At 71.3% G+C, this 56,050-nt stretch carries 51 protein-coding genes and 1 riboswitch (2 of these 52 cut by a window edge); of the genes, 36 read left to right on the top strand and 15 right to left on the bottom strand.

Going from position 1 to position 56,050, the window contains the following annotated elements; translation table 11 throughout:
• A protein-coding gene (locus tag ACTWJ8_RS28520; protein WP_356378218.1) for a citrate synthase/methylcitrate synthase crosses the window boundary here: on the top strand, positions 1–1,150 show its 3' portion. Its footprint begins 20 nt before the window's first position; the window shows 1,150 of its 1,170 coding nt (coding positions 21–1,170); the start codon falls outside the window, past its left edge; it ends in the stop codon at positions 1,148–1,150.
• A 304-nt stretch (positions 1,151–1,454) separates the two neighbouring features.
• On the opposite strand, the gene ACTWJ8_RS28525 is transcribed toward ACTWJ8_RS28520, so the two are convergent.
• Positions 1,455–1,691, bottom strand: coding sequence for a hypothetical protein (locus tag ACTWJ8_RS28525; protein ID WP_356378221.1), 237 nt, complete (start codon positions 1,689–1,691; stop codon positions 1,455–1,457).
• Positions 1,692–1,850: 159 nt separating this feature from the next.
• On the bottom strand, positions 1,851–2,384 hold the full coding sequence (locus ACTWJ8_RS28530; RefSeq protein WP_356378224.1) for a DUF6082 family protein: 534 nt from the start codon (positions 2,382–2,384) through the stop codon (positions 1,851–1,853).
• A 320-nt stretch (positions 2,385–2,704) separates the two neighbouring features.
• On the opposite strand from ACTWJ8_RS28530, the gene ACTWJ8_RS28535 reads away from it, so the two are divergent.
• Positions 2,705–3,826 carry a CobW family GTP-binding protein gene (locus ACTWJ8_RS28535; protein ID WP_443260618.1) on the top strand — a complete coding sequence of 374 codons (1,122 nt, stop codon included), beginning with the start codon at positions 2,705–2,707 and terminating at the stop codon, positions 3,824–3,826.
• Between the two features lie 6 nt (positions 3,827–3,832).
• Here ACTWJ8_RS28535 and ACTWJ8_RS28540 read toward each other — a convergent pair whose 3' ends face one another.
• Positions 3,833–6,289, bottom strand: a complete 2,457-nt coding sequence (locus ACTWJ8_RS28540; RefSeq protein ID WP_356378230.1) for a DNA gyrase/topoisomerase IV subunit A — start codon at positions 6,287–6,289, stop codon at positions 3,833–3,835.
• Positions 6,290–6,583: 294 nt separating this feature from the next.
• Here ACTWJ8_RS28540 and ACTWJ8_RS28545 point away from each other — a divergent pair, with 294 nt between their 5' ends.
• From ACTWJ8_RS28545 to ACTWJ8_RS28560, 4 genes are all read left to right on the top strand, one after another.
• Positions 6,584–7,921, top strand: a complete 1,338-nt coding sequence (locus tag ACTWJ8_RS28545) for a M16 family metallopeptidase (RefSeq protein WP_356379658.1) — start codon at positions 6,584–6,586, stop codon at positions 7,919–7,921.
• A gap of 17 nt (positions 7,922–7,938) precedes the next feature.
• A complete protein-coding gene (locus tag ACTWJ8_RS28550) occupies positions 7,939–9,306 on the top strand; it encodes a M16 family metallopeptidase (RefSeq protein ID WP_443265014.1) in 1,368 nt (455 codons plus the stop codon).
• 240 nt (positions 9,307–9,546) lie between these two features.
• Positions 9,547–9,710: riboswitch (cyclic di-AMP (ydaO/yuaA leader) on the top strand.
• Positions 9,711–9,723: 13 nt separating this feature from the next.
• On the top strand, positions 9,724–10,530 hold the full coding sequence (locus ACTWJ8_RS28555) for a M23 family metallopeptidase (protein WP_356378232.1): 807 nt from the start codon (positions 9,724–9,726) through the stop codon (positions 10,528–10,530).
• A 231-nt stretch (positions 10,531–10,761) separates the two neighbouring features.
• Positions 10,762–11,448 carry a GntR family transcriptional regulator gene (locus ACTWJ8_RS28560; protein WP_356378235.1) on the top strand — a complete coding sequence of 229 codons (687 nt, stop codon included), beginning with the start codon at positions 10,762–10,764 and terminating at the stop codon, positions 11,446–11,448.
• 217 nt (positions 11,449–11,665) lie between these two features.
• Here ACTWJ8_RS28560 and ACTWJ8_RS28565 read toward each other — a convergent pair whose 3' ends face one another.
• Positions 11,666–11,947: an HPr family phosphocarrier protein gene (locus tag ACTWJ8_RS28565; protein WP_030021209.1), complete on the bottom strand. Its 282-nt coding sequence runs from the start codon at positions 11,945–11,947 to the stop codon at positions 11,666–11,668.
• Positions 11,948–12,135: 188 nt separating this feature from the next.
• On the opposite strand from ACTWJ8_RS28565, the gene ACTWJ8_RS28570 reads away from it, so the two are divergent.
• From ACTWJ8_RS28570 to ACTWJ8_RS28585, 4 genes are all read left to right on the top strand, one after another.
• Positions 12,136–14,967, top strand: coding sequence for a bifunctional acetate--CoA ligase family protein/GNAT family N-acetyltransferase (locus ACTWJ8_RS28570; protein WP_443260619.1), 2,832 nt, complete (start codon positions 12,136–12,138; stop codon positions 14,965–14,967).
• Between the two features lie 71 nt (positions 14,968–15,038).
• Complete coding sequence (locus ACTWJ8_RS28575; protein ID WP_356378240.1) at positions 15,039–15,638, top strand: DUF5998 family protein; 600 nt, start codon at positions 15,039–15,041, stop codon at positions 15,636–15,638.
• Positions 15,635–16,825 (top strand): alkaline phosphatase family protein, encoded by a 1,191-nt coding sequence (locus ACTWJ8_RS28580; RefSeq protein ID WP_443260620.1) that lies wholly within the window; start codon positions 15,635–15,637, stop codon positions 16,823–16,825. The genes ACTWJ8_RS28575 and ACTWJ8_RS28580 overlap by 4 nt, the downstream gene beginning before the upstream one ends.
• A 61-nt stretch (positions 16,826–16,886) precedes the next feature.
• Complete coding sequence (locus ACTWJ8_RS28585; protein ID WP_443260621.1) at positions 16,887–17,537, top strand: thymidine kinase; 651 nt, start codon at positions 16,887–16,889, stop codon at positions 17,535–17,537.
• Positions 17,538–17,571: 34 nt separating this feature from the next.
• Here ACTWJ8_RS28585 and ACTWJ8_RS28590 read toward each other — a convergent pair whose 3' ends face one another.
• Complete coding sequence (locus ACTWJ8_RS28590; protein WP_356378249.1) at positions 17,572–18,357, bottom strand: VOC family protein; 786 nt, start codon at positions 18,355–18,357, stop codon at positions 17,572–17,574.
• A 272-nt stretch (positions 18,358–18,629) separates the two neighbouring features.
• Here ACTWJ8_RS28590 and ACTWJ8_RS28595 point away from each other — a divergent pair, with 272 nt between their 5' ends.
• Positions 18,630–19,487 (top strand): sulfurtransferase, encoded by an 858-nt coding sequence (locus ACTWJ8_RS28595; protein ID WP_356378251.1) that lies wholly within the window; start codon positions 18,630–18,632, stop codon positions 19,485–19,487.
• Positions 19,488–19,589: 102 nt separating this feature from the next.
• On the opposite strand, the gene sepH is transcribed toward ACTWJ8_RS28595, so the two are convergent.
• Positions 19,590–20,693, bottom strand: a complete 1,104-nt coding sequence (gene sepH, locus ACTWJ8_RS28600) for a septation protein SepH (protein ID WP_443260622.1) — start codon at positions 20,691–20,693, stop codon at positions 19,590–19,592.
• A 519-nt stretch (positions 20,694–21,212) separates the two neighbouring features.
• Between sepH and ACTWJ8_RS28605 the strand changes: the two genes are divergently transcribed.
• Positions 21,213–22,490 (top strand): hypothetical protein, encoded by a 1,278-nt coding sequence (locus ACTWJ8_RS28605; RefSeq protein WP_443260623.1) that lies wholly within the window; start codon positions 21,213–21,215, stop codon positions 22,488–22,490.
• A gap of 12 nt (positions 22,491–22,502) precedes the next feature.
• On the opposite strand, the gene ACTWJ8_RS28610 is transcribed toward ACTWJ8_RS28605, so the two are convergent.
• Positions 22,503–23,852 (bottom strand): D-arabinono-1,4-lactone oxidase, encoded by a 1,350-nt coding sequence (locus tag ACTWJ8_RS28610; protein ID WP_356378258.1) that lies wholly within the window; start codon positions 23,850–23,852, stop codon positions 22,503–22,505.
• A complete protein-coding gene (locus ACTWJ8_RS28615; RefSeq protein ID WP_356378261.1) occupies positions 23,782–25,056 on the bottom strand; it encodes an MFS transporter in 1,275 nt (424 codons plus the stop codon). Before ACTWJ8_RS28615 ends, ACTWJ8_RS28610 begins: the two co-directional genes overlap by 71 nt.
• Before the next feature lie 105 nt (positions 25,057–25,161).
• Here ACTWJ8_RS28615 and ACTWJ8_RS28620 point away from each other — a divergent pair, with 105 nt between their 5' ends.
• Together ACTWJ8_RS28620 and ACTWJ8_RS28625 are read left to right on the top strand one after the other, a co-directional pair.
• The gene (locus tag ACTWJ8_RS28620; protein WP_356378264.1) at positions 25,162–26,301 is read left to right on the top strand and encodes a ferrochelatase; all 1,140 of its coding nucleotides are present in this window, start codon (positions 25,162–25,164) and stop codon (positions 26,299–26,301) included.
• A gap of 40 nt (positions 26,302–26,341) precedes the next feature.
• Positions 26,342–27,163: an inositol monophosphatase family protein gene (locus tag ACTWJ8_RS28625; RefSeq protein ID WP_356379663.1), complete on the top strand. Its 822-nt coding sequence runs from the start codon at positions 26,342–26,344 to the stop codon at positions 27,161–27,163.
• Between the two features lie 132 nt (positions 27,164–27,295).
• On the opposite strand, the gene ACTWJ8_RS28630 is transcribed toward ACTWJ8_RS28625, so the two are convergent.
• Positions 27,296–27,469: a hypothetical protein gene (locus ACTWJ8_RS28630; protein WP_356378267.1), complete on the bottom strand. Its 174-nt coding sequence runs from the start codon at positions 27,467–27,469 to the stop codon at positions 27,296–27,298.
• A 341-nt stretch (positions 27,470–27,810) separates the two neighbouring features.
• Between ACTWJ8_RS28630 and ACTWJ8_RS28635 the strand changes: the two genes are divergently transcribed.
• From ACTWJ8_RS28635 to ACTWJ8_RS28650, 4 genes are all read left to right on the top strand, one after another.
• Complete coding sequence (locus tag ACTWJ8_RS28635; RefSeq protein WP_266714992.1) at positions 27,811–28,464, top strand: response regulator transcription factor; 654 nt, start codon at positions 27,811–27,813, stop codon at positions 28,462–28,464.
• 7 nt (positions 28,465–28,471) lie between these two features.
• Entirely contained in the window at positions 28,472–29,713 is a 1,242-nt protein-coding gene (locus ACTWJ8_RS28640; RefSeq protein ID WP_443260624.1) for a sensor histidine kinase, read from the top strand.
• Between the two features lie 427 nt (positions 29,714–30,140).
• A complete protein-coding gene (locus ACTWJ8_RS28645) occupies positions 30,141–30,437 on the top strand; it encodes a DUF4193 domain-containing protein (RefSeq protein ID WP_018535993.1) in 297 nt (98 codons plus the stop codon).
• Positions 30,438–30,450: 13 nt separating this feature from the next.
• Positions 30,451–31,371, top strand: a complete 921-nt coding sequence (locus ACTWJ8_RS28650; protein WP_356378273.1) for a hypothetical protein — start codon at positions 30,451–30,453, stop codon at positions 31,369–31,371.
• 10 nt (positions 31,372–31,381) lie between these two features.
• Here the strand turns inward: ACTWJ8_RS28650 and ACTWJ8_RS28655 are convergent, their stop codons facing one another.
• The gene (locus ACTWJ8_RS28655; RefSeq protein ID WP_356378276.1) at positions 31,382–31,831 is read right to left on the bottom strand and encodes a DUF3093 domain-containing protein; all 450 of its coding nucleotides are present in this window, start codon (positions 31,829–31,831) and stop codon (positions 31,382–31,384) included.
• A gap of 58 nt (positions 31,832–31,889) precedes the next feature.
• Between ACTWJ8_RS28655 and ACTWJ8_RS28660 the strand changes: the two genes are divergently transcribed.
• The 7 genes from ACTWJ8_RS28660 (at position 31,890) to ACTWJ8_RS28690 (ending at position 38,434) form a co-directional block, all read left to right on the top strand.
• The gene (locus ACTWJ8_RS28660; RefSeq protein WP_356378279.1) at positions 31,890–32,474 is read left to right on the top strand and encodes a PaaI family thioesterase; all 585 of its coding nucleotides are present in this window, start codon (positions 31,890–31,892) and stop codon (positions 32,472–32,474) included.
• Entirely contained in the window at positions 32,471–33,013 is a 543-nt protein-coding gene (gene dut, locus ACTWJ8_RS28665) for a dUTP diphosphatase (RefSeq protein WP_356378282.1), read from the top strand. Before ACTWJ8_RS28660 ends, dut begins: the two co-directional genes overlap by 4 nt.
• Before the next feature lies 1 nt (position 33,014).
• A complete protein-coding gene (locus ACTWJ8_RS28670; RefSeq protein ID WP_356378285.1) occupies positions 33,015–33,764 on the top strand; it encodes a DUF3710 domain-containing protein in 750 nt (249 codons plus the stop codon).
• 168 nt (positions 33,765–33,932) lie between these two features.
• Positions 33,933–36,503 carry a sensor histidine kinase KdpD gene (locus ACTWJ8_RS28675; protein ID WP_356378288.1) on the top strand — a complete coding sequence of 857 codons (2,571 nt, stop codon included), beginning with the start codon at positions 33,933–33,935 and terminating at the stop codon, positions 36,501–36,503.
• A complete protein-coding gene (locus ACTWJ8_RS28680; protein ID WP_356378291.1) occupies positions 36,500–37,183 on the top strand; it encodes a response regulator in 684 nt (227 codons plus the stop codon). The genes ACTWJ8_RS28675 and ACTWJ8_RS28680 overlap by 4 nt, the downstream gene beginning before the upstream one ends.
• A 66-nt stretch (positions 37,184–37,249) precedes the next feature.
• Complete coding sequence (locus ACTWJ8_RS28685) at positions 37,250–37,660, top strand: OB-fold nucleic acid binding domain-containing protein (RefSeq protein ID WP_356378294.1); 411 nt, start codon at positions 37,250–37,252, stop codon at positions 37,658–37,660.
• Between the two features lie 3 nt (positions 37,661–37,663).
• Positions 37,664–38,434, top strand: coding sequence for a DUF3159 domain-containing protein (locus ACTWJ8_RS28690; RefSeq protein WP_356378297.1), 771 nt, complete (start codon positions 37,664–37,666; stop codon positions 38,432–38,434).
• A gap of 95 nt (positions 38,435–38,529) precedes the next feature.
• Here the strand turns inward: ACTWJ8_RS28690 and ACTWJ8_RS28695 are convergent, their stop codons facing one another.
• Together ACTWJ8_RS28695 and ACTWJ8_RS28700 are read right to left on the bottom strand one after the other, a co-directional pair.
• A complete protein-coding gene (locus tag ACTWJ8_RS28695; protein WP_356378300.1) occupies positions 38,530–39,201 on the bottom strand; it encodes a potassium channel family protein in 672 nt (223 codons plus the stop codon).
• A complete protein-coding gene (locus ACTWJ8_RS28700) occupies positions 39,201–39,869 on the bottom strand; it encodes a potassium channel family protein (RefSeq protein WP_356378303.1) in 669 nt (222 codons plus the stop codon). Before ACTWJ8_RS28700 ends, ACTWJ8_RS28695 begins: the two co-directional genes overlap by 1 nt.
• A 270-nt stretch (positions 39,870–40,139) precedes the next feature.
• Here ACTWJ8_RS28700 and ACTWJ8_RS28705 point away from each other — a divergent pair, with 270 nt between their 5' ends.
• From ACTWJ8_RS28705 to ACTWJ8_RS28735, 7 genes are all read left to right on the top strand, one after another.
• Positions 40,140–42,185: an APC family permease gene (locus ACTWJ8_RS28705; RefSeq protein WP_443260625.1), complete on the top strand. Its 2,046-nt coding sequence runs from the start codon at positions 40,140–40,142 to the stop codon at positions 42,183–42,185.
• 135 nt (positions 42,186–42,320) lie between these two features.
• Complete coding sequence (locus ACTWJ8_RS28710; protein ID WP_443260626.1) at positions 42,321–43,649, top strand: class I SAM-dependent RNA methyltransferase; 1,329 nt, start codon at positions 42,321–42,323, stop codon at positions 43,647–43,649.
• Between the two features lie 153 nt (positions 43,650–43,802).
• Positions 43,803–44,561, top strand: coding sequence for an ABC transporter ATP-binding protein (locus ACTWJ8_RS28715; RefSeq protein WP_356379666.1), 759 nt, complete (start codon positions 43,803–43,805; stop codon positions 44,559–44,561).
• A gap of 106 nt (positions 44,562–44,667) precedes the next feature.
• A complete protein-coding gene (locus ACTWJ8_RS28720) occupies positions 44,668–45,048 on the top strand; it encodes a cell division protein SepF (protein WP_356379669.1) in 381 nt (126 codons plus the stop codon).
• A 129-nt stretch (positions 45,049–45,177) separates the two neighbouring features.
• Entirely contained in the window at positions 45,178–46,344 is a 1,167-nt protein-coding gene (locus ACTWJ8_RS28725; protein ID WP_443260627.1) for an ATP-binding protein, read from the top strand.
• A 29-nt stretch (positions 46,345–46,373) separates the two neighbouring features.
• The gene (locus tag ACTWJ8_RS28730; RefSeq protein WP_356379672.1) at positions 46,374–46,799 is read left to right on the top strand and encodes a nucleotide pyrophosphohydrolase; all 426 of its coding nucleotides are present in this window, start codon (positions 46,374–46,376) and stop codon (positions 46,797–46,799) included.
• A gap of 178 nt (positions 46,800–46,977) precedes the next feature.
• On the top strand, positions 46,978–47,484 hold the full coding sequence (locus tag ACTWJ8_RS28735) for a DUF6099 family protein (RefSeq protein ID WP_356379675.1): 507 nt from the start codon (positions 46,978–46,980) through the stop codon (positions 47,482–47,484).
• A gap of 15 nt (positions 47,485–47,499) precedes the next feature.
• On the opposite strand, the gene ACTWJ8_RS28740 is transcribed toward ACTWJ8_RS28735, so the two are convergent.
• Positions 47,500–47,709 carry a hypothetical protein gene (locus ACTWJ8_RS28740; protein WP_443260628.1) on the bottom strand — a complete coding sequence of 70 codons (210 nt, stop codon included), beginning with the start codon at positions 47,707–47,709 and terminating at the stop codon, positions 47,500–47,502.
• 215 nt (positions 47,710–47,924) lie between these two features.
• On the bottom strand, positions 47,925–48,848 hold the full coding sequence (locus ACTWJ8_RS28745; RefSeq protein WP_356378406.1) for an LLM class F420-dependent oxidoreductase: 924 nt from the start codon (positions 48,846–48,848) through the stop codon (positions 47,925–47,927).
• A gap of 105 nt (positions 48,849–48,953) precedes the next feature.
• On the opposite strand from ACTWJ8_RS28745, the gene ACTWJ8_RS28750 reads away from it, so the two are divergent.
• The 3 genes from ACTWJ8_RS28750 (at position 48,954) to ACTWJ8_RS28760 (ending at position 54,417) form a co-directional block, all read left to right on the top strand.
• Complete coding sequence (locus ACTWJ8_RS28750; protein ID WP_443260629.1) at positions 48,954–50,489, top strand: 3' terminal RNA ribose 2'-O-methyltransferase Hen1; 1,536 nt, start codon at positions 48,954–48,956, stop codon at positions 50,487–50,489.
• On the top strand, positions 50,486–53,035 hold the full coding sequence (locus ACTWJ8_RS28755) for a polynucleotide kinase-phosphatase (RefSeq protein ID WP_443260630.1): 2,550 nt from the start codon (positions 50,486–50,488) through the stop codon (positions 53,033–53,035). Before ACTWJ8_RS28750 ends, ACTWJ8_RS28755 begins: the two co-directional genes overlap by 4 nt.
• A 146-nt stretch (positions 53,036–53,181) precedes the next feature.
• The gene (locus tag ACTWJ8_RS28760; protein ID WP_356378415.1) at positions 53,182–54,417 is read left to right on the top strand and encodes an arginine deiminase; all 1,236 of its coding nucleotides are present in this window, start codon (positions 53,182–53,184) and stop codon (positions 54,415–54,417) included.
• Positions 54,418–54,435: 18 nt separating this feature from the next.
• Here ACTWJ8_RS28760 and ACTWJ8_RS28765 read toward each other — a convergent pair whose 3' ends face one another.
• Entirely contained in the window at positions 54,436–55,068 is a 633-nt protein-coding gene (locus ACTWJ8_RS28765; protein WP_443260631.1) for a TetR/AcrR family transcriptional regulator, read from the bottom strand.
• A gap of 98 nt (positions 55,069–55,166) precedes the next feature.
• Here ACTWJ8_RS28765 and ACTWJ8_RS28770 point away from each other — a divergent pair, with 98 nt between their 5' ends.
• On the top strand, positions 55,167–56,050 hold the 5' portion of the coding sequence (locus ACTWJ8_RS28770; protein WP_443260632.1) for an APC family permease. It continues 583 nt past the right edge of the window; the window shows 884 of its 1,467 coding nt (coding positions 1–884); it begins with the start codon at positions 55,167–55,169; its stop codon lies off the right edge, out of view.

A 56,050-nucleotide genomic window follows, 5' to 3' on the forward strand; every position in this document is an offset into this window, starting at 1 on the left:
GGCCGCATCCGTCATCGACGTACCGCGCGGGCTCGCCGGTGTCGTCGTCACCGACACGGAACTCGGGGACGTCAGGGGGCGTGAGGGCTTCTACCACTACCGCCAGTACTCGGCCGTCGAGCTGGCGCAGACCCGCAGCTTCGAGGACGTCTGGCACTTGATGCTCCACGGGGAGCTGCCGGACGCCGAGCGGTCGGCGGCCTTCGCCAGGGAGACGGCGGCGTTGCGCGGGCTGCCCGATGACGTGCGGGCGGCGCTGCCGGCGATCGCCAGGGCCGGGGCGGTCTCGGGGCCGCTCGCCGGGCTGCGGACGGCGCTCTCGCTCTTCGGGGCGTCCCGGGGCTTTCGCCCCGTGTACGACATCGATGCGGACCGGCGGCGGGCGGACGCCGTCGCGGCGACGGCGGTCGTTCCCACGATGCTCACGGCGCTGCACCGGCTCGGTGAAGGGCTCGAGCCGGTGGAGCCGCGCGAGGACCTCTCGTATGCGGCCAACTACCTGTACATGTTGACCGGTTCGGAGCCCGACCCCGCACATGCGCGGGCCATCGAGCAATACTTGATCTCGACCATTGATCACGGCTTCAATGCGTCAACGTTTACGGGGCGCGTCATTGCGTCCACCGGAGCCGACGTCGTGGCCTCGCTGGTGGGGGCGGTCGGGGCGCTGTCCGGGCCGCTGCACGGTGGGGCGCCGAGCCGGGCGCTCGACACGCTGGACGCGATTGGCACGCCGGACCGCATTGACTCGTGGATCCGGGAGCGGGTGCTCGCGGGGGAGCGGATCATGGGCTTCGGGCACCCCGTCTACCGGACGGAGGACCCGCGCTCCCACATGCTGCGCGGAATCGCGCAGGGCTTCGGCGGCCCGCTCGTGGACTTCGCGGTTCAGGTCGAGGGCCAGGTGGAGGCGATCCTCGCGGAGCTGAAGCCGGGGCGTGAGCTGCACACGAACGTGGAGTTCTACGCGGGCGTGGTCATGGAGTTGTGCGGGTTGCCGCGGACCATGTTCACGCCGACGTTCGCCGCGGCGCGTGTCGTCGGCTGGAGCGCGAACATCCTGGAACAGGCGGAGGACTCCAAAATCATCCGCCCCTCCGCCCGCTACGTCGGCACCGAACCTCCGGTGGCGGTCCCGACGGCCGCCTGATGCAGTGACCGGGGCCTGGCAGGCGGCTGCTGCCAGGCCCCGGATTCCGCGATGGTGTGGGCCCCTCTCTCACTCGTTCGACGGGCGCTCATCCGGCTGGTCTCCGTCGGACGGTGAGGCCCCCTGGTCGTCTGGGGGCCTGCGGCGGCATGCGACCCACGCGACGATGAGGGCTCCGACGCCGGCTGCGAAACCGCCGACGGCCGTCAGGGTCTCGTTGACATCGGACAGGGCCATGGCTATTGCGTGCACTGTGAACCTCGACATCCTGAACGGGCATGACGTCGCGACAGAGCGGCAGTCATCAGTTGTCCGGGATGTCTCCCTTGGCGCGGACCAGCGTCTCCCGGTTCACGATGACAATGCGTTCGTAGTCGGCGACCCCCGCGTCGGAGGGGAGCTCGCTCCGGAGCTCCGCGGTGGCTTCCGTGCCGATGACGGCGAAGTTCCCATCGCTGAGTTCGAAGACATCGGGGCAGGTGGCGCCGGAGCTGCTTCCGCGGGCGCTCGGGGGCACCCCGATGCGGCGTACGATCTTCAAGGGAACCGGTTCCTTCTCGGCGGGGTACATGACGCCGTCACAGTAGTGTGCCGAATGAGGCGTGAGGATATCGACTGCCCTGCTATCAAGGGGAGTTGTTGCCCAACTTCACCGGGACGGGCGAACCGCGTGGCGGAAGTTGATGCCGCCGAGTCCGAGCTACTCCGGCGGCGGCTCGCCGACCACCCACCACTCCTCCGTGTCGGCCGCCGCCTCGATCTCGTGGAACAGGGCTTCGGCCATGCGTCCGATCTCGGCCTCGCTCGACGAGGGGTCGAGTGACGCCCGGTGCGGCCGGGTGGCCTCCCAGTACTCGCGCATGTACGGGCTTTGGAACAGCTCGCGCAGGATGCCGAAGAGCTCGCGCTGGTCGTGCAGGCCGGACTCGTAGTTGTGGAAGGCGTTCACGTACCAGAGGTTGGCGTACATGTACTGACGCCGTTTCTGGGGCGTCAAGTCGTCCAGGCCGTAGTTGTCGATCACGACGGCGAGGTCCGGGTCGTCGATGGCCTTGCTCAGGAGTTCCCAGTGCATGCGCTGCTGGTGCGCGCGGGCCAGCCGACGGCGTTCCTCCGAGGCCCACTTCGTGCCGGGGCCGAAGCGATGCCACAGATGCGTCGCGGTGCCACCCGCGATCCCGCCCACCACGGCGGCGGCTACGGTCCGGCAGAACCGTTTACTCTGTGTGGCCATGTCAACCCCCGATTCAGGCGACCGTGCGCCGGTCGTCTGGTGCGGGACGAGGATGACGGGGACCGGCGGCGGTGGGCGGCGCGCTTGCCGACTCCCAGGGTGCCGAGCGGCTCTGATCGGCGGGAGGCGGAGAGGAGGCGCACGGAAGGATGCTCAGTTCGCGAAAACCGGCGCCATGTCCAACGTGTGCCCAGCGGGCGCCGTTAGCAATCGTTCACTCCGCGGCGTTTCCACCCGCTCGTATCCTGGGGCGGCATTCATTCTTCGTACGAGGGCCGGACCCCGGAGTGGTTCGGCGGCCCGGTGTGAGAGAGGTCGCGTTGAGCAAGGCCAGCCCGCAGCAGATCCCCGTCGTCGTCCTCGCCGGCTTCCTGGGGTCGGGGAAGACCACATTGCTCAACCATCTGCTGCACCGCAGTGGTGGCACCCGGATCGGGGCGATCGTCAACGACTTCGGGTCGATCGAGATCGACGCCATGGCGGTCGCCGGACAGCTCGGCGACTCGACCGTCTCCCTTGGCAACGGTTGCCTGTGCTGTGCGGTGGACGCCAGTGAACTCGACGTCTACCTGGACAAGTTGACTCGTCCCGTCGATGACGTGCATGCCATTGACGTCATCGTGATCGAGGCGAGCGGCATCGCGGAACCGCAGGAACTCGTCCGTATGGTGCTCGCCAGCGAGAACCCGCGGATCGTGTACGGAGGGTTGATCGAGGTCGTCGACACCGCCGAGTACGACGCCACCCGCGAGAAGCACCCCGAGGTGGACCGGCACCTGGCCATCGCCGACCTGGTCGTCGTGAACAAGGGCGACCGCGTGCCCTCGCAGGAGCGCGAGCGCGTCCTCGCCGCCGTACGGGCCTCGGCCGGCCGCGCCGCCGTGGTGTCCGCGACGTACGGCCGCATCGACCCCGAGCTGCTCTTCGACTGCCGCCCCTCCGAGGAACGCGTCGGCCAGCTGTCCTTCGACGACCTCCATCGACACGACGACGAGCACGAGAAGCAGGACGGCGACCACGCCGCGCATCTGCACGCCGCCTACGACACTGTCGCGTTCACCTCCGACGTGCCCATGGACCCGCGCCGACTGATCGCGTTCCTCGACAGCGGGCCCGACGGCCTCTACCGCATCAAGGGATATGTCGACTTCGGCGCCTACGACACGGGCAACCGGTACGCCGTGCACGCCGTGGGCCGCTTCCTGCGGTTCTACCCGGAGCCGTGGCCGACCGGCGACGACCAGGAGCAGCAGGAGCGTCAGGAGCGCCTCACCCAGCTCGTGCTGATCGGCTCCGGCATCGACACGCCCGACCTCACCGAGCGGCTGAACGCCGCCAAGAGCGACGCCCCACACACCGTCGACGAACGAGGCATGTGGGGCGTTCTCCGCTACGTCCAGGAGAAGGGCGAGGCGGAGGAGGTCGCGGACTACGTGCTCTAGAGGCGCCTACACGGGACCCGCCGTCGCCGCCACCGTCTTCGGCAGTGACACGCCCGAGCCGTCGCGGCGCGGGTCCATCTCCGGCAGCTCGGCGGGCGCGCCGTTCTTCTGCGCCGCACGCGCGGGCGCAGGCCCCGCCCAGGCCAGGCTCAGGCAGTCCTCGCCCTTCAGGAAGCGCTGGCAGCGGACACCGCCCGTGGCACGCCCCTTCCTCGGGTACTGGTCGAACGGCGTCAGCTTCGCTGTCGTCTGCACCGAGTCGTCCAGCGTGCCGCGCGAGCCGGCCACCGTGAAGACCACCGCGTCGACCGCCGGGTCGACCGCGGTGAACGAGATGACCTTCGCGCCCGTCGCCAGCTTCACGCCGGCCATGCCGCCCGCCGCGCGGCCCTGCGGGCGCACGATGGACGCCTGGAAGCGCAGCAACTGGGCGTCGTCCGTGATGAAGACCAGATCCTCCTCGCCGGTCCGCAGCTCCGCCGCGCCGACGATGCGGTCACCGTCCTTGAGGGTGATGACCTCCAACTCGTCCTTGTTCGACGGATAGTCGGGCACCACGCGCTTCACGACGCCCTGCTCGGTACCGATCGCCAGACCGGGCGATGACTCGTCCAGGGTCATCAGGCAGACCACCGACTCGTCCGGCCCCAGGGACGACAGGAACTCCGCGATCGGGGCGCCCCCGGACAGGTTCGGCGCGGACGCCGAGTCCGGGAGCTGCGGCAGGTCGATCACGTTCAGCCGCAGCAGGCGGCCCTCGGACGTGACGACGCCGACCTCGCCGCGCGCCGTCGCCGGCACCGCGGAGACGATCACGTCGTGCTTCGTGCGCTTGGTGCCTTCACCTTCGGTGAAGGGATCGCCGTTCGCCGTACGGGCCAGCAGGCCGGTCGAGGAGAGCAGCACGCGGCACGGGTCGTCGGCGACCTGGAGCGGCACCGCGGAGACCGGAGCACCCGCCGACTCGAGGAGCACCGTGCGCCGCTCGTTGCCGAACTTCTTCGCCACGGCCGCCAGTTCGGAGGAGACCAGCTTGCGCAGCTCCGTGTCCGACTCCAGGATGCCGGTCAGCTCGTCGATCTCGCCGTTGAGCCGGTCGCGCTCGGCGTCCAGTTCGATGCGGTCGAACTTGGTGAGGCGGCGCAGCGGCGTGTCCAGGATGTACTGCGTCTGGACCTCGCTGAGCGAGAAGCGCTCGATCAGGCGCTCCTTGGCCTGCGCACTGTTCTCACTCGACCGGATGATCCTGATGACCTCGTCGATGTCCACCAGGGCGACGAGGAGGCCCTCCACCAGATGCAGGCGGTCCTGCTTCTTGCCGCGGCGGAACTCGCTGCGGCGGCGCACCACGTCGAAGCGGTGGTCCAGGTAGACCTCGAGGAGCTCCTTGAGGCCCAGCGTGAGCGGCTGGCCGTCCACCAGCGCCACGTTGTTGATGCCGAAGGACTCCTCCATGGCCGTCAGCTTGTAGAGCTGCTCCAGGACGGCCTCCGGCACGAAGCCGTTCTTGATCTCGATGACCAGGCGCAGGCCGTGCTCGCGGTCCGTGAGGTCCTTGACGTCGGCGATGCCCTGGAGCTTCTTGGAGCCGACCAGCTCCTTGATCTTCGAGATGACCTTCTCGGGGCCGACCGCGAAGGGCAGCTCGGTGACGACGAGGCCCTTGCGGCGCGCCGTCACGTTCTCCACCGAGACCGTCGCGCGGATCTTGAAGGAGCCGCGCCCCGACTCGTACGCGTCCCGGATGCCGGTGAGGCCGACGATCTTGCCGCCCGTGGGCAGATCGGGGCCCGGGACGTACTTCATGAGGGTGTCGAGGTCGGCGCCCGGGTGCCGGATCAAGTGGCGGGCGGCGGCGATCACTTCGCCCAGGTTGTGCGGCGGCATGTTCGTCGCCATGCCGACCGCGATGCCGGACGCGCCGTTCACCAGCAGGTTCGGGTACGCCGCCGGGAGGACCAGAGGCTCCTGCTCCTGGCCGTCGTAGTTGGGCACGAAGTCGACCGTGTTCTCATCGATCGATTCCGTCATCAGGCCGGCGGCCGGGTCCATGCGGCATTCGGTGTAACGCATGGCGGCAGGGCGGTCGTCGTTGCCGAGGGAGCCGAAGTTCCCGTGCCCGTCCACCAGCGGCACACGCATGGAGAAGGGCTGGGCGAGGCGCACCAGCGCGTCGTAGATCGACGCGTCGCCATGGGGGTGCAACTTACCCATGACCTCGCCGACGACGCGGGCGCACTTGACGTAGCCCCGCTCGGGGCGCAGGCCCATCTCGTTCATCTGGTAGACGATCCGGCGGTGGACGGGCTTCATCCCGTCGCGGGCGTCGGGCAGGGCGCGTGAGTAGATGACCGAGTACGCGTACTCCAGGTAGGAGCCCTGCATTTCGTCGACCACGTCGATGTCGAGGATCTTCTCCTCGAAGTCGTCGGGCGGCGGGGTCTTCGTGCTGCGGCGGGCCATCGCTGCTGCGGCTCCTTCACCTACAAGAACGGGTACATGAACGGGAACTGTCGCGGACCATTGTGGACCGCCGCACTGACAACGCCGCTCGCGGCCCGTCAGTACAGGGTGTCGCACGGCCCCCGCAAGGGTGTCCGCTCGCTCAGGGCGTAGCCCCCGCGGGAACTTCGCCAGGCGTCGGCACGCTTGCATACAGTGTCAGGACTCGCAGCAGTTCAGTGTTACAGGACCTGCCGCAGTCCAGAGCTCACCGCGTATTCGCGTTGTACCGCGATCGAAGGGACGTACATGCCCATGGGTCACACGGCCACCGCCGAGGCCGGCTCCGGCGGCCTGACAGCGACCGAGCACCGGCTGGCCAACGGCCTGCGTGTGGTGCTCTCCGAGGATCACCTGACCCCGGTCGCGGCGGTCTGCCTCTGGTACGACGTCGGCTCGCGCCACGAGGTCAAGGGCCGTACGGGCCTGGCTCACCTCTTCGAGCACCTGATGTTCCAGGGTTCGAAGCAGGTGCACGGCAACGGACACTTCGAGTTCGTCCAGGGCGCGGGCGGCTCGCTCAACGGTACGACGAGCTTCGAGCGCACCAACTACTTCGAGACCATGCCCGCCCACCAGCTGGAGCTCGCGCTCTGGCTGGAGGCCGACCGCATGGGCTCGCTCCTGACGGCCCTCGACGACGAGTCGATGGAGAACCAGCGGGACGTCGTCAAGAACGAGCGCCGCCAGCGCTACGACAACGTGCCCTACGGCACGGCGTTCGAGAAGCTGACCGCCCTCATGTACCCCGAGGGCCACCCGTACCACCACACACCCATCGGCTCCATGGCCGACCTGGACGCGGCCACCCTCGAGGACGCGCGGAACTTCTTCCGCACGTACTACGCGCCGAACAACGCGGTCCTGTCGATCGTCGGCGACATCGACCCCGAGCAGACGCTGGCCTGGGTCGAGAAGTACTTCGGCACCATCCCCGGCCACGACGGCAAGCCCGCCCCGCGCGACGGCGCCCTGCCCGACGTCATCGGCGAGCAGCAGCGCCTTGTCGTCGAGGAGGAGGTGCCCGCACGCGCCCTGATGTCGGCCTACCGGCTCCCGCACGACGGCACGCGCGCGTGCGACGCCGCCGACCTCGCCCTCACGGTGCTGGGCGGCGGCGAGTCGTCCCGCCTCTACAACCGCCTCGTACGCCGTGACCGCACCGCCGTCGCGGCCGGTTTCGGCCTGCTGCGCCTCGCCGGGGCGCCGTCCCTCGGCTGGCTGGACGTGAAGACCTCCGGAGACGTCGAGGTCCCCGTCATCGAGGCCGCCGTGGACGAGGAGCTCGCCCGGTTCGCCGAGGAGGGCCCGAGCCCGGAGGAAATGGAGCGCGCGCAGGCCCAGTTGGAGCGCGAGTGGCTCGACCGCCTGGGCACGGTCGCGGGCCGCGCCGACGAGCTGTGCCGCTACGCCGTCCTGTTCGGCGACCCGCAGCTCGCCCTGACCGCCGTGGGGCGCGTCCTGGACGTGACCGCCGAGGAGGTCCAGGAGATCGCCAAGGAGCGCCTGCGCCCCGACAACCGCGCGGTGCTCGTGTACGAGCCCACCGCCCCCGCCGAGACCGACGAGAACACCGAGGAGGCGGGCCAGTGACCGAGCAGCTCGCGAGCATGGACTTCCACCCCCGCCCGCAGGCGGGTGAGCCCAAGCCCTGGGCGTTCCCCGCCCCGGAGCGCGGCTCGCTCCCCAACGGCCTGACGGTGCTCCGCTGCCACCGCCCCGGCCAGCAGGTCGTCGCCGTCGAGGTGCACCTGGACGCGCCGCTGGACGCCGAGCCGAAGGGCCTCGACGGCGTCGCCACGATCATGGCGAGGGCCTTCAACGAGGGCACCGACAAGTACTCCGCCGAGGAGTTCGCCGCCGAACTGGAGCGCTGCGGCGCCACCATGGACGCGCACGCCGACCACCCCGGCGTAAGGGCCTCCCTCGAAGTGCCCGCCTCGCGCCTCTCCAAGGGCCTCGCCCTGCTGGCCGACGCCCTGCGCGCCCCGGCCTTCGACGACAGCGAGATCGAGCGCCTGGTGCGCAACCGCCTGGACGAGATCCCGCACGAGAGCGCCAACCCGGCCCGGCGCGCCGCCAAGGAGCTCTCCCGGCAGCTCTTCCCCGCCGACGCGCGCGTGTCGCGCCCGCGGCAGGGCACCGAGGAGACCGTCTCCGCCATCGACGCGGCGGCCGTGCGCGCCTTCTACGACCGGCACGTGCGCCCCGCCACCGCCACGGCCGTCGTCGTGGGCGACCTGACGGGCATCGACCTGGACGCACTCCTGGCCGACACGCTCGGCGCCTGGACCGGCGACACCACCGAGCCGCGCCCCGTCCCGCCGGTCGTCGCCGACGACACCGGCCGCGTCGTCATTGTGGACCGCCCCGGAGCCGTGCAGACGCAGCTCCTCATCGGCCGGGTCGGCCCGGACAAGCACGACCGCGTGTGGCCGGCGCAGGTCCTCGGCACGTACTGCCTGGGCGGCACCCTCACGTCGCGCCTGGACCGCGTCCTGCGCGAGGAGAAGGGCTACACCTACGGGGTGCGGTCCTTCGCCCAGGTGCTGCGCTCCGCGCCCGACGGCAGCGGCGCGGCGATGCTTGCCATCAGCGGTTCGGTGGACACGCCGAACACCGGGCCCGCGCTCGACGACCTGTGGAAGGTGCTGCGCACGCTGGCGGCCGAGGGCCTCACGGACGCCGAACGGGACACCGCCGTGCAGAACCTGGTGGGCGTCGCCCCGCTGAAGTTCGAGACGGCGGCGGCCGTCGCGAGCACGCTCGCGGACCAGGTCGAGCAGCACCTGCCGGACGACTTCCAGGCGCAGCTGTACCGGCAGCTGGCGGCCACCGGCACCGTGGAGGCCACGGCGGCCGTCGTGAGCGCGTTCCCCTCGGACCGGCTCGTGACGGTCCTGGTGGGCGACGCCGCGCAGATCGAGGAGCCGGTCAAGGCGCTCGGCATCGGTGAAGTGACCGTGGTCACGAGCTGAGTTCGCCTCCTGAGGCACACCACGAAGCCCCGGCGCCGACAGCGGCCGCCGGGGCTTCGTGGTGTTGATCACGATCAGCTGGAATCACTACACGCTCACAAATGTCCGAATTGTTGTAGAGGTTGCCTGCGTGCCCTGTGGCGTGCACTACAAAAGCCGGGTTCTGTTTGTTGATTCAAAGAGGCCCCGCTTAGCGTTCCCTCCGGCTGTCCGCCAGACGTACGTCGCACCCGCGACACCGGACAGTCATCGCCGAGTCCCCCACGGTGCGAGCCAGGGGAGCCGGGGACCCACCGAAGTCCCTGGGGTGAATCGGGCGCTCTTCCCGCGAGGGGAGGGGGCCCGTAGGAGACCTTCCTGCTCCGAACCCGTCAGCTAACCCGGTAGGCGAGAAGGAAGGAAAGGATCAGCACCTTCATGGGGTTCACCCGTGCCACCGGGAAGCACCGCCGTCCCGGCCGTCTGACGCGCACCACCGCTCAGGTCGCCGGCGTCGCCGCACTCACCACGACGGGCGTGGTGGCGGGCCTCGCCGCCCCCGCCCTCGCCGCCGAACCCGCCGCGGAGCACGACGGCCTGACGCAGGCCATCGCCATCGGCGACTCCCTCGCCGACAAGATCGACGCGCAGGCCACCGCGCAGCAGAAGGCCGCCGAGAAGGCGAAGGCCGAGGCCGAGGCCAAGAAGAAGGCCGAGGAGGCCAAGCGCAAGGCCGAGGCGGAGGCCAAGAAGCGCGCCGCCGAAAAGGCCAAGAAGGAGCGCGAGGCCCGCGAGGCCAAGGAGCGCGCCGCCCGTGAGGCCGAGCGCAAGCGCCTGAACAGCTTCGTGGCGCCGATATCCGGCTCGTACGTCTCCACCGCCTACAAGGCCAGCAGCGGCCTGTGGTCCTCCGGCAGCCACACCGGCATCGACTTCCACGCCGCCAGCGGCACCTCGGTGCACGCCGTCGGCATGGGCACCGTCGTCGAGGCCGGCTGGGGCGGCGCCTACGGCAACAACGTCGTGATCAAGATGAATGACGGTACATACACCCAGTACGGTCACATGTCCTCGATCGGCGTCTCCGTCGGCCAGCACGTCACCCCCGGCCAGCAGATCGGCCTCTCCGGCGCCACCGGCAACGTGACGGGCCCGCACCTCCACTTCGAGGCCCGCACCAGCCCCGACTACGGCTCGGACATCGACCCGGTCGCGTACCTGCGTCAGCACGGCGTGAACGTCTGACCCGGCCCGACCCACGGCGCGTCCGACGAAAGCCCCGGCTCACCGAGCCGGGGCTTTCGCGTGTCCGCAGATATCGGCTGTCCAAAAAATATCCCCGGATTCCGTCCCCTCGTCGGAAATTCAAGCACGGTGGAATAGAGTCGAAGGACAAGTGCTCCGGCCGCGTGTCATGCGCGCTTGCACGGGCGTCATTCGACCGCGTTTCGCGGGGATCAAGGCGGAGGTCGAACCATGCGCATTCCCGCGCACTCGGTATGCACGGCGATCCGCGACGACATCGTCGCCGGGGTCTACGAGCGCGGCGCGCGGCTCACCGAAGAGCTGCTCGCGCGTCGCTACGGGGTCTCGCGCGTGCCCGTCCGCGAGGCGCTGCGCACCCTGGAGGCGGAGGGGTTCGTCGTCACGCGCAGGCACGCGGGCGCGTGCGTGGCCGAGCCCACCGAGCGGGAGGCGGCCGACCTCCTGGAGATCCGGATGCTGCTCGAACCGATGGCCGCGGCCCGCGCCGCACAGCGCCGCTCGGAGGCCCACCTCAAGGTGCTGCGCGGGCTCGTGAGGCTGGGTCAGGAGCGCGCGAGGCGAGGTCAGGGCGAGGATCTGCGCTCCCTGGGCGGCTGGTTCCACGAGACGCTCACCCAGGCGTCCGGCAGCCCCGGCCTGATCACCCTGCTCACCCAGCTCCGCCACAAGATCGCCTGGATGTACGCCGTGGAGAGCCCCGCCCGCCCGGTCGAGTCCTGGGCCGAGCACGGCGCCATCGTGGACGCGGTGGCGCGCGGCGACGTCGAGCGCGCCCGCGCCCTGGCGACCCTGCACACCGAGCGCGCCGCGGCCGCCCACCGCCTGCGCGTCCCGCGCGCGGGAGAGCGTGTGAGGAGTTCGCAACACGCAGTCAACACGGTGGGGCACCAGCTTTAACAACGGCGCCGTATACAAAGAAGTGCGCAATTCTCGGCGCGCGCCGAAACGGCTGAAATGGCCGGACGGGCTTGCGTGAATTCCTGTCGCGTAATCCGCGCTGCGCGCCGCGCAATTCGTGCTGCGTGCCGCGGAATTCGTGCCGTATTTCCGGGAACGAAAAAGCCGCGCGCCCCAAAGGGGACGCGCGGCTCTGCCGTACTGCTTCGTCTGTGCGTCAGACGGTCTCGGGAAGCTCCTCGAGGCCCTCGGCGACCAGCTTCGCCAGCCGGTCGAGCGCGGCGTCCGCGCCCTCGGCGTCGGAGGCCAGCACGATCTCCTCGCCGCCCTGCGCGCCCAGGCCGAGCACGGCCAGCATGGAGGCGGCGTTGACGGGGTTGCCGTCGGCCTTGGCGATCGTCACGGGAACGCCGGCCGCCGTGGCAGCGCGGACGAAGATGGAAGCGGGGCGGGCGTGGAGGCCCTCGGCCCAGCCGACGTTGACGCGGCGCTCAGCCATGTGATGCTGCCCTTCAGGTGACTCACGGTTGTCTAGACCAGTGTTCCATATCGGGGGCGGTGCGTGACGCGGACCCAGGTCCTCGCCCGCACAGCCCTTCGGTCCTCCATAGAGTGCCTTCCGGGCGTACCGGCCGCGACCCGTACGACGGGACGCCTTCTGTCGGTGGCCGGCCCTACTCTTGCGACATGGAGACTCCGTCGGACCGCCATGCGTACCCCGCCCACTGGGAGGCCGACGTAGTGCTGCGCGACGGCGGCACCGCGCGGATCAGGCCCATCACCACCGCGGACGCCGAGCACCTGACCAGTTTCTACGAACAGGTCTCGGACGAGTCGAAGTACTACCGGTTCTTCGCGCCCTACCCGCGGCTGTCCGCCAAGGACGTGCACCGCTTCACCCATCACGACTACGTGGACCGGGTCGGCCTCGCCGCGACCGTGGGCGGCGAGTTCATCGCCACGGTGCGCTACGACCGGATCAACGAGCACGGCATGCCCGCGACCGCGCCCGCCGACGAGGCGGAGGTCGCCTTCCTCGTGCAGGACGCCCACCAGGGCCGCGGCGTCGCCTCCGCCCTCCTGGAGCACATCGCGGCCGTCGCGCGGGAGCGCGGCATCCGCCGCTTCGCCGCCGAGGTGCTCCCCGCCAACACCAAGATGATCAAGGTGTTCCGGGACGCCGGATACACGCAGAAGCGCAGTTTCGAGGACGGCGTCGTCCGCCTGGAGTTCGACATCGAACCCACCGAGGCCTCCCTCGCGGTGCAGCACGCGCGCGAGCAGCGCGCGGAGGCCCGCTCGGTGCAGCGCCTGCTCGCCCCGGGCTCCGTCGCCGTGATCGGCGTCGGGCGGGCGCCCGGGGGAGTGGGCCGCAGCGTTCTCGACAACCTCAGGGACGCGGGCTTCACCGGCCGCCTCTACGCGGTCAACCAGGCGTTCGAGGACGACCTCACCGAGATCGACGGCGTGCCCGCCCACCGCTCCGTACGCGACATCGACGCGGCCGAGCCCGTCGACCTGGCCGTCGTCGCCGTCCCCGCCCCCGACGTCCCCGAGGTCGTCGCCGAGTGCGGCGAGCGCGGCGTCCAGGGCCTCGTCGTGGTCTCCGCCGGATACGCGGAGACGGGCGCCGAGGGCCGCGAGCGCCAGCGCGCCCTGGTCCGCCAGGCCCGCAGTTACGGCATGCGCATCGTGGGACCGAACGCGTTCGGGATCGTCAACACCTCCCCGGACGTCCGGCTCAACGCGTCGCTCGCCCCCGAGATGCCGCGCCCCGGCCGCATCGGCCTGTTCGCCCAGTCCGGCGCCATCGGCATCGCCCTCCTGTCCCGCCTGCACCGCAGGGGCGGCGGCGTCACCGGCGCCAGCGGCGTCTCCACGTTCGTCTCCGCGGGCAACCGCGCGGACGTCTCCGGGAACGACGTGCTCCAGTACTGGTACGACGACGCGGACACCGACGTCGCGCTCATGTACCTCGAATCGATCGGCAACCCGCGCAAGTTCACCCGCCTCGCCCGCCGCACCGCCGCCGCCAAGCCCCTGGTCGTCGTCCAGGGAGCCCGGCACAGCGGCATCGCACCCACCGGGCACGCCGTGCGGGCCACCCGCCTCCCGTACGCCACCGTCTCCGCGCTGCTCCGGCAGGCGGGCGTCATCCGGGTCGACACGATCACCGAACTCGTCGACACCGGACTCCTGTTGGCCCGTCAGCCGCTCCCCGAGGGGCCGCGTGTCGCCATCCTCGGCAACTCGGAGTCGCTCGGTCTCCTCACCTACGACGTGTGCCTCTCCGAAGGGCTGCGCCCCAAGCCGCCCCAGGACCTCACGACGGCCGCCTCCGCCGCCGACTTCCGGGCCGCCCTGGAGCAGGCACTGGCCGACGAGAAGACGGACGCCGTCGTCGTCACCGCCATACCGGCCGTCGGCGAGAGCCCCTCCGAGGACGCGGAGCTCGCGGCCGCCCTGAGCGCCGCCGCGGCCACCGGCCCCACGAAGCCGGTACTCGTCGTCCACGTCGAACTCGGCGGCCTCGCCGAAGCCCTCTCCGCCGCCGCCAGCACGGGGCCCAACGCACCGCGGCAGCGCACCACGCCCGAGACGGCCACCGAGGACGCGCCGCTGCTCGCCCAGCCGGAGCTCGCCCCGCGCCTCATCCCCGCCTACCCGGCAGCCGAGCGCGCCGTCCGCGCGCTCTCCCAGGCGGCCAGGTACGCGCAATGGCGACGCGACGCCGCCGAGCCCGGCAAGGTGCCCGAGCACGACTCCGTCGACGAGCAGGGCGCCGCCGACCTCATCGCGGAACTGCTCGCCAAGGACAGCGACCCCAAGGGCACCGACCTCGCCCCGGAGGACGCCCAGGCGCTGCTGTCCCGCTACGGCATCGACGTACGGCGCACGCTGCCCGCGCGCGACCCGGACGAGGCCGCGCAGGCCGCGCGCACCCTCGGCTACCCGGTTGCCCTGAAGACGACGGCCCCGCACCTGCGGCACCGCCCCGACCTCGGCGGCGTACGCCTGGACATCTCCAGCGAGCCGGAGCTGCGGCGCGCCTACGAGGACCTGACCGAGCGGCTCGGCAAGCCCGCCGAGCTGCGTCCCGTGGTGCAGGCGATGGCACCGCGCGGCGTCGACACCGTCGTCCGGGCCGTCATAGACCCGGCCGCGGGCGCCGTGCTCTCCTTCGGCCTCGCCGGCGCCGCCTCCGAACTGCTCGGGGACACCGCGCACCGGCTGATCCCGGTGACCGACAAGGACGCGCAGGCGGTCGTCCGGTCGATCAAGACGTCTCCGATCCTGTTCGGCTGGCGCGGCGCCGCCCCCGTGGACACTCCGGCGCTCGAGGAACTGCTCCAGCGGGTGTCACGCCTGGTCGACGACCACCCCGAGGTCGTCGGCGTCTCCCTGGAACCCGTCGTGGTGGCCGAGCGCGGGCTCACCGTTCTGGGCGCCTCCGTCCGGCTCGCGCCGCCGCCCGCGCGCGACGACCTCGGCCCCCGCACCCTGCCCGTCGCGTACTGAGATCGGCACGTGACGAGCCCTCACGGAGAGTTATCCACAGGGGCACCGGCAGTCTCTTTTCGGGCCTTAGGATGGACCCCATGGCCAAGACCAGTACGACGACCCAAGGGCTGCGAGCGGCGATCGAGCGCAGCGGCTACTACCCGGCTCTCGTGGCCGAGGCGGTGGAGGCCGCGGTCGGCGGCGAGCCGATCTCGTCGTATCTGGTGCACCAGGAGACCACGTTCGACGCGAACGAGGTGCGCAGGCACGTCACCGTCCTGGTCCTGACCGACAGCCGCTTCATCGTCAGCCACACCGACGAGCAGGCCGCCGACAGCACGTCCCCGACGCCGTACGCGACGACGTCCACGGAGTCCGTGCAGATCGGCCGGATCTCGTCGGTCGTGCTCAGCCGCGTCGTGGCGAACCCGGAGAAGTACGTGCCGGGCTCGCTGCCCCGCGAGGTCGTCCTCACCATCGGCTGGGGCGCCGTCTCCCGCATCGACCTGGAGCCCGCCTCCTGCGGCGACCCCAACTGCGAGGCGGACCACGGATACACGGGCAACACGACGGCGGACGACCTGAGCCTGCGCGTCAGCGAGGCCGGGGACGGCCCGGAGACCGTGCGCCAGGCCCTCACCTTCTCGCAGTCCCTCTCCGAGGCCATCGCGGACGCGGGCCGCCGATGACGCAGGCCGCCTGGGACGACGTAGAGCCGCTGCCCGTCCACTCCGCTCCCGTCCCGGCGTACGGCACCGGATCCCTCGCCGACCTGCTGCCCACCCTCGGCGCGCACCTGGGCCTGCCCGGCTGCGACGCCACGATCCCGGAGCTCCAGCCGGTCGACCGCGCCTGCATGTTCCTGATCGACGGCCTCGGCTGGGAGCAGCTGAAGGCACACCCGGACGAGGCCCCGTTCCTCAGCTCGCTCATATCGTCCTCGCGCGGCGGCACCGGCCGCCCGATCACCGCGGGCTACCCGGCGACGACCGCGACGTCCCTCGCCTCCGTGGGCACGGGACTGCCGCCCGGCGCGCACGGCCTGCCCGGGTACACGGTGCGCAACCCCGAGACCGGCGAGCTGATGAACCAGCTCCGCTGGAACCCCTGGACCCCGCCGCAGGTCTGGCAGCCGTATCCGACGATCTTCCAGCGCGCGCACGAGGCGGGCGTCCACACGGCGCAGGTGTCCGCGCCGCACTTCGAGACGACGCCGCTCACCAAGATCGCCCTCAGTGGTGGCACGTTCTACGGCCGCCTCTCCGGCGAGGACCGCATGGACCTGGCCGCCGAGCAACTGGCGGCGGGCGACCGCTCGTTGGTCTACACGTACTACAGCGAGGTCGACGGCAAGGGGCACCGCTTCGGTGTCGACTCCGACCCCTGGCGCGGCCAGCTCATGTACGTCGACCGCCTCGCGCAGCGCCTCGCCGAGCAACTGCCGCCGCGCAGCGCCCTGTACGTCACCGCCGACCACGGCATGGTCGACATCGCCTTCGACGAGCAGACCCGCATCGATTTCGACGAGGACTGGGAACTGGGCGCGGGCGTCGCCCTGTTGGGCGGCGAGGGCCGCGCCCGCCATGTGTACGCCGTGCCGGGCGCCGCGGCCGACGTGCTCGCCGTCTGGCGCGACGTGCTCGGCGAGCAGTTCTGGGTCGCGTCGCGCGACGAGGCGATCGCCGCCGGCTGGTTCGGCCCCCAGGTGGACCAGCGGGTGTACGACCGCCTCGGCGACGTCATCGCCGCGGCCCGTGACGACGTGCTGCTCATCGCCTCGCGCAGCGAGCCGAAGGAATCCCTGATGGTCGGCAACCACGGCTCGATGACCCCGGCCGAGCAGCTCGTGCCGCTGCTGGAAGTCCGGACCCCCTGACCCGCGCCGTCCTTCCTCGTCGGCAACCCCCTCACGCAACGCGAAAGGTGCTCAACCTCCCATGCCCGAGCTGGTGTTCTTCTCCGGAACGATGGACTGTGGGAAGTCGACCCTCGCGCTCCAGATCGAGCACAACCGCTCGGCACGCGGCCTCCAGGGCCTGATCTTCACCCGCGACGACCGGGCGGGCGAGGGCAAGCTCTCCTCCCGCCTCGGCCTCGTCACGGACGCCGTGGAGGTCGCCGACGACCTGGACATCTACGCGTACGTGGTGGAGCACCTCTCGCAGGGCGGCAAGGTGGACTACGTGATCGCCGACGAGGCGCAGTTCCTGGCGCCCGAACAGATCGACCAGCTCGCCCGCGTCGTCGACGAACTGGAGCTCGACGTCTTCGCGTTCGGCATCACGACGGACTTCCGCTCCAAGCTGTTCCCCGGCTCGCAGCGCCTGGTCGAACTCGCGGACCGCGTCGAGGTGTTGCAGGTCGAGGCGCTGTGCTGGTGTGGCGCCCGCGCCACGCACAACGCCCGCACGGTCAACGGCGCGATGGTCGTCGAGGGCGCCCAGGTCGTCGTCGGCGACGTGAACCGCTCGGCGGACGAGATCGGCTACGAGGTGCTGTGCCGCCGCCACCACAGCCGCCGGATGACGAGCGCCACGGCGCACGCCGCGCAGCTCTCCCCGGACGTCCTGCCGGTCGGGCCGGCCTGAGTCGGCGCCGGGCCCGCACCCCCGGCGAAATCCTTCAAAGGCCCTGGGAGACCTCAGGACCGACCAGGGCGAACTCCGCCCCCTCCAGGTCCGCCACCGTGGCCACGCGGCCGTGTGTGCCCTCGCGCGCGGGCGACACCACGTGCCCGCCCAGGTCGGCGACGCGCTCCACCGCCTCGTCGAGGTCGGCGACCCGGAAGTACGTCATCCAGTGCGGGCCCCGGTCGCGCGGGAGCGCGTGTCCGACGCCGTGCACGGACGCCACCGGGGTGCCCTCCAAGTGCAGCGTCAGGAAGTCGAAGTCGGCGGAGACGACGGCCTCTTCGGTGTAGCCGAAGACCGCCTGGTAGAACTTCGCGACGCTCGCGGTCTCCCGCGTCACCAGCTCGTTCCACGCCATCGCGCCCGGCACGCCCGTCACCGCCGTGCCCACGTGCCCGGCCGCCTGCCAGAGGCCGAACACCGCGCCCCCCGGATCGGATCCGATCGCCATCCGGCCGGCCTCCCCGGCGTCCAGCGGGCCCACGCCCACCGTGCCGCCGCAGTGCCGCACCGTCTCGGCCGTCGCGTCCACGTCGTCCGAGGCCATGTACGGGGTCCAGGCGATCGGCAGCTGACGGTCGGGCGGCAGCTGGCCGATCCCGGCGACCTCCTTGCCGTCCAGCAGCGCCCGCACATAGGGGCCGAGCTGCTGCGGCCCGGGCCTGAACTCCCAGCCGAACAACGCCCCGTAGAACTCCTGGGTCGCGTCCATGCCGTGCACCATCAGGCTCACCCAGCAAGGGGTGCCGGGTGCGCGCCGGGCTGCTGCCTCGGTCATCGTCACTCTCTCCTCGAAACGGAACCCTCGGGCCCTCGGCTCGGGATCCCACAGTCGCGTGTCGCCCGTGCTGATGGTGGCACTCGGTGCCGCGCGGCGCTCCTCGGCCGCGCCGAACCGACGGGCTCCTTGCCGAGGATGCCCGAAAAGGTGTTTCGCATACGTTTCGGCGCCAAGCCCCGCCCTTGTCCGGACGTTCGACGCTCGGTAGTCGATCGAGCACGCTATACGACCAGGGGCGCGCGGGCCAGAGCATGAGCAAGGATGGGCCCATGAATGCCATCATCTCCGCAACCGAACTCGCGAGCGAGTTGACGGGGGAGCGGCCTCCCGTCCTGCTCGACGTCCGCTGGCAGCTCAGCCTCGCCAAGTCCGCCGGAGCGCCCGCGTTCGACGGCCCCGCCGAGTACGCGGCGGGACACATTCCGGGCGCGGTCTACGTCGACCTCGACACCGAACTCGCAGGTCACGCGGGCCCGGGCGAGGGGCGGCACCCGCTGCCCGACCTGGCGGACTTCGGCGCCGCGATGCGCGCTGCCGGCGTCTCGGCGGACCGCGACGTCGTGGTGTACGACGGCGGGCAGGGCTGGGCCGCGGCGCGCGCCTGGTGGCTGTTGCGCTGGACGGGTCACCCGTCCGTGCGAGTTCTCGACGGCGGGCTTGCCGCGTGGGACGGACCGCTGGAGACCGAGACCCCGGAAGGCCGGCTCGGCACCTTCGAACCTGCACCCGGTGCCACCGGTCTGCTGGACGCGGACGCCGCCGCGGAGCTGGCCCGTACCGGACTGCTCCTCGACGCCCGCGCCGCCGAGCGCTACCGCGGTGACGTGGAGCCCATCGACCGGGTCGGCGGCCACATCCCGGGCGCGGTGTCCGCGCCGACCACGGAGAACGTCGGCGAGGACGGCCGGTTCCGCCCGGCCGCCGAGCTCGCGGACCGCTTCAAGTCCCTTGGCGCGACCGGTGATCGCGGACAGGTCGGCGTCTACTGCGGCTCGGGCGTGTCGGCCGCGCACGAGATCCTGGCGCTCGCCGTGGCGGGCATCGACGCACAGCTGTACGTCGGTTCGTGGTCCCAGTGGTCCGCCGACGAGTCGCGCCCGGTCGCCACGGGCCCCGACCCGCAGTAACAGGCCGCCACAAGCCGCCCGTACGGGAAAGGGGCCCGCGCCGACTGAACGGCGTGGGCCCCTTCCTCGTACAAGAGGTGGGTTACTCGTACAACAGGTGGGCTACTCCTGCTTCTTGCGGCGCGTGCCGAACACGATCTCGTCCCAGCTCGGCACGGCCGCACGGCGGCCGGGGCGCACCCCGTCGGCCTCCGCCTGGCGGTCGGTGGTGCCGGTGAGGCGGTCGCGGTGGCCGGCGACGGAGCGCGGCATCAGGATGTCCGCGTACGCCGATCCGGCACCGGCCGACGCGGCGGGCGCCGGCGGCTCCTCCACCTCGGCGGCCGCGGGCGGCTCGGGCTCCTCCTGCGGCGGCTCGGGCGCCACGGCGGGGCGCTCGGGCACGGCGGAGGGGCGCTCGGGCACCGCGAGGTCCCCGCGGTAGCTGGGCACGGCCTCCAGGAGGCTGGTCAGCGAGTCGCGCTCCGGCGACGCCGAGGAGGCGATCGCGGGCAGCTCCGTCTCCTCGGGCTCCGGCTCCGCGGGCGGCGTCGGACGCTCGAGCTGGCGGTCCAGGGCACGGTCGAGCGGGCGGTCCCGGGGGAGCCGCGCGATCCGCGGCACGAACGGGAACGTGGGTTCGGGCGTGCCGATGTCGTCGGACTCGCCGATCAGCGAGCGCGCCTCGTCGTCCACGGCCTGGACGAGCCTGCGGGGCGGGTCGTACGTCCAGCTCGCCGAGTGCGGTTCGCCCGCGACCCGGTAGACGAGGAGGACTTCCCAGGTGCCGTCGTCCCGGCGCCAGGAGTCCCACTGGACGGTGTCCTTGTCGGTGCCGCGCATCAGGAGGCGCTCCTGTACCGCCTCGCCGAGCTGGGGTCCGGCGTTCTCGCCGGGGCGGCGCACGGGAGTCTTCCTGGCGCGCTCGGCCATGAACGCGCGCTCCGCGAGCACGGGGCCCTCGAAACGGCGCACCCGGTCGACCGGGATGCCGGCGAACTGGGCGACCTCTTCCGCGGTCGCGCCGGCCCGTATACGCGCTTGGATGTCGCGCGGGCGGAGGTGGCTCTCCACCTCGATCTCGATCTGGCCGAGGCGCGGACGGTCGCCGCGTACGGCGGCCCGGAGGCGCTCGTCGATCGGCAGCGTGTACTCCGTGCTGTCCGCAGCCTTCAGCACCAGCCGTGTGCCGTCGTTAGAGACGGCCACGACACGCAGTTCGGGCATGGGGACCTCCCGGGTGGTGCCTGCCGACGTCACGTGCGTCGCTGCTTCCGCTAGTCGAGTGTGGCCTGCCCGGGTGCAGCCTGCCACAACCTTGCCGAGTTGCCCGGCGTGTCGGGCATGGGCCCTGGATCGCCGTTATGGCACGGTTACCTATTCGCAACGCTAAGTGACGGACTCCGTCACCCTGTGCAGCGAACCCCCTCCCCGCGGTCCTGGCAGGACCCGAGCACCCTGGCGGGAGACCGGACCCAGGGCTCGCAACAGTACTCCATTCGGGCCACTTGCGTGGATCGGCACGCCGCCGAAGTTCTGCCGGGGGGCGGTAGTTGAGGCCGGGAGCTCCCGAACGTGGCGCGGAATGTGCGGGCCTCGCGTGTTCTGCTTCACGAAATCTGCAGAACCGGAACTGGTTCCTCCCTCGAAACGTCCTTTCTCGTGCGACCCAAGGAGTTCGCTTACTCTTGGGGGCTTCGCTATGGCATGGGTGGTTTTGTCGAGAAAGGCAGGCTAGGTCTGAGCATGGGCAAGAGGCCGGAGATCCCCGAGGACATATCCGATGACGCGGGGGAGAAGTCCAAGGAGAAACGGCTGGATCTGAGCGTGCCTCAGGTGGCGGGCAGTGCGGTCGCCGCCGTGGTGGCCGCCAAGCTCGCCTCCGGCCTCGGCGTCTACGGGACGATCCTCGGCGCCGGCGTGGTCAGCGCCCTCGCCACCTGCGGAGGCACGCTCTTCCAGCACTTCTTCCGGCGCACCGGCGAGCAGATACGCGACGTCCGGGTGCCCAAGCCCAAGACCCGGCGCGTCCCGGTGACGGCGCAGGGCACCCCGGTGCCCCGTACGTTCCGCTCGGACTCCTCGATGGACGCCACGCGCGCGATGGCCACGGGGGACGAGCCGCCCGCCGCGCGGCCCGCCATGACGGCGCTGCCGACCACGACCACGTGGGGGATGCCGTCCGCGTCCGCCGCCGACGCCGCGGAGACCACCGCGCTGCCGCAGGTCTCCGCCACCGACGGGACGCAGCTCCTCGACACCGGCGCGGTGGCGGACCTGCTGCCCGACGAGGACGCGGAGGGCGCCGCGGACGCCGACAAGACGCAGCTGCTCAGGGCGGACGCGGTCGACCAGGCCACGCAACTGCTCAGGCCCGAGGCGGCCGACCAGGCCACGCGCGTGCTGCGGGTCACGGACGGCGGACCGGGCACCGACGGCCCCGACGACGTGGACCTCGGTGACGAGTTCACCGAGGGCACCGTGCACCGCTCCCGCGTCAAGAGCTGGAAGCGGCCGCTGATCGCCGCGGCGCTCGTCTTCGGCGTCACCATGTGCGGCATCACCACGTACGAACTGGTGTCGGGCCACACCTTCGGTGGCAGCGGCGGTGGCACCACCATCGGCGACGCCTTCAAGGGCCGGAGCTCGACGTCCGACAGCGGGCCCACCCCGGACACCTCGCAGACCCCGTCCGACACCAGCAGCACCGGCTCGGACTCCGGCACCCAGCAGAACGACGGCTCGGCCACCACCGACCCGGGCTCCAGTGCCACGCCCTCGACCGGTGCCACGGACGGCTCCGGGACGGGCTCGGGATCGGACTCCGGTTCGGAGAGCGGATCCTCGGACTCGGGCTCCGACTCGGGTTCCGGCTCCGGCTCGGACTCCGGTTCGGACAGCGGGTCGTCCGACTCCGGCTCCGACTCGGGCTCGGACAGCGGATCCGACTCCGGTTCGGACAGCGGCGCCACCCCCAGCCCCGCGCCCACCCAGGGCTCGACCACCCAGCCGCAGGCCGGGTGACCGGTTCGAGGATCAGTCGCCGAGGACCCGCCGCAGATAGGCATTGCCGAACACGCGGTCCGGGTCCAGGCGGTCGCGCAGCGCCGTGAACTCGCCGAAGCGCGGGTACGCGCGCGCGAAGTACTCGGCGTCGCGCGTGTGCATCTTGCCCCAGTGGGGGCGGCCCTCATGGGCGGTGAAGATCTGCTCGGCCGCTGTGAAGTACCGGTGGTAGGGCGTGCCCTTGTACATGTGCACGGCGACATAGGCGGTGTCGCGGTCGGACGCCGTGGACAGCGCGATGTCGTCGGCCGGGGCGGTGCGGACCTCGACGGGGAAGCTGATCCGCAGACGTGACCGGTCAACCATGGACTTCAACTCGCGCAACGTGTCCACCAGGGCCGCGCGCGGAACCGCGTACTCCATCTCCACGAAACGCACCCGGCGCGGCGATGTGAAGACCTTGTAGGGGATGTCCGTGTACGTACGGGAGGACAGCGCCCTGCTGGAGACCTTGGCGATCGACGGGATCGTGGCGGGCACGGCGCGGCCGATGGTGTTGACCACCTGGAACAGGCCGTTGGAGAGCAGCTCGTCCTCGACGAAGCCGCTGAGCTTCGAGACCGGGGCCTCCGGGCCCGCGCTGCGGTTGTTGCGCTTGGTGTTGCAGTTGCCCGTGTGCGGGAACCAGTAGAACTCGAAGTGCTCGTTCTCGGCGTGCAGCTCGTCGAAGTCCGTGAGCACCCGGTCGAGGCTCATCGGCTCCTCGCGCGCGGAGAGCAGGAAGATCGGCTCCACGGCGAAGGTGATCGCCGTGACGATGCCGAGGGCGCCGATGCCGATCCGGGCGGCGGCGAAGACCTCGGGGTTCTCCTTCTCGGAACAGGTGAGGAGCTCACCGCTCGCGGTGACCAGCTCGAGGCCCTTGATCTGCGCGGCGATCGACGCGGAGTCGCGGCCCGTGCCGTGCGTGCCGGTGCTGGTGGCGCCGGAGACGGTCTGCTCCATGATGTCGCCCATGTTCGTGAGCGACAGGCCCTCGCGGGCCAGGGCCATGTTGAGTCGCTTGAGCGGTGTACCGGCCTCGACCGTGACGGTCCCGTTCTCCCGGTCAATGCTGCGTATGCCGGTCAACAGTTGAGGGCGTATCAAGACGCCGTCCGTCGCGGCCGCCGCGGTGAAGGAGTGGCCCGAGCCGACGGCCTTCACCTTCAGGCCGTCCTCCGCCGCGGCGCGCACCGCCGCGGTCAGCTCCTCGACGGAGGCCGGGGCCACTTCGCGTACGGGGCGTGAGGTGACGTTCCCCGCCCAGTTACGCCAGGCTTGGCTGTTCGTCCGGCTGCCCGTCTGCGTGCCCGGCGTGCCCCTCAGTGCCCTGCTCATCGGTGCTTCCTCCCCGCTGCGGAACCGGCCGCTTCAGCCGGCGGTAGCCCAGGAGCCCCACGAGGACCGCGACGCCGCCGGAGACTCCCGGCACCGCGTACCCGGCGTCCGCACCGGCCGCGTCGATCACCCAGCCGGCCACGGAGGAACCGAGCGCGACGCCGACCGAGAGTCCGGTGCTCACCCAGGTCATGCCCTCGGTCAGCTTCGCGCGAGGTACGTGCTGCTCGACGAGGGCCATCGTCGTGATCATCGTCGGTGCGACGGACAGGCCCGCGACGAAGAGCGCCACGGCCAGGAGTGGCAGGTTCCCGACCAGTTGGAGGGGGATCATACTCACGGCCATCGTGACGACACCCACCAGCCACCTGGGGGCGGGCGCCCCCTTGAAGTGCAGCAGGCCGAACAGGGCACCGGCGAGGCAGGAGCCCGCCGCGTACACGGCGAGCACCACGCTGGCCGACGACTTGTGCCCGAGGTCCTCGGCGAAGGCCACGGTGACCACGTCGATCGACCCGAAGATCGCGCCCGTCGCGACGAAGGTCGCCACCAGGACCTGCAAGCCGCCCGCGCGGAGCGCCGATCCGGGGCTGTGCTGCTCACGCGGGTGCGGCACCGGCTCGGTGGCCCGCTGCGAGGTCAGCCAGAAGACGCCGACCGCGAGGAAACAGCCCGCCAGAAGGGGACCCGCCTCCGGGAACCACACCGTGGACAGGCCGATCGAGATGATCGGCCCGAACACGAAGCACACCTCGTCCAGGACCGACTCGAAGGAGTACGCGGTGTGCAGCTGCCGCGGCACGCTCCCGTAGAGGGCCGCCCAGCGCGCCCGGATCATCGATCCCACGCTCGGCACACAGCCCACGAGGGCGGCGCAGGCGAAGAGGGTCCAGTCCGGCGCCTCGTACTTGGCGCACAGCAGGAGCCCGGCGACCGCGACGAGCGAGACCAGCGTGGCCGGGCGGAGCACACGCCGCTGGCCGTGCCGGTCGACGAGCCGGGAGATCTGGGGGCCGATCAGCGCGGCGGAGAGCGCCACCGTCGCGGACAGGGCGCCGGCAAGCCCGTAGCGCCCGGTCAGCTGGGAGACCATCGTGACGATGCCGATGCCCATCATCGACAGCGGCATACGGCCGAGCAGCCCCGCCGCGGAGAAACTCTTGGTTCCGGGCAGGGCGAAGATGGCGCGATAGGGACTGGGCAACTCGACTCCGGTAAGGCGTAAAAGCGGTCGATACAGCTTACGCGCGCCGCGACGCGGGGACACGCGGTTTTCCGCCTGTCAGTGCCGGGTGGCAGGATCGAAGTCATGCCAGACGCGCACGCTGCCAGCCCCGACGCCCGCCCCTACGACGCCCTGCTGCTGCTCTCGTTCGGCGGCCCCGAAGGCCCCGACGACGTCGTCCCGTTCCTGGAGAACGTGACGCGCGGCCGGGGCATCCCCAAGGAGCGGCTCAAGGAGGTCGGGCAGCACTACTTCCTGTTCGGCGGGGTCAGCCCCATCAACGACCAGAACAGGGCGCTGCTCGACGCCCTGCGCAAGGACTTCGCCGACCACGGCCTGGAGCTGCCGGTCTACTGGGGCAACCGGAACTGGGCGCCGTACCTGACGGACACCCTGCGCGAGATGGTCACCGACGGCCACCGCCGCGTCCTCGTCCTCGCCACCAGCGCCTACGCCTCGTACTCGGGCTGCCGCCAGTACCGCGAGAACCTCGCGGACGCGCTCGCGACCCTGGAGGCAGAGGGCCTGGAGCTGCCGAAGATCGACAAGCTGCGGCACTACTTCAACCACCCCGGCTTCGTTCGCCCCATGATCGACGGCGTCCTGAAGTCCCTCGCCGACCTTCCCGAGGACGTCAGGGACGGCGCGCACATCGCGTTCACCACGCACTCCATCCCGACCGCGGCGGCCGACACCTCCGGGCGCACCGAGGAGCACGGCGACGGCGGCGCGTACGTGAAGCAGCACCTGGACGTCGCGCGGCTCATCGCGGACGCGGTGCGCGAGGAGACCGGCGTCGACCACCCCTGGCAGCTCGTCTACCAGTCGCGCTCCGGCGCCCCGCACATCCCGTGGCTCGAGCCCGACATCTGCGACCACCTGGAGGAGCGCCACGCGGCGGGCGTCCCGGCCGTCGTCATGGCGCCCATCGGCTTTGTCTCGGACCACATGGAGGTCCTCTACGACCTCGACACCGAGGCCGAGGCTAAGGCCGCGGAGCTGGGCCTGCCGGTGCGCCGCTCCGCCACCGTCGGAGCCGACCCCCGCTTCGCCGCCGCCGTACGGGAGTTGACCCTGGAGCGGGCCGCCACCGAGCGGGACGAGGCCGTCACGCCCTGCGCCCTGGGCGCGCTCGGCGCGAGCCACGACCTGTGCCCCGTGGGCTGCTGCCCCGCCCGCACCCCCAAGCCCGCTGCGGCCGGCGCCGACAGCCCGTACGCGTAAGGACAGTCACGTGACCGACCCCAAGGCCCCTGAGGCCTCCATGGCCGCCCCCGCCGCCGACGAGCTCGCGTCCCTCAAGGCGGAGCTGCTCGAGGTCGCCCTGGAGGCGGCCGGCCGAGCCGGTGTGTTCCTGCGCGACGGCAGGCCCGAGGACCTCGGCGTCGCCGCCACCAAGACGAGCGCCGTCGACGTCGTCACCGAGATGGACATCGCGTCCGAGAAGCTGATCACGGACTACCTGGCCGAGCGCCGCCCCGACGACGGGGTGCTCGGCGAGGAGGGCGCCTCCAGCGAGGGCACCAGCGGCGTCCAGTGGGTGATCGACCCCATCGACGGCACCGTCAACTACCTGTACGGGCGCCCCGAGTGGTCCGTCTCCATCGCGGCCCGCAAGGACGGCGAGACGATCGTCGGCGTCGTCGCCGCCCCGATGCGCGGCGAGACCTACCGGGCGGTCCTCGGCGGGGGCGCGTTCGTGAACGACAGGCCCGCGCGCACGCGCGTGGCGCCGCCTCTCGAACAGGCCCTGGTCGGCACCGGATTCGGCTACCTGGAGGCGCGCCGCGCCCGCCAGGCCGAGGTGCTGGGCAAGCTGGTGCCGCGCGTGCGCGACATCCGGCGCGGCGGCTCTGCCGCGATCGACCTGTGCGACGTGGCGGTCGGCCGCCTCGACGCCTACTACGAACGCGGCCTGAACCCCTGGGACTTCGCGGCGGGCGACCTCATCGCGCGCGAGGCGGGCGCCCGTACCGGCGGCCGCCCCGGAGAGGCGCTCTCGCCGGAGCTGACGGTCGCGGCGCCTCCCGGCGTCTTCGAGCCGCTCCAGAACTGGCTGGAAGAGCTCGGCGCCTGGCACGACTGACCGTTCCGCCTCCCGGCACGCAACGGCACAGCGGCACTGCACGCGCGAGCGCGTACGGGGCCGAGCACACACGAAAGGGCCCCGGCGCCCGCCTGGATCGAACCAGGCGCCGGGGCCCTCTGCGCGCGTGCGTCAGACGCTCGAGGCGTGAACCTCCACGCCGTGCTCGGCGGCCAGGCGGCGGAGGTCGTCCAGCTCGCCCTGCTCGACCTCTGCGAGGAAGTCGTCACCGGTCTCGCGCGCCCGCGTCAGGTCGGTCTCGGCCGCCCTAATGCGCTGCAGAAGTCCTGCCGTGAATGCGTCCATGGTTGCGCCCCCTCGTCCTGGGTCGTGGGTCGGTGGCACGGGGGTGTGCCCTAGGAAGGGTCGATCACGTCCCGAGTCGCCCCTGGCGGGTGTGCGGTCTCGACAGCGGCTCGTGGCATGCCACATACAAAGCGTGATCGCGGGTGTAAAGCCGTCCTCCCCAAGCTCCGTTCCGCAGAAACCTCAACCCACGCAGAAAATCCCGCATTCCCCGGACGCCCGACCGTCTTACAGCCGGTTTATGGCCGAAAGGGGCAGGATGGGGAGCACACCCAGAAGACCGGACCCGCCCGTGTGCCCGAGAAACGCGCCGGCGGGCGACCAGAGGAAGGACAAGCGACGTGCGCGTACTCGTCGTCGAGGACGAGCAGCTGCTCGCCGATGCGGTGGCCACCGGACTCCGCCGGGAGGCCATGGCCGTCGACGTCGTGTACGACGGTGCGGCCGCCCTGGAGCGCATCGGCGTCAACGACTACGACGTGGTCGTCCTCGACCGCGACCTCCCGCTCGTGCACGGCGACGACGTCGCCCGCAAGCTCGTCGAGCTGGGCATGCCCACCCGCATCCTGATGCTGACCGCCTCCGGCGACGTCAGCGACCGGGTGGAGGGACTGGAGATCGGGGCGGACGACTATCTGCCCAAGCCCTTCGCGTTCAGCGAGCTGACGGCCCGCGTACGGGCCCTCGGGCGGCGTACGAGCATGCCGCTGCCGCCCGTCCTGGAGCGCGCGGGGATCAAGCTCGACCCGAACCGCCGCGAGGTGTTCAGGGACGGCAAGGAGATCCAGCTCGCCCCGAAGGAGTTCGCCGTCCTGGAGGTGCTGCTGCGCAGCGAGGGCGCCGTCGTCTCCGCCGAGCAGCTCCTTGAGAAGGCCTGGGACGAGAACACGGACCCGTTCACCAACGTCGTGCGGGTCACCGTGATGACCCTGCGCCGCAAGCTGGGCGAGCCCGCCGTCATCGTCACCGTGCCCGGCTCGGGCTACCGGATCTGATCCCTGCATGGCCGCCGCACCAGCGCCCCCTTCCTCGGCGCCACCGAAACCGACCTGGAAGCCCGGGACGAAGGCCGAGCCGCCGTTCCCCTGGCTCCGCCCGACGATCCGCATAAGGCTCACGCTGCTGTACGGCGGCATGTTCCTGATCGCGGGCATCCTGCTGCTCTCGATCATCTACCTGCTGGCCGCGCAGGCCCTCGACGTGGGCGGCGACCTGCCGTTCAAGGTCACCGACGGGCACGTCATCAGCACCAGCTGCAACTTCCCGCCGGGGAACATCTCGGCGAGCGAGCTGAACGACCTGATGAACGACTGCGTCAACAAGCAGCGTCAACACGCGCTCGACGTCCTGCTCAGCCGCTCCCTGATGGCCCTCATGGGCCTCGCCGTCATCGCCTTCGCCTTCGGCTACGCCATGGCGGGCCGCGTCCTGTCCCCGCTCGGCCGGATCACGCGCACCGCGCGCCGGGTCGCCGGCACGGACCTGACGCGCCGCATCGAGCTGGACGGCCCCGACGACGAGCTGAAGGAGCTGTCGGACACCTTCGACGAGATGCTGGACCGCCTCGAGCGTGCCTTCACGGCGCAGCAGCGCTTCGTCGGCAACGCGTCGCACGAGCTGCGCACCCCGCTCGCGATCAACCGCACGCTCCTCGAGGTGCACCTCTCCGACCCGGGCGCGCCCGTGGAGCTCCAGCAGCTCGGCAAGACGCTGCTCGCCACCAACGAGCGCAGCGAGCAGCTCGTGGAGGGCCTGCTGCTGCTCGCCCGCAGCGACAACCAGATCGTCGAGCGCAAGCCCGTTGACCTGGCGGAGGTCGCCTCGCAGGCGATCGACCAGGCCAGGGCCGAGGCCGACGAGAAGCACGTGGAGATCCTCGGCGAGCGCAAGGAGGCGGTGATCCAGGGCAATGGCGTGCTCCTGGAGCGCATCGCCCTGAACCTCGTGCAGAACGCCGTCCGCTACAACATCCCCGAAGGGGGATGGGTGCAGGTGGACACGGAGGCCCAGCACGGCCAGGCGGTCCTGGTGGTCGCCAACACGGGCCCGGTGGTCCCCGCGTACGAGATCGACAACCTCTTCGAGCCGTTCCGGCGGCTGCGCACCGAGCGCACCGGCAGCGACAAGGGCGTCGGCCTCGGCCTCTCCATCGCCCGGTCGGTCGCTCGCGCGCACGGCGGGCGGATCACCGCGGAGCCGCGCGAGGGGGGTGGGCTCGTGATGCGGGTCACCCTGCCGATCTAGGCCGGTTCGACGTGCGTCCCGCGCAGCGATCTGACATGCTTCCGCCGACGCGCTGAGGGCGTTCGCTTTTGGCTGAATTTTCCGGACCTGCGCCGGGGAGCGTCCTGTGTGATCGATCACATGGGCATTTTTTCGGCCGTCCACTCTCCGTGATCACAAAAGCCGCCAGAAAGCCGGGAAAATCCGGGTTTTCGGGCGCCTTGATCACGGGAAGTACACGGGGTGGCGCCCGTGCAGTGCGGCAATCGGACCGTGTACGGTCCCGTTCGCCACCCAAGACGATCACTCGTGAGGGGTCCAGTTGGGTGTCGATTGAGTAACAGACCTTGATGTGAGGCAAAATCTCCGCCTCAGGTCGGGCACAAGTCCGGCCTCTCATGCGTTACGGCGCTTGAGACACCGCAGACACCCAGAGGGGGAGAGCGACATGGCAACGGATTACGACACCCCACGTAAGACCGATGACGACCTCAACGAGGACAGCATCGAAGAACTGAAGTCCCGGCGGAACGACAAGTCCGCGTCGAACGTCGACGTGGACGAGTTCGAGGCCGCCGAGGGCCTGGAGCTTCCGGGCGCCGACCTCTCGAACGAGGAGCTGGCCGTCCGTGTCCTGCCCAAGCAGCAGGACGAGTTCACCTGCATGAGCTGCTTCCTGGTGCACCACCGCAGCCAGCTCGCGCGGGAGAAGAACGGGCAGCCGATCTGCCGCGACTGCGACTGAGGCAGGGTCGGGCATGACCAGCTCGACCCCGCCCTGGAAGCGCCGTTCCCGCAAGAAGCTCCGTGGGGCGGCACAAGGCCCGTCAGAGGCCGTGCGTGACGACGAGCGAGGCTCTCTCCCAGGAGCACCGGACGCACTCGGTGCACCCGGAGAAGAGGCCTCGCTCGAATCGGCGGACGACCGGGGGCCGGGCCACCTGCCGAAGGCCGGCAGCGACGACGGTGCGCGCAGAGGCGGCGCCGTCGCGAGAAGCGCCAGAACGGCCAGGACGGGGCTGGCCAAGGGCGGCGCCGCCGCCAAGGCCGGAATCGGCTACATCGCCGACCGGATCATCGAGAACGCGCCGCGGGTTCCCGTGCGGGACCTGGCGACCCTCCGCAGGCAGTTCCCGGGGCTCGACCCCGAGCGCCTCGCGGACAAGCTGGTCGCGGGCGCGTCCGTCGCCACATCCACCGTGGGCGCGGGAGTCGGTGCCGCCGCGATGCTGCCCGTACCGCCCGCGATGCCGACCGAACTCGCCGCCGAGGTCACCGGTGTGGCCGCGATCGAGCTGAAGCTGATCGCCGAGCTGCACGAGGTCTACGGGCTGCGTCCGCCGGGCAACCTGAAGGCCCGCAGCACCGCCTACCTGACCGCGTGGACCGAGGAGCGCGGGATCGACGTCGCCAAGCCCGCGACGATCAACGCCGCGCTCGGCGGACAGATGAAGCGCGAACTGCGCCAGCAGATCATGAAGCGGACGGTCCGTAACCTGCCGAGCCTCACCCCGTTCATGATCGGAGCGGCCGTGGGCGCGTTCATGAACCGGCGCGACACCAAGAAGCTCGCCGACCGGGTGCGTGAGGACCTGAGAAGGCACCAGGTGCCCTGGGAGTCACTGAGCGAGCTGCCGCCCCTGGAGGAGCCGCCGGACGCCCTGGAGATCGGCGCCTGACCGGCCCCGCTCAGGCGCCGCGCAGAGCCTTTGCCAAAGCTTCAGGTTCGCGCGTCGACAGATACACGTACGGGGTCGGGTCCGACGGATCGGTGATCTCGGCCCGCACCGCGGTCGTCACGTAGCTGCGCAGCAGCATGAAGGCGCGCGGATCGGCCTTGTGGGTGCGCCAGGCGCGCGCCTCCTCCGCGTCCAGGACCTGCACCTCGCCGAGGGCCGACAGCGGGATCTTCGCGTCGCCCGCGACCAGCGAGTCCGCGACGACACGGATCCGCGCCGACCCGTACGAGCTCGTGATCACGGCCGCGATGAGCAGTCCGCCCACGAAGCCGCCGAGCAGCGGAAGCGTGCCGAAGGGCAGCAGGATGATGGCTCCGACGACCCCGACCATGAACGTGATCAACCACCACGAACGGGGCGCGGTGAGTCGTTCGTCGTAAGGCGTCGTCGAGAGCTCCATGGGGTCAAGCTTGGCATGATGCGTGGACTGATAGGACGCGCGGGTAAGGTCTGCGGCTGTGAGTGGTACTTCTGCAGCTCTGACGCCCCCTGCCGACGCCATAGCCCCGGTGCGGCACCCCGACGCGCCCGCCCCCGGCGAGCTCCTCGGCGCGCACTACGGACACTGTTTCGGCTGCGGCGGCGAGCAACCGCACGGGCTGCACCTGGAGGCGCGGGCCGGTGAAGGAGTCACCGTCACCGCCGAGTTCACCGTGCGCCCCGCCCACCAGGGCGCGCCGGGCCTCGCGCACGGCGGGATCCTCGCGACCGCGCTGGACGAGACGCTCGGCTCCCTGAACTGGCTGCTCCAGGCCATCGCCGTCACGGGCCGCCTGGAGACCGACTTCGTGCGGCCGGTGCCCGTCGACACGGTGCTGTTCCTGTCCGCCGAGGTCACGGCCGTCGCCGGGCGCAAGATCTACTCGACCGCGACCGGCCGGATCGGCGGCCCCGACGGGCCCGTCGCCGTGCGCGCCGACGCCCTCTTCATCGAGGTCAAGGTCGACCACTTCATCGAGAACGGCCGTGAGGAAGAGATCCAGGCGGCGATGAGCGACCCCGACCAGGTCAGGCGCGCCCGCGCCTTCGAGGTGAATCCGTGAATCAGCCGCTGGACGTTCAGGTGCGGCGCGTCGACCCCGACGTACCGCTGCCTTCGTACGCGCACCCCGGTGACGCGGGAGCCGACCTGCGGACCACCGAGGCGTGCGAACTCGCGCCCGGGGAGCGGGTCGTTCTGCCCACCGGCGTGTCTGTCGCGCTGCCCGAGGGGTACGCGGCCTTCGTGCACCCCAGATCGGGCCTCGCAGCACGCTGTGGTGTGGCTCTGGTGAATGCCCCAGGGACGGTGGATGCCGGGTACCGTGGGGAGATCAAGGTGATCGTGGTGAATCTCGATCCGCGCGAGAGCGTGCGGTTCGAGCGCTTCGACCGGATTGCCCAACTGGTCGTCCAGCAGGTCGAGAGGGTCCGCTTCCAGGAGGTCGCGGAGCTTCCCGATTCGGTGCGGGCCGAGGGGGGCTTCGGGTCCACCGGCGGGCACGCCGCCGTGGGTGACCCGGCCGTCGCCGGAAACGGCGCGGACGGTCAAAAGGGTGGGAATCGATACGCTTCGGTCGTATCCGACCGGGAAGGACAGTGACGTGTTCGGACGTCGTAACAAGAACGGCGCCGCCGAGGATGCGGCCGGCGAGACCGAGCAGGTCGTCGACAGCGTCGACACGGACGCCGAGCCGGAGCGCGTCCGGCTCGAGCCCGAGCCCCGTCCCGACGGCCCCTGGGACGACTCCGAGGTCCGTGAGCCCGGCGAGGGCCGGGTGGACCTGGGCGGAATCTTCGTCCCGGGCGTGGAGGGCATGGAGCTGCGCGTGGAGGTCGCGGGCGACGCGATCGTCGCGGCCACCGTCGTGCTCCAGGACAGCGCGATCCAGCTGCAGGCCTTCGCCGCCCCCAAGAAGGAGGGCATCTGGGGCGAGGTCCGTGAGGAGATCGCCTCCGGCATCACCCAGCAGGGTGGTGTGATCGACGAGGTCGAGGGTCCGCTCGGCTGGGAGCTGCGGGCCCAGGTGCCGGTGCAGCTGCCGGACGGCACGGGCGGCTTCCAGGTCGTGCGGTTCATCGGCGTGGACGGCCCGCGCTGGTTCCTGCGCGGCGTGATCTCCGGCCAGGGCGCGGTGCAGCCGCAGGCCGCGGGGCTGCTCGAGCAGATCTTCCGGGACACCGTCGTGGTGCGCGGGGAGGGCCCGATGGCCCCGCGCGACCCGATCGTCCTCAAGCTCCCCGACGACGCGCAGATGGTCGCCGAGGCCCAGGGCGAGAGCCAGGAGCCGTCCCGCTTCTCCGGCGGCATGGGCCAGCTGGCCCGCGGCCCGGAGATCACCGAGGTCCGCTGAGGCTCTCGCTTCGCAGCAGTACGTCACCGGGGCCGCGCATCCGTGAGGGTGCGGGCCCCGGTTTCGCACGTCAGGGAGCACGCGCGCCGCATCAGGGTTGCGTCAAAGCCGCCCGCACGGCCGTCCTCCGCCCCATTTGCACAGTTCACTGGCCTTAGGCTCAGGTTCATGGGACGCGGCAAGCTTCGGATCTACCTCGGTTCCGCGCCGGGCGTCGGCAAGACGTACGCGATGCTGTCCGAGGCGCACCGCCGGGTGGAGCGGGGCACGGACTGCGTCGTCGCGTTCGTCGAGCACCACGACCGGCCGCGCACCGAGGTGATGCTGCACGGCCTGGAGCAGATACCCCGCAAGGAGCTGGCGTACCGGGGGACCGTCTTCCACGAAATGGACGTGGACGCCGTACTTCGGCGCGCCCCCGCCGTCGCCCTCGTCGACGAGCTGGCCCACACGAACGTGCCGGGCTCGCGCAACGCCAAGCGCTGGCAGGACGTCGAGGAACTGCTTGGTGCGGGCATCGACGTCATATCGACCGTCAACATCCAGCATCTTGAGTCACTCGGCGATGTGGTTGATTCGATCACTGGTGTACGTCAACGGGAGACGGTCCCCGACGAGGTCGTCCGTAGAGCCGACCAGATCGAGCTCGTCGACATGTCGCCCCAGGCGCTGCGCCGCCGCATGGCCCACGGCAACATCTACAAGCCCGACAAGGTCGACGCGGCGCTCTCCAACTACTTCCGCCCCGGAAACCTCACCGCGCTGCGGGAGTTGGCCCTCCTGTGGGTCGCCGACCGGGCCGACGAGTACCTCCAGGAGTACCGGGGCGAGCACAACATCCGCTCCACCTGGCAGGCCCGCGAGCGCATCGTCGTCGGCCTGACCGGCGGACCCGAGGGTCGTACGTTGATCAGGCGCGCGGCGCGGCTCGCCGAGAAGGGCGCGGGCGGCGAGGTTCTCGCGGTCTACATCGCGCGCAGCGACGGCCTCACCGCCGCGTCGCCCAAGGAACTGGCCGTCCAGCGCACCCTGGTCGAGGACCTGGGCGGCACGTTCCACCACGTCATCGGCGACGACATCCCGGCGGCCCTCCTGGAGTTCGCCCGCGGCGTCAACGCCACCCAGATCGTCCTCGGCTCCTCGCGCCGCAAGACCTGGCAGTACATGTTCGGCCCCGGCGTCGGCGCCACCGTCGCCCGCGAGTCGGGGCCCGACCTCGACGTGCACATCGTCACGCACGACGAGGTCGCCAAGGGGCGCGGCCTCCCCGTGGCTCGAGGCGCCCGGCTCGGCCGCTCCCGGATCGTGTGGGGCTGGCTCATCGGCGTCGGAGGGCCCGCCCTGCTCGCCCTGGTCCTCACGCACACCCACAGCGACCTCGGCCTCGCCAACGACATGCTGCTGTTCCTGTCGCTGACGGTCGCCGCCGCGCTGGTCGGCGGGCTGCTCCCGGCGCTCGCGTCGGCCGCCTTCGGCTCGCTGCTGTTGAACTACTTCTTCACGCCGCCGCTGCACCTGTGGACCATCGCCGACCCGCGCAACATCGTCGCCATCGTGATCTTCGTAGGGGTCGCGGTGTCCGTGGCCTCGGTCGTCGACATCGCGGCGCGGCGCACCCACCAGGCCGCCAGGCTGCGCGCCGAGTCCGAGATCCTCTCCTTCCTCGCGGGCAGCGTGCTGCGGGGCGACAGCAGCCTGGAGACCCTGCTCGAACGCGTACGGGAGACCTTCGCCATGGAGTCCGTCGCCCTCCTGGAGCGGGAGGGCGACACCGAGCCGTGGACCTGCGCCGCGAGCGTGGGCCCGCAGTCTCTCGGCCGGCCCGAGGACGCCGACGTCGACATGCCGGTCGGCGACCACATGGCGCTCGCCCTGACCGGGAGGGTGCTGCCCGCGGAGGACCGGCGCGTGCTCGCCGCGTTCGCCGCGCAGGCCGCCGTCGTGCTCGACCGCCAGCGCCTCCAGAGCGAGGCCGACCGGGCGCGCACCCTCGCCGAGGGCAACCGCATCCGTACGGCCCTGCTGGCGGCCGTCTCGCACGACCTGCGCACGCCGCTGGCGAGCATCAAGGCGTCCGTGTCGTCCCTGCGCTCCGAGGACGTCGACTGGTCGCCCGAGGACCAGGCGGAGCTGCTCGCCGGCATCGAGGAGGGCGCCGACCGGCTCGACCACCTCGTCGGGAACCTGCTCGACATGTCGCGCCTCCAGACCGGCACCGTCACCCCGCTCATCCGCGAGGTCGACCTCGACGAGGTCGTGCCGCTGGCCCTGGTCGGCGTACCCGACCCGGACCTCAGCGTCGATCTGGACGTGCCCGAGACGCTCCCCATGGTGAGTGTTGACAAGGGCCTTCTGGAGCGGGCCGTCGCGAATGTCGTCGAGAACGCGGTCAAGTACAGCCCGCCCGATCAACCTGTACTGGTCTCGGCGAGCGCGCTCGGTGACCGCGTGGAGCTGCGCGTGGTGGACCGCGGGCCCGGCGTCCCGGACGACGCCAAGGACCGGATATTCGCCCCCTTCCAGCGCTACGGTGACGCTCCGCGCGGCGCCGGGGTCGGCCTCGGCCTCGCCGTGGCGCGCGGCTTCACGGAGGCGATGGGAGGCACCCTCGGCGCGGAGGACACACCAGGAGGCGGGCTCACCATGGTCCTGACCCTGCGGGCCGCGGCCCGCGCCGCCCCGGACGCCCCGGAGGCCGAACCGACCGCAGCAGGACCCCAGAGAGGCAGGAACGCATGACCCGGGTGCTCGTGGTGGACGACGAGCCGCAGATCGTCCGCGCGCTCGTCATCAACCTGAAGGCGCGCAAGTACGAGGTCGACGCCGCCACCGACGGCGCGCAGGCGCTTCAGCTCGCCGCCGCCCGCCACCCCGACGTGGTCGTCCTCGACCTGGGCCTGCCCGACATGGACGGCGTCGAGGTGATCAAGGGGCTGCGCGGCTGGACCCGCGTGCCGATCCTCGTGCTGTCCGCGCGTCACTCGTCCGACGAGAAGGTCGAGGCGCTCGACGCGGGCGCGGACGACTACGTCACGAAGCCCTTCGGCATGGACGAGCTCCTGGCCCGGCTGCGGGCCGCCGTGCGCCGCGCGGAGCCCACCGGGGGAGCCGAGGACGAGGGGATCGTCGAGACCTCCGACTTCACGGTCGACATGGCCGCCAAGAAGGTCAACAGGGGCGGGCACGACGTGCGCCTGACCCCGACCGAATGGCACCTCCTGGAGGTCCTCGTGCGCAACACGGGCCGCCTGGTCAGCCAGAAGCAGCTGCTGCAGGAGGTGTGGGGGCCCTCGTACGGGACCGAGACCAACTATCTGCGGGTGTACATGGCGCAGCTGCGACGCAAGTTGGAGACGGACCCCTCGCATCCGCGGCACTTCGTGACGGAACCCGGCATGGGGTACCGATTCGAACGGTGAGGGCGGGCCCGAGCGGGGTACACCAGCGAGTACGACCGTGTCACAGGGCCCAGGTACGCTTCCAGTATGAGTGCTGTTCCTCGTTCCGACAGGCCGTCGGAGAAGCCGGCGGGCCGATTCCGGCGCATGCTCGACAGGCTGTCCAGTTCCCAGGAGGACCTGGAGTCCGAGGAGCTGCGCGAGGACTCGGAGACGACCGGCTGCACGCGCATCGACGACTGCTCGGACCGACAAATGGTCACCGTTACTGGTACGTTGCGCACGGTAACCCTGCGACCACGCGCCGGAGTCCCCGCGCTGGAGGCGGAGTTGTTCGACGGCTCGGCCGCCCTGGACGTGGTGTGGCTCGGCAGGCGCTCGATCGTCGGGATCGAGCCGGGGCGCAAACTCATAGCTTCGGGACGGATCTCGATGAGCCGGGGTCGTAGGGTGCTGTTCAATCCGAAGTACGAACTCAGACCGCTCGGACGGGAGTAGCCGGTGACGTCCCTCGACAAGCCGACCGACCGCGAACCCACAGGCCAGGACGTGACGGACAAGTCCGTGACCGAGGCCGCGCTCTTCGAGGCCTTCGGCGGCGTGCGGGGCATGGTGGAGACCGTCCTGCCCGGCCTCCTCTTCGTGAGCATCTTCACGGTCAACAAGGACCTGCACATGTCGGCCATCGCGGCCCTCGCGGTGTCCCTGGTCCTGGTCGCTGTGCGGCTGGTCATGAAGGACACCGTCAAGCACGCCTTCAGCGGCGTCTTCGGCGTCGCCTTCGGTGTCGTCTTCGCGATGATGACCGGCAACGCCAAGGACTTCTATCTGCCGGGCATGCTCTACACGCTGGGCCTCGCGCTCGCGTACATCGTCACGACCTTGTGCGGCGTTCCGCTGATCGGGCTCATCCTGGGCCCGGTCTTCAAGGAGAACCTGTCCTGGCGCACCCGCAATCCGGGGCGCAAGAAGGCGTACGCCAAGGCGAGTTGGGCCTGGGGGCTCATTCTTCTGGCCAAGTGCGCGATCCTCTTCCCGCTCTACTGGTGGGCGGACACGACCCAATTCGGCTGGGTCCTCGTCGCGTTGAAGATCCCGCCGTTCCTGCTCGCCGTGTGGCTCACCTGGGTCTTCCTCGCGAAGGCGCCCGCCCCCATCGACGTCTTCGCGGAGATGGAGGAGGCCGAGCGCCAGAAGGAGGCCGACCGTGAGAAGGCGGAGGCCGCGGGCGCCGAGGCGGGCGGCCGCGCGCGTCACCGCCGCGAGGCCTGATCCTCGTACGGCACTGAACTGCCTCGTACGGCACTGAACGACAAAGGCGGCGGCCCCGAGCGAGATGCTCGGGGCCGCCGCCTTTGTTCAACGCGCTACGCGTCCTCGCGCCGCACCGAGAGCAGGTCCTCCAGCTGTTCCTCGCGGGCCTGCGCGGCGACGAACAGCAGCTCGTCGCCCGCCTCCAGCGAGTCCTCCTGGCTGGGGGCCAGCACGCGGGCGCCGCGGATGATCGTCACCAGGGACGTGTCCTGCGGCCACTGGACGTCGCCCACGCGCGTGCCGGCGAGCGCCGACTCCGGCGGGAGCGTCAGCTCCACCAGGTTCGCGTCGCCGTGACTGAAGCGCAGCAGACGGACCAGGTCGCCGACGCTGACGGCCTCCTCGACGAGCGCCGACATCAGGCGCGGCGTCGAGACGGCCACGTCCACGCCCCACGACTCGTTGAAGAGCCACTCGTTCTTCGGGTTGTTCACGCGGGCGACGACCCGCGGGACCCCGTACTCGGTCTTCGCGAGCAGCGAGACGACCAGGTTGACCTTGTCGTCGCCGGTGGCCGCGATGACCACGTTGCAGCGCTGGAGCGCCGCCTCGTCCAGGGACGTGATCTCGCAGGCGTCGGCGAGCAGCCACTCCGCCTGCGGGACGCGCTCGACCGAGATGGCGGTCGGGGCCTTGTCGACGAGGAGCACCTCGTGACCGTTCTCGAGCAGCTCGCCCGCGATGGAGCGGCCGACCGCCCCGGCTCCGGCAATGGCGACCCTCATCAGTGACCGCCCTCCTCAGGGCCTTCGGCGAACGCCGCCTCGACCTTCTCCACGTCGTCCGTGCGCATCATCACGTGCACGAGGTCGCCCTCCTGCAGCACCGTCTGCGACGTCGGCAGGATCGCCTCGCCGAGCCGGGTCAGGAACGCGACGCGCACGCCGGTCTCCTCCTGGAGGCGGCTGATCTTCTGGCCGATCCAGGAGTCCGAGGCGTGCACCTCGGCGAGCTGTACGCCGCCGGTGGGATCCCGCCACAGCGGCTCAGCGCCGGACGGCAGCAGGCGCCGCAGCATCTGGTCGGCGGTCCAGCGGACCGTGGCGACCGTCGGGATGCCGAGGCGCTGGTAGACCTCCGCGCGGCGGGGGTCGTAGATGCGCGCCGCCACGTTCTCGATGCCGAACATCTCGCGGGCCACCCGCGCGGCGATGATGTTCGAGTTGTCACCGCTGGAGACGGCGGCGAAGGCGCCGGCCTCCTCGATGCCCGCTTCGCGCAGGGTGTCCTGGTCGAAGCCGACGCCGGTGACACGACGACCGCCGAAGCCCGAACCCAGGCGCCGGAACGCCGTCGGGTCCTGATCGACCACGGCGACCGTGTGGCCCTGCTGTTCCAGGGTCTGGGCGAGTTGGGACCCTACTCGGCCACAGCCCATGATCACGATATGCACGGCCCTACCCCGCACTCCTCATAGGCCTTCTGACCTGCGTAAACGTCCTGCTCATGTCTCTCTCTCGCGGCTCGGTCCAGCCGGTGCGGCTCGATCTCGGGCACGATGCGGGCTGCTGTGCGGCTCGCGCTCGGGACCACCGTATCGGCTATGCAGGAGAACTCCGCCTTCGCGTCGGCAGGTAGATCACGCGAGGCGTGGCGCAGAGCACGAAGCTGAATGGGGGTGGTGGGTGGGCGGCCCCCCGTTCGAACGCTTACGATCCTCTCCGTGTCCAAACTGACCGACGTGCCCAAACGGATCTTGATCGGGCGCGCACTGCGCAGCGACCGGCTGGGAGAAACGCTCCTGCCGAAGCGCATCGCTCTCCCCGTTTTCGCCTCCGACCCGCTGTCCTCCGTGGCCTATGCGCCAGGCGAGGTCCTGCTGGTCCTGTCCATCGCGGGCGTGTCGGCCTATCACTTCAGCCCCTGGATCGCCGTCGCGGTCGTCGTGCTGATGTTCACGGTCGTCGCCTCGTACCGCCAGAACGTCCACGCGTACCCGAGCGGCGGCGGCGACTACGAGGTGGCGAACACCAACCTCGGCCCGAAGGCGGGACTCACCGTCGCGAGCGCCCTGCTCGTCGACTACGTCCTGACCGTGGCCGTGTCGATCTCCTCCGGCATCGAGAACCTCGGCTCCGCGATCCCCTTCGTGGTCGAGCACAAGGTGCTGTGCGCGGTCGCCGTGATCCTGCTCCTGACCCTGATGAACCTGCGTGGCGTGAAGGAGTCGGGCAAGCTCTTCGCCATCCCCACGTACGTCTTCGTGGCCGGCGTCTTCATCATGATCGTCTGGGGTGCCTTCCGCGGGCTCGTCCTCGGCGACACCATGAAGGCGCCCACCGCCGACTTCCACATCAAGGCCGAGCACCAGGGCATCGCCGGCATCGCGCTCGTCTTCCTGTTGCTGCGCGCCTTCTCCTCCGGATGTGCGGCGCTGACCGGTGTCGAGGCGATCTCCAACGGCGTGCCGGCCTTCCGCAAGCCCAAGTCGAAGAACGCGGCGAGCACTCTCGCCCTCATGGGCGGCCTCGCCGTCACCATGTTCTGCGGCATCATCGGGCTCGCCCTCGTGACCGACGTACGGATGGCCGAGAACCCGGCGAAGGACCTGATCCACAACGGCGCGTCCGTCGGCTCCGGATTCGTCCAGGACCCGGTGATCTCGCAGGTCGCCGAGGCGGTCTTCGGCGGCGGCAGCTTCATGTTCCTGATCCTCGCGGCGGCCACCGCCCTCGTGCTCTTCCTCGCGGCCAACACCGCGTACAACGGCTTCCCGCTGCTCGGCTCGATCCTCGCCCAGGACCGCTACCTGCCGCGCCAGCTGCACACCCGCGGCGACCGCCTCGCGTTCTCCAACGGCATCGTGCTGCTCGCGGGCGCTGCGGCGCTCCTGGTCGTCATCTACGGGGCCGACTCGACCCGCCTGATCCAGCTCTACATCGTCGGCGTGTTCGTGTCCTTCACGCTCAGCCAGATCGGCATGGTCCGGCACTGGAACCGGCACCTGGCGACCGAGCGGGACCCCGCCAAGCGCCGCCACATGGTCCGCTCACGGGCGATCAACACCTTCGGCGCGTTCCTGACCGGCCTGGTCCTCGTGGTCGTCCTCCTCACGAAGTTCACGCACGGCGCCTGGGTCGCCCTGCTCGGCATGGTCATCTTCTTCGTGACGATGACCGTGATCCGCAGGCACTACGACCGGGTGGCCGAGGAGATCGCCGCCCCGGAGACGCCGACGGACGACAGCGTGCGCCCCTCGCGCGTGCATTCGATCGTCCTGGTGTCGAAGATCCACCGTCCGACGCTGCGGGCACTCGCGTACGCCAAGTTGATGCGTACGGACACGCTGGAGGCGCTCAGCGTCAATGTTGATCCAGTCGAGACGAAGACCTTGAGGGACGAGTGGGAGCGTCGAGGCATCGACGTACCGCTCAAGGTTCTCGACTCGCCCTACCGGGAGATCACCCGGCCGATCATCGAGTACGTCAAGAACCTCCGCAAGGAGTCCCCGCGCGACGCGGTCAGCGTGATCATCCCCGAGTACGTGGTCGGCCACTGGTACGAGCATCTGCTGCACAACCAGAGCGCCCTGCGCCTGAAGGGCCGCCTGCTCTTCACGCCCGGCATCATGGTGACCTCCGTGCCGTACCAGCTGGAGTCGTCCGAGGCCGCCAAGAAGCGGGCCCGCCGGCGCTCCGAGTGGAACGCGCCGGGCGCCGTGCGCCGCGGCCCCGTCGAGAAGCGGCCGAAGGAGCCCAGCTCGAAGTAGCCGGCCCCGTGCCCGGCCCCGCGCCCTGGTGAGCGGCCGGACGACAGCCACGTAAACTGGTCGGCTGTTGTCCGGCCGCTTTCGTGTCGCGGCCGCGACACCGAAGAACTTCCCCTTACGTACTGGAGCCCCGCCATGCAGGCAGAACCGACGAAGTCACTGGTGGGGGAGGAGTACGAGGTCGAGGTCGGCCCCGTCGCGCACGGTGGCCACTGCATCGCGCGCACCGCCGAGGGCCAGGTCCTCTTCGTCCGGCACACGCTGCCCGGCGAGCGCGTCGTGGCGCGGGTGACCGAGGGCGAGGAGGGCGCGCGCTTCCTGCGCGCCGACGCCGTGCGGATCCTGGAAGCGGCCAAGGACCGCGTCGAGGCGCCCTGCCCGTACTCCGGCCCCGGCCGCTGCGGCGGCTGCGACTGGCAGCACGCCAAGCCCGGCGCGCAGCGCCGCCTCAAGGGCGAGGTCATCGCCGAGCAGCTGAAGCGCCTCGCGGGCCTCACCCCCGAGGAGGCCGGCTGGGACGGCACGGTCATGCCGGCCGAGGGCGACAAGCTTCCGGCGGGCGAGGTCCCGCAGTGGCGCACCCGCGTCCAGTACGCGATCGATGTTGACGGCAACGCGGGCCTGCGCCGCCACCGCTCCCACGAGGTCGAGCCGATCGAGCACTGCATGATCGCGGCCGAGGGCGTGTCCGAGCTGGGCATCGAGCAGCGCGACTGGTCCGGCATGGAGACGGTCGAGGCCATCGCGGCGAGCGGCTCCCAGGACCGGCAGGTGATCCTCACGCCGAAGCCCGGCGCCCGCCTCCCCATCGTGGAGCTGGACAAGCCGGTCTCCGTCATGCGCGTCGGCGAGAAGGACGGGCGCGTGCACCGCGTCCACGGCCGCCCCTTCGTGCGTGAGCGCGCCGACGACCGCACGTACCGCGTTGGCAGCGGCGGCTTCTGGCAGGTGCACCCGAAGGCGGCGGACACGCTGATGCGCGCCGTCATGCAGGGCCTGCTGCCGCGCAAGGGCGACATGGCGCTCGACCTGTACTGCGGCGTCGGCCTGTTCGCCGGCGCGCTCGCGGACCGGATCGGCGACAAGGGCGCGGTGCTCGGCATCGAGTCCGGCAAGCGCGCGGTCGAGGACGCCCGGCACAACCTGGACGCGTTCGACCGGGTCCGCATCGAGCAGGGCAAGGTCGAGTCGGTCCTGCCGCGCACCGGCATCACCGAGGTCGACCTGATCGTCCTCGACCCGCCGCGCGCGGGCGCGGGCAAGCAGACGGTCTCCCACCTCACGACCCTCGGCGCCCGACGCATCGCCTACGTCGCCTGCGACCCGGCCGCCCTCGCCCGCGACCTGGGGTACTTCCGGGAGGGCGGCTACCGGGTGCGGACGCTGCGGGCGTTCGATCTGTTCCCGATGACGCACCACGTCGAGTGCGTCGCGATCCTGGAGCCGGCCGACAAGGGGCGGTGACGACATCCGGGCGGGGCGTCCACGCATTGGACGCCCGCCGGGATAAGTGCAGTGCGCAGCTACCCTCCGTCTCGGACGCGAACTCGCGATGAGGCAGGAGGCGCCGTGAACGAGAACCAGAGCCGTGCCGTGGCCGCACTCGACGGTGTGAGCATGCGGCGGTACACCACCGGTCAGGTCATCCTCGACGGCATCGACTGGACCGTGCGCTCCGGCGAGCACTGGGCGCTGCTCGGGCCGAACGGCGCGGGCAAGACCAGCATCCTGCGGCTCGTCGGTGCCACGAACCACCCCACCACCGGCACCGTCGAGGTCCTCGGGCACCGGCTCGGGCGCGTCGACGTCCGTGAACTGCGCGCCCTCATCGGCCACGTTTCCACCTCGCAGCGCGTCCCGCAGGACCTGCCGGGCCACACCGTCGTCCTCACGGGCCACAGCGGCACCGTCCAGCCGCTCTGGAAGTCGTACGACGACGAGGTGCGCGAGCGGGCCCACGCGCTCCTCGCCGAGCTGCAGATCAAGGAGCTCGCCGACCGCCCGTACGGGGTGTGCTCCGGCGGCCAGCGCGCCCGCCTCCTCATCGCGCGTGCCCTCATGGCGGACCCGGCGCTGCTGCTGCTCGACGAGCCGTTCAACGCGCTCGACCTGCCCTCGCGCGAGGACCTCATCGACACGATGCGTCAGCTCGCGGCCGGGCGGCCCGAGTTGGCCACCGTCACCGTCACGCACCACCTCGAAGAGCTGTCCCCCGCCATCAGCCACGCGCTGCTGCTGCGCGAAGGACGCGTCCTCGCGCGTGGTGCGGTGGACGACGTGCTGACCAAGGACCTGATGACGGCCTGCTTCGGTCGTCCCATCGAGGTCAGCAGGCACGGCGGGCGCTGGCTGGCACGCTCCGGCGACCAGGTGTGACCGGACCCACGGGCTCCGTACCGTGTCGGTGTTGGGCCGAACGGGTTACATCGCGTAAGAATTGGGCGGTGCAGACAACGGTGCGAGCCCAAACGGGGTGGGGGAACTGAACAGCCACGACGTCACCGACGAACAGTGGGAAGGGCTCGCCCAGGTCGTGCCGCTGCGCAGCCGCAACGAGTGGCCGTCCGCGGTCGACCACAGGGCGATGCCGGAGGCGGAGACGGAACCGCGTCGCCGCTTCGTGGTGCTGCGCATCAACGTCTTCGGTGACGCGCGCGAGGTCGCGGAGACCGTGATGTCCGGCATCCCGGTGCTGCTCGACCTGACCGGCGCCGAGACCGAAGTGGCCAAGCGGGTCCTGGACTTCAGCAGCGGCGTCGTCATGGGCCTCGGCTGCGGCATGCACCGCGTCGACCGCAACGTCTTCCTCCTGGCGCCTCCCGGTACCGAGGTGCAGGGGCTGGTGCAGGGCGCCGTCTCCTGACGGCTCGTCGACACCCGTGAGGGGCGTGGGGTGGACGGCCGGGCAAGCCCGACAGGCATAGTCGCCCGATCGTAGGAAGCCGCCCAGCGCAAACGGTTCTGCGCCGCGTGACCCGCCTACGTTCATCCCATGACCGTGCTCCGCCGAGGCGCGCCACCGCTCCCCGGTCCGTCCCCGAACCGCCCGCGCGTGACCCGGATCAGGCTCTCCGCCTTCGCCCGGCACCGCGGCACCGCCATCCCCCTCGGCCCCTTCACCGCCCTGTCAGGACCCAGCGGCAGCGGTAAGACCAGCGTGCTGCGCGCCTTCGCGGCGCTCGCCGGACTCGGCGGCGGGGCGAACCTGGCGGACGTGTTCCCCGACCCCCGCGCCTACGTTCCCGAGCGCGCCCGGCCCGACGCGGGCAAGCGCCGCGGCTTCCACATCGGCTGCACCGTCGAGGGCCCCGTCGGGCCGGTGCGCCTCGACCTCGCCGTCCAGGCGGAGCCCGAACTCCGCGTCGTGGGCGAGCGGTTGACCGGGCCCGACATCACGTACCTGGAGACCGCCCTGCGCGATCCGGGCCGGCGCGACGTGCAGGCCGCCTGGCACACCGCGGGGTCCGTGCCCGTCACGCGTGGTCCGCTCCCGGACGACCTGCTCGGTACGGCGATGCTCCCGCTGCGCGTCGCGGGCCGCACCGAGGGGCAGCGCAAGGTGCTCGCCGCGGCGGAACAGGTCGTCGTCGGCCTGCGCTCCACCTTCTCCTGCGACCCCGACCCCGCGCGGATGCGGACGCCGGTCCGCGCCGTCGCCGACCGGCTGCACAGCGGCTGCGACAACCTCGCCGCCGTGCTGCGCCGCACCGGCTCCGAGTGCGGCCACCGGCACGCGCTGCTCGTCGCGGCGGCCCGCGCCGGGCTCGTGGGGCCCGTGGCCGACGTACGGGCGGAGCCCACGGGTGACGGGTACGTACGGGCGGTCGTGGACCGCGGCGACGGGGTGGTGAGTCCGGTGGAGCGGCTCGCGGACGGGGAGTTGAGGTATCTCGCCCTCGCGCTCGTCCTGCTGACCGGGCCGCGGGTGCTGGCCGTCGACGCGGTGGCCGAGGTGCCCGAGGCGTATCAGAGCCTCACCGTGCTCGCGGACGGCTTCGACCGGGGCCTCGACCGCACGCAGTGCGCCGAACTCACCGCGCTCGCCGCCCGGATGTGCGCCCGCGGCCACATCCGGCTCGTCGCGGCGATGGGCGAGGGGTCGGAGGCGGAGCGGGGAGCGCGGTCGGCGGGGGCGGCGATGGTAGACCTGGGGCGGTGAACGAGGAACGTGACGAAGTGAACGGGACCGTGGCCGGCGCCGACTCGGGGCAGGAGGGCGCCGAGCGTCCGCTCGATGTGGCCGGGCTGCAGGCGCGGCTGGCGCGGTTCGCGGTCGCCCGCGACTGGCAGCCCTTCCACACGCCGAAGAACCTGGCGACCGCGCTGAGCGTCGAGGCGGCCGAACTGGTCGAGATCTTCCAGTGGTTGACGCCCGAGCAGTCGGCGCGCGTGATGGAGGACCCGGACTCCGCGCACCGGGTCGAGGACGAGATCGCCGACGTCCTCGCGTATCTGTTGCAGCTGTGCGAGGTGCTGGGCGTCGACGCGTTGGCCGCGCTCTCCGCGAAGATCGACCGCAACGAGCGGCGGTTCCCGGCGAAGCGGCGGGAGGACGGACCGGCGCAGGGGCCGACGGAGGGTGCGGGGGAGGAGTCGGCGGAGAGGGCGGACTGACTCCGCCAACTGCCCGCCGCGGGGCGGGATATCGTCGAATGTCACTCTCCGGAGTCAGGGACTTATCCACATCGTCCCTGGTGTCCACAGATTTCGGGCTTCCCCTAGCTTTTTGGCTCGCGTGCCTTCACTCTGAGTAGTGGACGAAGGAGTTCGGCGGGAGACGGACGGGGACGCGATGGATGCGGTACGACTCATCGGGGTCGGCCGACGGGCCCTGGCGGAGAGCCAGGATCCGCCCGACATCATGAGGGAGGCATGGCAGGCACAGGCACTGGCACAGGCGATCGGGAGTCGCCTTGCGATGCAGGGACCACCGGAGCTGCGGGGCGAGGCCATCGGACTCAGTGAGGCGGGAGCGCGCGGCAGCGGCGGATCCGCGACGCCGGTCGTGGGAGCCGGGGGGATACGGGCGGCGCAGCTGACCGGTCTTGGCGATGTGCACCAGGCGTTGACGGATCTCGGTGCCCTGCTCGGTGACGTGGGCATCGCGCTGGTCGGGGTGGCGAGCGAGTCGTTCGAGGAGGGGGCCTACTGGCAGTGCATGGAGGCGATCGACGCGGCGGACGAGTCGAGGGACAGAATCCTCGACATACTGCAGCGGCTGCCGCAGGAGCGCGGCCGTGCGCTGCCCCTCGCCGACCGGGAGCCCGAGCCGGACGCGGACTCGGACTCGGCGGCGTGACGGCGGGCGTCCGGCTCAGACGTCGTCGTCGGCGGGCCGCGAAGTCCCCGGCGGTTGTTGCAGATCGGCGTCGAGCTGCGACAGATCGGCGTTGAGCGCGGCCATCAGCTCTTCCATCTGCTGCAACAGACCCTTGGGCGCACCCTCCTGCTCCGGCGCGGGCGCGGGAGCGGGCACGAGCGGGTCGGGCTCGGCTGCCTGATCGGGTACGGCTTCCTGGGACATGGCGGCCTCCTCGGCCCCGGCCCTCCCGTGGCGAGGGCGGTTGACGCATCGTGACGCCCGGCAGCGACCGCCGGCGCGGGGGCCGGGCGGTCCGGCTCCGCCCGAGTCAACGATCACGGGGGTCGGCAAGTCACTGCACGCCCCCGCCACCACGCGCCGGGTTGACGCGATTTCACCCGACCGTGGCGGCGGGCCCAGGAGGCGTGCCGCTCGGATCAGTTCAGTTGGCGGGCCACTTCGGAGGCGATCAGCTCCAGGTGGTCCAGGTCGTCGAGGTCGAGAATCTGGAGGTACATGCGTTGCGAACCAACGGCTTGGTATGCGGCGAGGCGTTCCACGACCTCGGCGGGGGAACCGGCCAGACCATTGGCCTTCAGCTCGTCGACGTCGCGGCCGATGGCGTCGGCGCGGCGCCGGACCTCGGCGTCGTCACGGCCGACGCAGGCGATGAGGGCATTGGAGTAGGTGAGCGCGTCCTGGGCGCGGCCGTACTCGCCCGCCGCCGCCTTCACGCGCTTGAACTGCTGCTCGGTGTCGGAGATCGAGGCGAAGGGGATGTTGAACTCGGTGGCGTACTTCGCGGCGAGCGCCGGGGTCTTCTTGGCGCCGTGGCCGCCGATGAGGATCGGGACGCGCGGCTGGGTGGGCTTCGGCAGGGCGGGGGAGTCCTTCAACTGGTAGTACGTGCCGTCGTAGTTGAAGCGCTGCCCGACCGGGGTCTCCCACAGGCCCGTCACGATGGCGAGCTGCTCCTCCAGGCGCCCGAACTTCTCCTTCGGGAACGGGATGCCGTACGCGGTGTGCTCCTCCTCGTACCAGCCGGAGCCGAGGCCCAACTCGACGCGGCCGCCGGACATCTGGTCGACCTGGGCGACCTGGATGGCGAGCACGCCGGGCAGCCGGAAGGTGCCGGCCGTCATCAGGGTGCCGAGCCGGATGCTGCGCGTCTCACGGGCGAGCCCGGCGAGCGTCGTCCAGGCGTCCGTGGGGCCGGGCAGCCCGTCGACGGAACCCATGTGGAGGTAGTGGTCGGACCGGAAAAAGGCTCCATAGTTCAAGTCCTCGGCGGCCTTGGCGACGCGGAGCAGCGTCTCGTAGGTCGCTCCCTGCTGCGGTTCGGTGAACACTCGAAGATCCATGCACCCATCATGCAGGTCAGGGGTGCGCGCTTCGATGACGTGGACACCGTCGAGCGGGCGAAATCCCATGGTGGTGAGGGCGTCCCCGCACCCATACTCGCTCGTGTGTTCCTGACGATCTCGACCACCGGAAATGCCGCGAACCCGGCCACCGACCTGGGCTTTCTGCTGCACAAGCATCCAGAGAAGGCGCAGACCTTCAGCACGGCGCACGGCACGGCGCACGTCCTCTACCCCGAGGCGGGCGACGAGCGGTGCACGGCCGCGCTGCTGCTCGAAGTGGACCCCGTGGCGCTGGCCAGACGGGGCAAGGGCAAGGGGCGGGGCGGCGCGCCCGACGCGGCGCTCGCGCAGTACGTGAACGACCGGCCCTATGCCGCGTCGTCGCTGCTCGCGGTCGCGTTGAGCAACGTGTTCTCGAGCGCGCTGCGCGGCGTGTGCAAGGCCCGCCCCGAGCGCGCCGAGCAGCCGCTGCCGCTGCGCATCGAGGTGCCCGCGCTGCCCGCGCGGGGCGGTCCCGAGCTCGTCAGGAGACTGTTCGAGCCGCTCGGCTGGACGGTGGACGCGACGCCGCTGCCGCTCGACGAGCAGTTCCCGGAGTGGGGCGACTCGCGGTACGTGCGGCTGGTCCTGGAGGGCGAGTTGCGGCTCGCGCACGCGCTGCGGCACCTGTACGTGCTGCTGCCGGTGCTCGACGACGCCAAGCACTACTGGGTCTCGCCCGACGAGGTGGACAAGCTGCTGCGCGCCGGCGAGGGATGGCTGGCCGGGCATCCCGAGCAGAAGCTGATCGCGGGCCGGTATCTGGCGCGGCGCTGGTCGTTGACCCGGCAGGCCATGGAGCGGCTCGAGCTGGTGCGGCTCGCGGACGCCGACGACACGGACGTCGACGAGATCGACAACGCCGTGGACGAGGAGAGCGACACCGAGGAGCGTCCGGTGCCGCTGGCCGTGCGGCGCCGCGAGGCGATCCTCGGGGCGCTCCGCGAGTCCGGGGCGGCGAGAGTGCTCGACCTGGGGTGCGGGCAGGGCCAGTTGGTGGCCGAGCTGCTCAAGGACGTGCGGTTCACGGAGATCGTGGGTGTCGACGTGTCGATACGGGCGCTCACCGTGGCCTCGCGCCGGCTCCGGCTCGACCGGATGGGCGAGCGGCAGGCGGCGCGCGTGCGGCTCCAGCAGGGCTCGCTCGCGTACACCGACAAGCGGCTCAAGGGGTACGACGCGGCGGTGCTCAGCGAGGTGATCGAGCACCTCGACCTGCCGCGGCTGCCCGCCCTCGAGTACGCGGTGTTCGGCTCGGCGCGGCCCCGCACGGTCGTCGTGACCACGCCGAACGTCGAGTACAACGTCCGCTGGGAGTCGCTGCCCGAGGGGCACGCACGGCACGGCGACCACCGGTTCGAGTGGACGCGGGCCGAGTTCCGCGACTGGGCGGAGCAGGTGGCGGCGCGGCACGGATACGCGGTGCGGTATGCGCCGGTGGGGGACGACGACCCGGAGGTCGGGCCGCCCACGCAGATGGCGGTGTTCACGCGGGCCGGGACATCGCACGAGACAGACGCCCGGACGACGGACGCCCGGACGACGGACACCCTGAAGACGGACAGCCTGACGAACGAGAAGGAGGCGAAGGCCGGATGACCGCCGACGACACCACGGGGCGCGTGCTGCCCGTCACCGACCTCTCCCTCGTCGTGCTGATCGGGGCGTCCGGATCGGGCAAGTCCACGTTCGCGCACGCCCACTTCAAGCCGACCGAGGTGGTCTCCAGCGACTTCTGCCGGGGCCTGGTCTCCGACGACGAGAACGACCAGAGCGCCAGCCGCGACGCCTTCGACGTGCTCCACTACATCGCGGGCAAGCGACTCGCGGCGGGAAGACTGACCGTCGTCGACGCGACCAATGTGCAGCAGGAGTCCCGTCGGCAGCTCGTCGAGCTGGCGCGCAAGCACGACGTGCTGCCGATCGCCATCGTGCTCGACGTGCCGGAGGACGTGTGCGCCGCGCGGAACGCCGGACGCACCGACCGCGCCGACATGCCGCGCCGCGTCGTCACCCGCCACACCCGCGAACTGCGGCGCTCGCTGCGGCGCCTGGAGCGCGAAGGGTTCCGCAAGGTGCACGTGCTGCGGGGCGTCGCCGAGGTCGAGGGCGCGAGCATCGTGCGCGAGAAGCGGTTCAACGACCTGACGCACCTCACGGGACCGTTCGACATCATCGGCGACATCCACGGCTGCGCGAGCGAACTCGAGACGCTGCTCGGCACGTTGGGGTACGTGGACGGGGCGCACCCCGAGGGGCGGACCGCCGTCTTCGTCGGTGACCTCGTCGACCGCGGGCCCGACACGCCCGGCGTGCTGCGCCGCGTGATGGGCATGGTGAAGGCCGGCACCGCGCTGTGCGTGCCGGGCAACCACGAGAACAAGCTGGGCCGCTGGCTCAAGGGCCGCAACGTGCAGCACACGCACGGCCTCGCCGAGACGGTCGAGCAGCTGGGGGAGGAGAGCGAGGAGTTCCGCGCCGAGGTACGCACCTTCGTCGAGGGCCTGGTCAGCCACTACGTCCTCGACGGCGGAAAGCTGGTGGTCTGCCACGCGGGGCTGCCCGAGAAGTACCACGGGCGCACGTCCGGGCGGGTCCGCTCGCACGCGCTGTACGGGGACACGACGGGGGAGACCGACGAGTTCGGCCTCCCGGTGCGCTACCCGTGGGCGGAGGACTACAGAGGCACGGCCGCCGTGGTCTACGGCCACACACCGGTGCCGACCGCCACGTGGCTCAACAACACCATCTGCCTCGACACCGGCGCCGTGTTCGGCGGGAAGCTCACCGCGCTGCGCTGGCCGGAGCGCGAGCTGGTCGACGTACCGGCGGAGCGTGTCTGGTACGAGCCGACCAGGCCGCTGAGCAGCGAGGCGCCGGGCGGGCACGAGGGGCGGCCGCTCGACCTCGCCGACGTGCACGGCCGGCGGGTCGTCGAGACCCGGCACAGCGGCCGGGTGACCGTGCGGGAGGAGAACGCGGCGGCGGCCCTCGAGGTCATGAGCCGGTTCGCGGTCGACCCGCGGCTCGTGCCGTACCTGCCGCCGACGATGGCGCCGACCGCGACGTCCTCGCAGGACGGGTACCTGGAGCACCCGGCGGAGGCGTTCGCGCAGTACGCCGCAGACGGCGTGGAGCGGGTCGTGTGCGAGGAGAAGCACATGGGATCGCGGGCCGTGGTGCTGGTGTGCCGGGACGCGGAGGCGGCGAAGGAGCGGTTCGGCGTGGAGGACGGATCGGTCACCGGTTCGGTCTACACGCGGACCGGGCGGCCGTTCTTCGACGACGCCGGGACGACCGAGGCGGTGCTCGGGCGGGTGCGGGACGCCGTGACCGCGGCCGGGCTCTGGGCGGAGCTCGACACGGACTGGGTGCTGCTCGACGCCGAGCTGATGCCCTGGTCGCTCAAGGCGTCGGGGCTGCTGCGGGCGCAGTACGCGGCGGTGGGCGCGGCGTCCGGAGCGGCGTTCCCCGGCGCGATACGGGCGCTGGAGGCGGCGGCCGGGCGGGGCGTCGACGTGGGCGCACTGCTGGAGCGGCAGCGGGGGCGGGCGGCGGACGCCGCGGCGTTCACGGACGCGTACCGGCGGTACTGCTGGAGCACGGACGGGCTCGACGGGGTGCGGCTCGCGCCGTTCCAGGTCCTCGCGGTGCGGGGGCGTTCGCTCGCGGGGCTCGCGCACGACGAGCAGCTCGCGCTGCTCGACCGGCTCGTCGCCCACGACACGACGGGGCTGTTGCAGACGACGCGGCGGCTGTACGTCGACACGGGCGACGCCGATTCGGTGCGGGCCGGGGTCGACTGGTGGCTGGAGATGACCGGGCGGGGCGGCGAGGGCATGGTCGTCAAGCCGATCGGTGCGCTGGTCCGCGACGAGAAGGGCAGACTCGTGCAGCCGGGCGTGAAGTGCCGGGGCCGGGAGTACCTGCGGATCATCTACGGGCCCGAGTACACGCGGCCGGAGAACCTGGCGAAGCTGCGGCAGCGGTTTCTCGGGCACAAGCGGTCGTTGGCGATACGCGAGTACGGGCTCGGACTGGAGGCACTGGACCGGTTGGCCGAGGGGGAGCCGTTGTGGCGGGTGCACGAGGCGGTGTTCGCGGTGCTGGCGCTGGAGTCGGAGCCGGTCGATCCTCGGCTCTGACGTGAGGCCGCGGCCGCCCGGTGGCGCGGCCCCGGGGCCCGATGACGCGGTCCCGGGGTCCGGTGGTGCGGTCCAGGGGCTCTGCCCCGGGCCCCACCGCGGAGACCTCGCGCGCAACCACGATGCGACGGGGTAAGGATGAGCGCATGGGATTTCACGTCGAGTCCGAGGCCGGGCGGTTGCGCCGTGTCGTGTTGCATCGGCCCGATCTGGAGCTGAAGCGGCTCACGCCCAGCAACAAGGACCAGTTGCTCTTCGACGACGTGCTGTGGGTGCGGCGGGCCCGGCAGGAGCACGACGGGTTCGCCGACGTGCTGCGGGACCGGGGCGTGAGTGTGCACCTGTTCGGGGACCTGCTCGTCGAGGCGCTGGACATCGACGCGGCCCGCCGGCTCGTCCTGGACCGTGTCTTCGACGAGAAGGAGTACGGGCCGCTGGCCACCGGGCCGCTGCGGGAGGCGTTCGAGACGATGCCGTCCGCCGCGCTCGCGGAGGCGTTGATCGGCGGGATGACCAAGCGGGAGTTCCTGGACGCGCACCCGGAGCCCACCTCGGTGCGCTTCCACGTGATGGAGCTCGACGACTTTCTGCTCGGGCCGTTGCCGAACCATCTGTTCACCCGCGACACGTCGGCGTGGATCTACGACGGGGTGTCCATCAACGCGATGCGCTGGCCCGCACGGCAGCGCGAGACCGTGCACTTCGAGGCGATCTACCGGCACCACCCGCTGTTCCGTGACTCCGGCGACTTCCATGTCTGGTCCGAGGGGCAGGCGGACTACCCGTCGACCATCGAGGGCGGTGACGTGCTGGTCATCGGGCAGGGCGCGGTGCTCATCGGGATGAGTGAGCGGACCACGCCGCAGGCGGTGGAGATGCTGGCGCACAAGCTGTTCGCGGCGGGTTCGGCGCGCACCATCGTGGCCCTTGACATGCCGAAGCGGCGGGCCTTCATGCACCTGGACACGGTCATGACGATGATCGACGGCGACACGTTCACGCAGTACGCGGGGCTCGGCATGCTCCGCTCGTACACCATCGAACCGGGCACGGCGGGGCGGGAGTTGAAGGTCACCGACCATCCGCCGGAGCACATGCACCGGGCCATCGCCGCCGCGCTCGGGCTCCCCGAGATCCGGGTGCTGACCGCGACGCAGGACGTGCACGCGGCGGAGCGCGAGCAGTGGGACGACGGCTGCAATGTGCTGGCCGTGGAGCCGGGCGTCGTGGTGGCGTACGAGAGGAACGCGACGACGAACACGTTTCTGCGCAAGCAGGGGATCGAGGTGATCGAGATTCCGGGGAGCGAGCTGGGGCGCGGGCGCGGCGGGCCGCGCTGCATGAGCTGCCCGGTCGAGCGCGACGCCGTCAGCCCCGGATAGCCGGCTCGTCGACTCCGGTCAGCCGGAGGCGAGTTCGGCGCGCTGGGCCACCAGCCCCCGGATCAGCGCGTCGAGGCCCGCCTCGAACGCCTCGTCCGCCCGGCGCGCCTTCCCGCTGGAGCCGGAGAGGGCATCCGCCAGGACCGGGACCTCGCCCGCGTGCTCCGCCGCGTCGATCATCAGCGGTGGCGCCGCGAGGTCCAGGGCCGAGCCGAGCAGAAAGGACTCGACGCTGGTCAGTACCGCCACGAGCCGTTCGCGCGGCCAGCCGCCCCGTGCCAGGGCGTCGACCACCGTCTCGTACATGGTCAGGGTGGCGGCCGAGCTGATGGTCGTCGTGGCCAGCAGCGCGATGGTGTTCGGGTGCCGGGCGAACGCGTCACGGTACGAACGGGCCCACGCCGCGAGGGCGTCGGGCCACGGCAGCGTGCCGAACGCCGACGTGTCCATCTCCGCGACGACCAGGCGGCGCACGCCCTCCACGACCGCCGCCTTGCCGTCGAGATGGTTGTAGAGCGAGGACGGCCGCACCCCCAGGCGCGCCGCGAGCCGGGGGAGGCTGAATCCGTCGGCGCCGTCCGCGTCGATCAGCGCGAGCGCCTCCCGCGCGATGCGGTCCGCGCTCAAGAGCGCCGTGCGCGGTCTGCCCATGGTCCGTCCCCGTCCCCGTCGTCCGATGCCGCCCTCTTCCCAGCGGGCCCCCGCCCAGCGTACGGTCCTGCCGACCCGGCAAACGAAAGGCATTCGTTTTGACCTCGTCCACCGAGACCGCACAGGCCGAACCGGCCCCCGCCACCACGCTGGAGAAGGGCGCCATCGGCGCCGGCGACCTGGTGTTCTTCGTCGTGGCCGCCGCCGCGCCGCTGACCGTCATGGCCGGCGTCGCCCCGCTGGCCATCGGCATGGCGGGGCAGGGCGCGCCGCTCGGCTACCTCGTCTCCGGCCTGCTCCTCATCGTCTTCGCCGCCGGCTTCACCGCGATGAGCCGCTACGTCCGCAACGCCGGGGCCTTCTACGCGTACATCGGCAGGGGCCTCGGCCGCCCGGCCGGAGTGGGCTCGGCGTACGTCGCGCTGCTCGCGTACAACGCGATCGAGGTCGGACTCCTCGCCGCCTTCGGCGTGTTCACCGAATCCGGCTTCCAGGATCTGACCGGCGTCCGCATCCCCTGGTGGGCCTGGGCGCTCGCCGGGCTCGTCGCCATCGGCGTGCTCGGGTACCTCAAAGTCACCCTCAGCGCCAAGGTGTTGGGCGTCGCGCTCGTCCTCGAGGTGCTGATCCTCCTCGTCTTCGAGGCGGGCGTGTTCGCGCACGGCGGCGGCCCGCACGGCCCGGAGTTCGGCGCGCTCTCGCCCACCCACCTCATGAACGGCGGCGTGGGCGGCATGTTCGTCCTCGCCATCGGCGCCTTCGTCGGCTTCGAGGCCACCGCGATCTACGCCGAGGAGGCCCGCGAGCCGGAGCGCTCGGTGCCGCGCGCCACCTACGTCGCCGTCGCCTTCCTCGCGCTCTTCTACACGTTCACCGTCTGGATGATCATCAACGCGTACGGGGCGGACGACGCGCGGCGGGTGGCGAACGGGGACGGCGGCGCCGACATGGTGTTCACCGCGACCGAGCGGTTCGTCGGCGC

The organism is Streptomyces sp. SDT5-1 (assembly GCF_052245995.1).
GTDB lineage: Bacteria > Actinomycetota > Actinomycetes > Streptomycetales > Streptomycetaceae > Streptomyces.

Excerpts from the sequence above, each read along its gene's own strand:
- ACTWJ8_RS28625 (WP_356379663.1), top strand. The coding sequence starts at position 26,342 with ATGGCCGCCCCCGCCGCCGACGAGCTCGCGTCCCTCAAGGCGGAGCTG.
- ACTWJ8_RS28755 (WP_443260630.1), top strand. The coding sequence starts at position 50,486 with ATGACCGCCGACGACACCACGGGGCGCGTGCTGCCCGTCACCGACCTC.
- sepH (WP_443260622.1), bottom strand. The coding sequence starts at position 20,693 with ATGCCCGAACTGCGTGTCGTGGCCGTCTCTAACGACGGCACACGGCTG.
- ACTWJ8_RS28675 (WP_356378288.1), top strand. The coding sequence starts at position 33,933 with ATGGGACGCGGCAAGCTTCGGATCTACCTCGGTTCCGCGCCGGGCGTC.
- ACTWJ8_RS28645 (WP_018535993.1), top strand. The coding sequence starts at position 30,141 with ATGGCAACGGATTACGACACCCCACGTAAGACCGATGACGACCTCAAC.
- ACTWJ8_RS28595 (WP_356378251.1), top strand. The coding sequence starts at position 18,630 with ATGAATGCCATCATCTCCGCAACCGAACTCGCGAGCGAGTTGACGGGG.
- ACTWJ8_RS28685 (WP_356378294.1), top strand. The coding sequence starts at position 37,250 with ATGAGTGCTGTTCCTCGTTCCGACAGGCCGTCGGAGAAGCCGGCGGGC.
- ACTWJ8_RS28760 (WP_356378415.1), top strand. The coding sequence starts at position 53,182 with ATGGGATTTCACGTCGAGTCCGAGGCCGGGCGGTTGCGCCGTGTCGTG.
- ACTWJ8_RS28745 (WP_356378406.1), bottom strand. The coding sequence starts at position 48,848 with ATGGATCTTCGAGTGTTCACCGAACCGCAGCAGGGAGCGACCTACGAG.
- ACTWJ8_RS28740 (WP_443260628.1), bottom strand. The coding sequence starts at position 47,709 with ATGTCCCAGGAAGCCGTACCCGATCAGGCAGCCGAGCCCGACCCGCTC.
- ACTWJ8_RS28680 (WP_356378291.1), top strand. The coding sequence starts at position 36,500 with ATGACCCGGGTGCTCGTGGTGGACGACGAGCCGCAGATCGTCCGCGCG.
- ACTWJ8_RS28560 (WP_356378235.1), top strand. The coding sequence starts at position 10,762 with ATGCGCATTCCCGCGCACTCGGTATGCACGGCGATCCGCGACGACATC.
- ACTWJ8_RS28530 (WP_356378224.1), bottom strand. The coding sequence starts at position 2,384 with ATGGCCACACAGAGTAAACGGTTCTGCCGGACCGTAGCCGCCGCCGTG.
- ACTWJ8_RS28695 (WP_356378300.1), bottom strand. The coding sequence starts at position 39,201 with ATGAGGGTCGCCATTGCCGGAGCCGGGGCGGTCGGCCGCTCCATCGCG.
- ACTWJ8_RS28585 (WP_443260621.1), top strand. The coding sequence starts at position 16,887 with ATGCCCGAGCTGGTGTTCTTCTCCGGAACGATGGACTGTGGGAAGTCG.
- ACTWJ8_RS28630 (WP_356378267.1), bottom strand. The coding sequence starts at position 27,469 with ATGGACGCATTCACGGCAGGACTTCTGCAGCGCATTAGGGCGGCCGAG.
- ACTWJ8_RS28550 (WP_443265014.1), top strand. The coding sequence starts at position 7,939 with ATGGACTTCCACCCCCGCCCGCAGGCGGGTGAGCCCAAGCCCTGGGCG.
- ACTWJ8_RS28715 (WP_356379666.1), top strand. The coding sequence starts at position 43,803 with ATGCGGCGGTACACCACCGGTCAGGTCATCCTCGACGGCATCGACTGG.
- ACTWJ8_RS28545 (WP_356379658.1), top strand. The coding sequence starts at position 6,584 with ATGGGTCACACGGCCACCGCCGAGGCCGGCTCCGGCGGCCTGACAGCG.
- ACTWJ8_RS28555 (WP_356378232.1), top strand. The coding sequence starts at position 9,724 with ATGGGGTTCACCCGTGCCACCGGGAAGCACCGCCGTCCCGGCCGTCTG.
- ACTWJ8_RS28605 (WP_443260623.1), top strand. The coding sequence starts at position 21,213 with ATGGGCAAGAGGCCGGAGATCCCCGAGGACATATCCGATGACGCGGGG.
- ACTWJ8_RS28570 (WP_443260619.1), top strand. The coding sequence starts at position 12,136 with ATGGAGACTCCGTCGGACCGCCATGCGTACCCCGCCCACTGGGAGGCC.
- ACTWJ8_RS28590 (WP_356378249.1), bottom strand. The coding sequence starts at position 18,357 with ATGACCGAGGCAGCAGCCCGGCGCGCACCCGGCACCCCTTGCTGGGTG.
- ACTWJ8_RS28540 (WP_356378230.1), bottom strand. The coding sequence starts at position 6,289 with ATGGCCCGCCGCAGCACGAAGACCCCGCCGCCCGACGACTTCGAGGAG.
- ACTWJ8_RS28565 (WP_030021209.1), bottom strand. The coding sequence starts at position 11,947 with ATGGCTGAGCGCCGCGTCAACGTCGGCTGGGCCGAGGGCCTCCACGCC.
- ACTWJ8_RS28575 (WP_356378240.1), top strand. The coding sequence starts at position 15,039 with ATGGACCCCATGGCCAAGACCAGTACGACGACCCAAGGGCTGCGAGCG.
- ACTWJ8_RS28650 (WP_356378273.1), top strand. The coding sequence starts at position 30,451 with ATGACCAGCTCGACCCCGCCCTGGAAGCGCCGTTCCCGCAAGAAGCTC.
- ACTWJ8_RS28710 (WP_443260626.1), top strand. The coding sequence starts at position 42,321 with ATGCAGGCAGAACCGACGAAGTCACTGGTGGGGGAGGAGTACGAGGTC.
- ACTWJ8_RS28620 (WP_356378264.1), top strand. The coding sequence starts at position 25,162 with ATGCCAGACGCGCACGCTGCCAGCCCCGACGCCCGCCCCTACGACGCC.
- ACTWJ8_RS28765 (WP_443260631.1), bottom strand. The coding sequence starts at position 55,068 with ATGGGCAGACCGCGCACGGCGCTCTTGAGCGCGGACCGCATCGCGCGG.
- ACTWJ8_RS28655 (WP_356378276.1), bottom strand. The coding sequence starts at position 31,831 with ATGGAGCTCTCGACGACGCCTTACGACGAACGACTCACCGCGCCCCGT.
- ACTWJ8_RS28735 (WP_356379675.1), top strand. The coding sequence starts at position 46,978 with ATGGATGCGGTACGACTCATCGGGGTCGGCCGACGGGCCCTGGCGGAG.
- ACTWJ8_RS28640 (WP_443260624.1), top strand. The coding sequence starts at position 28,472 with ATGGCCGCCGCACCAGCGCCCCCTTCCTCGGCGCCACCGAAACCGACC.
- ACTWJ8_RS28580 (WP_443260620.1), top strand. The coding sequence starts at position 15,635 with ATGACGCAGGCCGCCTGGGACGACGTAGAGCCGCTGCCCGTCCACTCC.
- ACTWJ8_RS28610 (WP_356378258.1), bottom strand. The coding sequence starts at position 23,852 with ATGAGCAGGGCACTGAGGGGCACGCCGGGCACGCAGACGGGCAGCCGG.
- ACTWJ8_RS28725 (WP_443260627.1), top strand. The coding sequence starts at position 45,178 with ATGACCGTGCTCCGCCGAGGCGCGCCACCGCTCCCCGGTCCGTCCCCG.